At 69.9% G+C, this 50,261-nt stretch carries 53 protein-coding genes and 1 pseudogene; 28 read left to right on the plus strand and 26 right to left on the minus strand.

Annotated elements, in window-relative coordinates; genetic code table 11:
* Positions 1-1,094 (minus strand): M28 family metallopeptidase (locus tag AB0G15_RS36550; protein WP_362849141.1); only part of this gene is annotated, 1,094 nt, incomplete at its 3' end.
* 97 nt (positions 1,095-1,191) lie between these two features.
* Entirely contained in the window at positions 1,192-2,757 is a 1,566-nt protein-coding gene (locus AB0G15_RS36555; RefSeq protein ID WP_362849144.1) for a M28 family metallopeptidase, read from the minus strand.
* Positions 2,758-2,972: 215 nt separating this feature from the next.
* Here AB0G15_RS36555 and AB0G15_RS36560 point away from each other — a divergent pair, with 215 nt between their 5' ends.
* A complete protein-coding gene (locus AB0G15_RS36560) occupies positions 2,973-3,158 on the plus strand; it encodes a PspC domain-containing protein (protein WP_344743060.1) in 186 nt (61 codons plus the stop codon).
* A gap of 63 nt (positions 3,159-3,221) precedes the next feature.
* The gene (gene lipB / locus AB0G15_RS36565) at positions 3,222-3,860 is read left to right on the plus strand and encodes a lipoyl(octanoyl) transferase LipB (RefSeq protein ID WP_362678023.1); all 639 of its coding nucleotides are present in this window, start codon (positions 3,222-3,224) and stop codon (positions 3,858-3,860) included.
* A 71-nt stretch (positions 3,861-3,931) separates the two neighbouring features.
* Here lipB and AB0G15_RS36570 read toward each other — a convergent pair whose 3' ends face one another.
* Positions 3,932-5,512 carry an amino acid permease gene (locus AB0G15_RS36570; RefSeq protein WP_362849147.1) on the minus strand — a complete coding sequence of 527 codons (1,581 nt, stop codon included), beginning with the start codon at positions 5,510-5,512 and terminating at the stop codon, positions 3,932-3,934.
* Entirely contained in the window at positions 5,509-6,462 is a 954-nt protein-coding gene (locus AB0G15_RS36575; protein WP_362849150.1) for a phosphotransferase, read from the minus strand. The genes AB0G15_RS36570 and AB0G15_RS36575 overlap by 4 nt, the downstream gene beginning before the upstream one ends.
* Positions 6,463-6,537: 75 nt before the next feature.
* Between AB0G15_RS36575 and AB0G15_RS36580 the strand changes: the two genes are divergently transcribed.
* From AB0G15_RS36580 to AB0G15_RS36595, 4 genes are all read left to right on the plus strand, one after another.
* On the plus strand, positions 6,538-8,997 hold the full coding sequence (locus AB0G15_RS36580) for an FAD-dependent oxidoreductase (protein ID WP_362849152.1): 2,460 nt from the start codon (positions 6,538-6,540) through the stop codon (positions 8,995-8,997).
* Positions 8,998-9,311: 314 nt separating this feature from the next.
* Complete coding sequence (locus AB0G15_RS36585) at positions 9,312-10,340, plus strand: hypothetical protein (protein ID WP_362849155.1); 1,029 nt, start codon at positions 9,312-9,314, stop codon at positions 10,338-10,340.
* 301 nt (positions 10,341-10,641) lie between these two features.
* Complete coding sequence (locus tag AB0G15_RS36590; protein WP_362849157.1) at positions 10,642-12,912, plus strand: heavy metal translocating P-type ATPase; 2,271 nt, start codon at positions 10,642-10,644, stop codon at positions 12,910-12,912.
* A gap of 161 nt (positions 12,913-13,073) precedes the next feature.
* The gene (locus AB0G15_RS36595; RefSeq protein WP_362849160.1) at positions 13,074-14,231 is read left to right on the plus strand and encodes a hypothetical protein; all 1,158 of its coding nucleotides are present in this window, start codon (positions 13,074-13,076) and stop codon (positions 14,229-14,231) included.
* A gap of 91 nt (positions 14,232-14,322) precedes the next feature.
* Here AB0G15_RS36595 and AB0G15_RS36600 read toward each other — a convergent pair whose 3' ends face one another.
* The 4 genes from AB0G15_RS36600 to AB0G15_RS36615 form a co-directional block, all read right to left on the minus strand.
* A complete protein-coding gene (locus AB0G15_RS36600; protein WP_362849163.1) occupies positions 14,323-14,955 on the minus strand; it encodes a hypothetical protein in 633 nt (210 codons plus the stop codon).
* Between the two features lie 51 nt (positions 14,956-15,006).
* Positions 15,007-15,690 (minus strand): hypothetical protein, encoded by a 684-nt coding sequence (locus AB0G15_RS36605; protein ID WP_362849166.1) that lies wholly within the window; start codon positions 15,688-15,690, stop codon positions 15,007-15,009.
* 260 nt (positions 15,691-15,950) lie between these two features.
* On the minus strand, positions 15,951-16,283 hold the full coding sequence (locus tag AB0G15_RS36610) for an STAS domain-containing protein (protein WP_362849169.1): 333 nt from the start codon (positions 16,281-16,283) through the stop codon (positions 15,951-15,953).
* 1,001 nt (positions 16,284-17,284) lie between these two features.
* A complete protein-coding gene (locus tag AB0G15_RS36615) occupies positions 17,285-17,764 on the minus strand; it encodes an HGxxPAAW family protein (RefSeq protein WP_362849172.1) in 480 nt (159 codons plus the stop codon).
* Between the two features lie 128 nt (positions 17,765-17,892).
* On the opposite strand from AB0G15_RS36615, the gene AB0G15_RS36620 reads away from it, so the two are divergent.
* Positions 17,893-18,378 (plus strand): MarR family transcriptional regulator, encoded by a 486-nt coding sequence (locus AB0G15_RS36620; RefSeq protein ID WP_362849175.1) that lies wholly within the window; start codon positions 17,893-17,895, stop codon positions 18,376-18,378.
* A gap of 225 nt (positions 18,379-18,603) precedes the next feature.
* Here AB0G15_RS36620 and AB0G15_RS36625 read toward each other — a convergent pair whose 3' ends face one another.
* The 3 genes from AB0G15_RS36625 to AB0G15_RS36635 all read right to left on the minus strand — a co-directional run bounded on the left by AB0G15_RS36625 (position 18,604) and on the right by AB0G15_RS36635 (position 19,708).
* A complete protein-coding gene (locus AB0G15_RS36625; protein WP_350969163.1) occupies positions 18,604-18,801 on the minus strand; it encodes a hypothetical protein in 198 nt (65 codons plus the stop codon).
* Between the two features lie 141 nt (positions 18,802-18,942).
* Complete coding sequence (locus AB0G15_RS36630) at positions 18,943-19,296, minus strand: STAS domain-containing protein (protein WP_362849178.1); 354 nt, start codon at positions 19,294-19,296, stop codon at positions 18,943-18,945.
* Positions 19,297-19,507: 211 nt separating this feature from the next.
* On the minus strand, positions 19,508-19,708 hold the full coding sequence (locus tag AB0G15_RS36635; protein ID WP_362849181.1) for a hypothetical protein: 201 nt from the start codon (positions 19,706-19,708) through the stop codon (positions 19,508-19,510).
* Between the two features lie 15 nt (positions 19,709-19,723).
* Between AB0G15_RS36635 and AB0G15_RS36640 the strand changes: the two genes are divergently transcribed.
* Positions 19,724-19,906, plus strand: a complete 183-nt coding sequence (locus AB0G15_RS36640; protein ID WP_362849184.1) for a hypothetical protein — start codon at positions 19,724-19,726, stop codon at positions 19,904-19,906.
* A gap of 37 nt (positions 19,907-19,943) precedes the next feature.
* On the opposite strand, the gene AB0G15_RS36645 is transcribed toward AB0G15_RS36640, so the two are convergent.
* Positions 19,944-20,630 carry a DUF899 domain-containing protein gene (locus tag AB0G15_RS36645; RefSeq protein ID WP_362849187.1) on the minus strand — a complete coding sequence of 229 codons (687 nt, stop codon included), beginning with the start codon at positions 20,628-20,630 and terminating at the stop codon, positions 19,944-19,946.
* A 98-nt stretch (positions 20,631-20,728) separates the two neighbouring features.
* On the opposite strand from AB0G15_RS36645, the gene AB0G15_RS36650 reads away from it, so the two are divergent.
* On the plus strand, positions 20,729-21,238 hold the full coding sequence (locus tag AB0G15_RS36650) for a helix-turn-helix domain-containing protein (protein ID WP_362849190.1): 510 nt from the start codon (positions 20,729-20,731) through the stop codon (positions 21,236-21,238).
* A gap of 157 nt (positions 21,239-21,395) precedes the next feature.
* On the opposite strand, the gene AB0G15_RS36655 is transcribed toward AB0G15_RS36650, so the two are convergent.
* The 3 genes from AB0G15_RS36655 to AB0G15_RS36665 are packed head-to-tail and all read right to left on the minus strand — an operon-like array spanning position 21,396 to position 23,807.
* Positions 21,396-22,655 carry an RNA polymerase sigma factor gene (locus AB0G15_RS36655; RefSeq protein WP_362849193.1) on the minus strand — a complete coding sequence of 420 codons (1,260 nt, stop codon included), beginning with the start codon at positions 22,653-22,655 and terminating at the stop codon, positions 21,396-21,398.
* A 48-nt stretch (positions 22,656-22,703) separates the two neighbouring features.
* Entirely contained in the window at positions 22,704-23,078 is a 375-nt protein-coding gene (locus AB0G15_RS36660) for a YciI family protein (protein WP_362849196.1), read from the minus strand.
* 51 nt (positions 23,079-23,129) lie between these two features.
* Entirely contained in the window at positions 23,130-23,807 is a 678-nt protein-coding gene (locus AB0G15_RS36665; RefSeq protein ID WP_362849198.1) for a DUF998 domain-containing protein, read from the minus strand.
* A gap of 328 nt (positions 23,808-24,135) precedes the next feature.
* On the opposite strand from AB0G15_RS36665, the gene AB0G15_RS36670 reads away from it, so the two are divergent.
* The 3 genes from AB0G15_RS36670 (at position 24,136) to AB0G15_RS36680 (ending at position 26,801) form a co-directional block, all read left to right on the plus strand.
* The gene (locus tag AB0G15_RS36670; protein WP_362849201.1) at positions 24,136-24,693 is read left to right on the plus strand and encodes an MFS transporter; all 558 of its coding nucleotides are present in this window, start codon (positions 24,136-24,138) and stop codon (positions 24,691-24,693) included.
* A gap of 192 nt (positions 24,694-24,885) precedes the next feature.
* Positions 24,886-25,551, plus strand: coding sequence for a copper chaperone PCu(A)C (locus tag AB0G15_RS36675; protein WP_362849204.1), 666 nt, complete (start codon positions 24,886-24,888; stop codon positions 25,549-25,551).
* A gap of 20 nt (positions 25,552-25,571) precedes the next feature.
* Complete coding sequence (locus tag AB0G15_RS36680; protein ID WP_362849207.1) at positions 25,572-26,801, plus strand: Dyp-type peroxidase; 1,230 nt, start codon at positions 25,572-25,574, stop codon at positions 26,799-26,801.
* Between the two features lie 135 nt (positions 26,802-26,936).
* On the opposite strand, the gene AB0G15_RS36685 is transcribed toward AB0G15_RS36680, so the two are convergent.
* Positions 26,937-28,439: a phosphoesterase gene (locus tag AB0G15_RS36685; protein WP_362849210.1), complete on the minus strand. Its 1,503-nt coding sequence runs from the start codon at positions 28,437-28,439 to the stop codon at positions 26,937-26,939.
* Positions 28,440-28,603: 164 nt separating this feature from the next.
* Here AB0G15_RS36685 and AB0G15_RS36690 point away from each other — a divergent pair, with 164 nt between their 5' ends.
* From AB0G15_RS36690 to AB0G15_RS36705, 4 genes are all read left to right on the plus strand, one after another.
* The gene (locus AB0G15_RS36690; RefSeq protein WP_362849213.1) at positions 28,604-28,966 is read left to right on the plus strand and encodes a nuclear transport factor 2 family protein; all 363 of its coding nucleotides are present in this window, start codon (positions 28,604-28,606) and stop codon (positions 28,964-28,966) included.
* Between the two features lie 256 nt (positions 28,967-29,222).
* The gene (locus AB0G15_RS36695) at positions 29,223-29,744 is read left to right on the plus strand and encodes a phospholipase (protein ID WP_362849216.1); all 522 of its coding nucleotides are present in this window, start codon (positions 29,223-29,225) and stop codon (positions 29,742-29,744) included.
* Between the two features lie 454 nt (positions 29,745-30,198).
* A complete protein-coding gene (gene abc-f, locus AB0G15_RS36700) occupies positions 30,199-31,866 on the plus strand; it encodes a ribosomal protection-like ABC-F family protein (RefSeq protein ID WP_362849219.1) in 1,668 nt (555 codons plus the stop codon).
* Positions 31,863-32,207, plus strand: coding sequence for a hypothetical protein (locus tag AB0G15_RS36705; protein WP_362849222.1), 345 nt, complete (start codon positions 31,863-31,865; stop codon positions 32,205-32,207). Before abc-f ends, AB0G15_RS36705 begins: the two co-directional genes overlap by 4 nt.
* On the opposite strand, the gene AB0G15_RS36710 is transcribed toward AB0G15_RS36705, so the two are convergent.
* Positions 32,198-32,485, minus strand: coding sequence for a hypothetical protein (locus AB0G15_RS36710; protein ID WP_362849225.1), 288 nt, complete (start codon positions 32,483-32,485; stop codon positions 32,198-32,200). The two genes, AB0G15_RS36705 and AB0G15_RS36710, sit on opposite strands and share 10 nt — an antisense overlap.
* A 100-nt stretch (positions 32,486-32,585) precedes the next feature.
* Here AB0G15_RS36710 and AB0G15_RS36715 point away from each other — a divergent pair, with 100 nt between their 5' ends.
* Positions 32,586-33,152 carry a hypothetical protein gene (locus AB0G15_RS36715; RefSeq protein ID WP_362849228.1) on the plus strand — a complete coding sequence of 189 codons (567 nt, stop codon included), beginning with the start codon at positions 32,586-32,588 and terminating at the stop codon, positions 33,150-33,152.
* Positions 33,153-33,159: 7 nt separating this feature from the next.
* Here AB0G15_RS36715 and AB0G15_RS36720 read toward each other — a convergent pair whose 3' ends face one another.
* Positions 33,160-33,840, minus strand: a complete 681-nt coding sequence (locus tag AB0G15_RS36720; RefSeq protein WP_362849230.1) for an NAD(P)-binding domain-containing protein — start codon at positions 33,838-33,840, stop codon at positions 33,160-33,162.
* A gap of 459 nt (positions 33,841-34,299) precedes the next feature.
* On the opposite strand from AB0G15_RS36720, the gene AB0G15_RS36725 reads away from it, so the two are divergent.
* On the plus strand, positions 34,300-34,824 hold the full coding sequence (locus tag AB0G15_RS36725; RefSeq protein WP_362849233.1) for a zinc-binding dehydrogenase: 525 nt from the start codon (positions 34,300-34,302) through the stop codon (positions 34,822-34,824).
* 157 nt (positions 34,825-34,981) lie between these two features.
* Here the strand turns inward: AB0G15_RS36725 and AB0G15_RS36730 are convergent, their stop codons facing one another.
* Positions 34,982-35,428, minus strand: coding sequence for a cytidine deaminase (locus AB0G15_RS36730; RefSeq protein WP_362849236.1), 447 nt, complete (start codon positions 35,426-35,428; stop codon positions 34,982-34,984).
* A gap of 431 nt (positions 35,429-35,859) precedes the next feature.
* Here AB0G15_RS36730 and AB0G15_RS36735 point away from each other — a divergent pair, with 431 nt between their 5' ends.
* Positions 35,860-36,690: a DUF3626 domain-containing protein gene (locus tag AB0G15_RS36735; RefSeq protein WP_362849239.1), complete on the plus strand. Its 831-nt coding sequence runs from the start codon at positions 35,860-35,862 to the stop codon at positions 36,688-36,690.
* A 285-nt stretch (positions 36,691-36,975) separates the two neighbouring features.
* On the opposite strand, the gene AB0G15_RS36740 is transcribed toward AB0G15_RS36735, so the two are convergent.
* Positions 36,976-38,127: a serine hydrolase domain-containing protein gene (locus AB0G15_RS36740; RefSeq protein ID WP_362849242.1), complete on the minus strand. Its 1,152-nt coding sequence runs from the start codon at positions 38,125-38,127 to the stop codon at positions 36,976-36,978.
* 149 nt (positions 38,128-38,276) lie between these two features.
* Between AB0G15_RS36740 and AB0G15_RS36745 the strand changes: the two genes are divergently transcribed.
* The 3 genes from AB0G15_RS36745 (at position 38,277) to AB0G15_RS36755 (ending at position 40,014) form a co-directional block, all read left to right on the plus strand.
* On the plus strand, positions 38,277-38,843 hold the full coding sequence (locus tag AB0G15_RS36745) for a PadR family transcriptional regulator (RefSeq protein WP_362849244.1): 567 nt from the start codon (positions 38,277-38,279) through the stop codon (positions 38,841-38,843).
* A 100-nt stretch (positions 38,844-38,943) separates the two neighbouring features.
* The gene (locus AB0G15_RS36750; RefSeq protein WP_362849248.1) at positions 38,944-39,315 is read left to right on the plus strand and encodes an STAS domain-containing protein; all 372 of its coding nucleotides are present in this window, start codon (positions 38,944-38,946) and stop codon (positions 39,313-39,315) included.
* Between the two features lie 48 nt (positions 39,316-39,363).
* On the plus strand, positions 39,364-40,014 hold the full coding sequence (locus AB0G15_RS36755; protein WP_362849251.1) for a hypothetical protein: 651 nt from the start codon (positions 39,364-39,366) through the stop codon (positions 40,012-40,014).
* Positions 40,015-40,167: 153 nt separating this feature from the next.
* Here AB0G15_RS36755 and AB0G15_RS36760 read toward each other — a convergent pair whose 3' ends face one another.
* The gene (locus tag AB0G15_RS36760) at positions 40,168-40,470 is read right to left on the minus strand and encodes a hypothetical protein (RefSeq protein WP_362849254.1); all 303 of its coding nucleotides are present in this window, start codon (positions 40,468-40,470) and stop codon (positions 40,168-40,170) included.
* 206 nt (positions 40,471-40,676) lie between these two features.
* On the opposite strand from AB0G15_RS36760, the gene AB0G15_RS36765 reads away from it, so the two are divergent.
* Complete coding sequence (locus AB0G15_RS36765; RefSeq protein ID WP_362849258.1) at positions 40,677-40,934, plus strand: hypothetical protein; 258 nt, start codon at positions 40,677-40,679, stop codon at positions 40,932-40,934.
* 16 nt (positions 40,935-40,950) lie between these two features.
* Here the strand turns inward: AB0G15_RS36765 and AB0G15_RS36770 are convergent, their stop codons facing one another.
* From AB0G15_RS36770 to AB0G15_RS36780, 3 genes are read right to left on the minus strand one after another with little or no spacing between them, the layout of a single operon-like run.
* Positions 40,951-42,282 (minus strand): hypothetical protein, encoded by a 1,332-nt coding sequence (locus AB0G15_RS36770; RefSeq protein ID WP_362849261.1) that lies wholly within the window; start codon positions 42,280-42,282, stop codon positions 40,951-40,953.
* Positions 42,283-42,318: 36 nt separating this feature from the next.
* Positions 42,319-43,005 carry a response regulator transcription factor gene (locus tag AB0G15_RS36775; protein ID WP_362849263.1) on the minus strand — a complete coding sequence of 229 codons (687 nt, stop codon included), beginning with the start codon at positions 43,003-43,005 and terminating at the stop codon, positions 42,319-42,321.
* Positions 43,006-43,010: 5 nt separating this feature from the next.
* Complete coding sequence (locus tag AB0G15_RS36780; RefSeq protein ID WP_362849266.1) at positions 43,011-44,126, minus strand: histidine kinase; 1,116 nt, start codon at positions 44,124-44,126, stop codon at positions 43,011-43,013.
* 269 nt (positions 44,127-44,395) lie between these two features.
* Here AB0G15_RS36780 and AB0G15_RS36785 point away from each other — a divergent pair, with 269 nt between their 5' ends.
* From AB0G15_RS36785 to AB0G15_RS36800, 4 genes are all read left to right on the plus strand, one after another.
* Positions 44,396-45,196, plus strand: coding sequence for an AraC family transcriptional regulator (locus tag AB0G15_RS36785; protein ID WP_362849268.1), 801 nt, complete (start codon positions 44,396-44,398; stop codon positions 45,194-45,196).
* Between the two features lie 451 nt (positions 45,197-45,647).
* Positions 45,648-45,911, plus strand: a complete 264-nt coding sequence (locus AB0G15_RS36790) for a CopG family transcriptional regulator (protein WP_362849271.1) — start codon at positions 45,648-45,650, stop codon at positions 45,909-45,911.
* A complete protein-coding gene (locus tag AB0G15_RS36795) occupies positions 45,908-46,321 on the plus strand; it encodes a PIN domain-containing protein (protein ID WP_362849274.1) in 414 nt (137 codons plus the stop codon). The genes AB0G15_RS36790 and AB0G15_RS36795 overlap by 4 nt, the downstream gene beginning before the upstream one ends.
* A gap of 869 nt (positions 46,322-47,190) precedes the next feature.
* Positions 47,191-47,874 carry a hypothetical protein gene (locus AB0G15_RS36800; RefSeq protein WP_362849283.1) on the plus strand — a complete coding sequence of 228 codons (684 nt, stop codon included), beginning with the start codon at positions 47,191-47,193 and terminating at the stop codon, positions 47,872-47,874.
* A 284-nt stretch (positions 47,875-48,158) separates the two neighbouring features.
* Here the strand turns inward: AB0G15_RS36800 and AB0G15_RS36805 are convergent.
* Positions 48,159-48,368: pseudogene (locus tag AB0G15_RS36805) on the minus strand (transposase); the annotation flags it as partial.
* Positions 48,369-48,947: 579 nt separating this feature from the next.
* Between AB0G15_RS36805 and AB0G15_RS36810 the strand changes: the two are divergent.
* The gene (locus AB0G15_RS36810; protein WP_362849278.1) at positions 48,948-49,751 is read left to right on the plus strand and encodes an alpha/beta hydrolase; all 804 of its coding nucleotides are present in this window, start codon (positions 48,948-48,950) and stop codon (positions 49,749-49,751) included.
* Between the two features lie 150 nt (positions 49,752-49,901).
* Here the strand turns inward: AB0G15_RS36810 and AB0G15_RS36815 are convergent.
* The coding region (locus AB0G15_RS36815) for a transposase (RefSeq protein ID WP_362849281.1) at positions 49,902-50,261 on the minus strand (360 nt) is incomplete at its 5' end.

Raw genomic sequence — 50,261 nt, forward strand, 5'->3', positions numbered from 1 at the left:
GCGCCGCTGGAGGTGGTGGCCTCGGGGTCGCCGCGCTCCCACAGGCCGGAGGTGGCGGTGTCGGTGCCGGACGGGTTGGTCGTCCAGCCGGTCGCGGTCTCGAAGGTGTCCTGCCAGACGACCGTCGGAGGTACGGCGGTCGCGGTCGTCCACACCGCGTAGGCGATGGCGTCGGCGTTGCGGTTCAGCGCGGTGTCGCTGATGTTGCCGATGGTGTCGCACGCCCGGTGGTAGCAGGGATCGAACGCCTGCCCCGCCGTACCGCCCCACAGGGTGGCCTGGGCGCTGGACTTGACGCCCTCGGCGCCGGTGAAGGTGCCGCCCGCGGGGATGCCGACGGCGATGAACGGCCCGTAGTCGGAGCGGCCGTCGAAGTCGGTGCCCCGGGTGGCCACGCCGATCGAGGTGAAGTACGCCTGGAGCGTCGACTCCAGCTGCGCCGAACCCGCCGGGCCGGGGCCCGAGCCGACGCCGTCGGAGTTGTCGCCGTCGTAGACGAAGTACCCGGCGTTGGGCGAGCCGACCATGTCGAAGTTGTAGTAGCCCTTGACCTTGGCCCGCTCGGAGGACGGGAGGTTGTTCACGTAGTACTGGGAGCCGCGCAGGCCCAGCTCCTCGGCGCCCCACCAGGCGAAGCGGAGGTGCTTGGTGGGTGCCAGCGACTGGCGGGAGACCTCCAGGGCGGTCTCCAGGATGGCGGCGCTGCCGGAGCCGTTGTCGTTGATGCCCGGCCCCGCGGTCACGCTGTCGAGGTGGGCGCCGACCATCAGGATGTCGTTCGGGTCGCCGCCCGGCCAGTCGGCGATGACGTTGTAGCCGGTCGCGCCGTTGTAGGTGAACGACTGCAGGGAGGTGGTGAATCCCGCGCCGTCCAGCAGGCCCCTGATGTAGTTGGCCGAGGCCAGGTAGCCGGGGCGGCCGTGGGCGCGGTTGCCGCCGTTGGCGGTGGCGATGGACTGGAGCTGGGTGAGGTGTGCCTTCACGGCGGTCAGCGAGATGTCCGGTGGGACGGCGGCCGACGCCGACGGTGCGGTGAACGCCAGCGGGATGGCCAGGATCGCCGCCATGCCCATGGTCCACAGACTGCGCATCATGCTCCTCGGGTTTGAGGGTGTGTGGGTCCCCCGAGCGGCGCGCACCCGTCACGGGTGCGCGCCGTACAGCGTGGTGGTGCGCTTGCGGAGCCGGTCCCTAGCGGGCGGCGGTGCCCTCGTGGGCCGCCGCGGTCCTCGCCGCGGACTTGGCCGCCGCGGCGTTGCGGTCGGGAATGCCGGTCAGGTCGTAGGCGAAGAACGCGGTGGCGTAGCCCACGGCCTTGGAGTTGCGCTCGAGCGCGGCGGCGTTGATGTTGTCGATGCCGTCGCAGGCGGAGTGGTAGCAGGGGTCGTAGGCGATGCCCGCGGTCCCGCCGAACTTGGCGGCCTGCTCGGGCGTCTTGATGCCCTCGGCGCCGGTGAAGATGCCGCCGGCGGGGATGCCGTTGGCGATGAACGCGCCGTAGTCGGAGCGGCCGGTGAAGTCGGTGCCCTCGAACGGCAGGTTGCGCTTGGCGTAGAACGCCTCGAGGCGCTTCTCGATCTCCGGCGATCCGGCCGGGCCCGCGGGGGCGCCCTCGGCGTCGGAGTCGTCACCGTCGTACAGGAAGGTGCCGTCGTTCGGCGAGGCGATCATGTCGAAGTTCAGGTAGAGCCTGATCTTGTCCTTCTCGGCCTGCGACAGGCCCGCGACGTACTGGTCGGAGCCGAGCAGGCCCAGCTCCTCCGCGCCCCACCAGGCGAAGCGCACCTTGTACTTGGTCGGCACGTGGGCCAGCTTCAGCGCGGTCTCCAGGACGGCGGCGCTGCCGGAGCCGTTGTCGTTGATGCCGGCGCCCTCGGGCACGCTGTCCAGGTGGGCGCCGACCGCGACGATCTCGCCGGACTTGCCCCAGCGGGTGTCGGCGATCAGGTTCTTGGTACGGCCGACCGTGGTCTCGGCGTCGACCTTCAGGTGGACGGTGGTGTTCGGGCTGTCGGCCAGGTCAAGGCCGACGGCCGTGCTCGCCATCACGATGGGGAAGCCGAAGCGCCACTCGATGATGTCGAAGACGAGCGGGTCGGTACGGCCGGGCTGGCCCTCGTTGAAGAAGATCACACCGGCCGCGCCGGCCGCCTTGGCGTTGGTGGCCTTGTCGATGAACGGGCAGGTGCCGCGCTGGATCAGCGCGATCCGGCCAGGGACGAACCCGGCGAAGTCGGAGGTCTCACAACCCGCCGTCGAGGTGTTCGGGGTCGGCGCCGGCGGGATGACGGCGTCGACGACCTGCACCTGCGCGGTGACGTCGCCTCCGCCGGAGGAGACCACGGTCACGAAGTCGGCCGGGTTGGCGTACGTCTTCGCCTCGGGGGCCGTCTGCTCCAGGACGGAGGGGCTCGCCTCCTCCCAGCCCAGGGGGAACTCGACGTCGGTCGTGGAGGTCTTGTACCCGGCCTTGCGCAGCTTGTCCTGCACGTAGGCGAGGGAGGCGTCGTAGCCGGGCGTGCCCGCGGCGCGGTTGCCGCCGTTGGCGGTCGCGATCTGCTGGAACCTGTCCAGGTGCTTCTTGACGTTGCTGCCCTTGATCTGCGTCGCGAACACGTTGGCGAGGACGTCGGTGACGCCGGGGGACGTGGTGGTCGCGGTGGTCGCGCTCGCCGGGACGGTGAAGGCGAGGGGGAGAGCGAGGGCCGTGACCAGGGTGGCGGCCTGGACCATGCTGCGTCGTAACCTCAGGCGCATAGCGCTCCTCGGGGTGGAACGGAGGGGGATCCCCTATTACGTACATGGCGGAACGTACCGTGATCACCTGGTTTCGCCTAGATGCGCCGAGGCTCAGGTGCACGAAAAGTTATCAAGCCGACCCTGACAGGGTTTTCTCAGGGATGTCCCGGGAACGGGTGAGTTCCGGTCGTTCGTTTGAAGAGACGAAGAACACCGATTCGGGGAGAGGTATCGTGCACCGTTCGAGAAACCACAAGATAATCGCCGGAGTCTGCGGCGGGATCGCGGAGACCCTCAACATGCCGCCCACCCTTGTCCGGGTGTTCTGGCTGTTGCTCTCGCTCATCCCCGGACCCCTGTGGGTCGCCTACGTGCTCATGTGGATCTTCGTCCCCAAGGCGCCGGCGGTCCGCTACTAGGCCGCGGGCCGGTGCTCCGGCCCCCGGGCCGGAGAAGCGCGCCGATGAAAATAGGCTGGGGGCATGAGGCAACGCCCACTGTCCCTGGTCCAGGACGACCTGGTCGACTACGAGAAGGCAATGGAGCGGATGACCGACCTGGTCGGTCAGCGGCAGCGCGACGAGCGCCCCGACACGCTCTGGCTGCTCAGCCACCCGCAGGTGTACACCGTGGGCAGGCGAACCCCTGAGCAGCACCTGCCCGACCCCGCTCACGGCATCCCGGTCGTGAGCACGGGTCGTGGCGGGCAGCTCACCTACCACGGTCCCGGCCAGCTGGTCGGCTACCTGGTCGTCAAGCTCGGCGAGGACGAGGGGATCGTCGACTACGTCCGCGAGGTCGAGCTGAGGCTCGTCGGCGCGCTCGGCGCGCTGGGCGTCCCGGCCGAGCGCCGCGACACCCCGCCGGGTTCGGAACTGCTGACCGGCGTGTGGACGACCGAGACGGGACGCAAGATCGTCTCGATCGGCATGCGGCAGAGCCGCGGCGTCACCAGCCACGGGTTCGCCCTCAACGTCGACGGCGACCTGACCCCGTGGGGGTGGGCGGTGGCCTGTGGCATGCCCGACGTCGACATGACCTCCATGGGGCGGGAGGCCCCCGCCGCCGCGGCCATGGACCGGGTCCGCGCGGCGGTGGCGGAGGCCTTCGAGGCGAGCTGACCGGCCCGGTCCCGGGGAGCGGACCGGTCACCTCGTGCTCTCGGGTGCCCTCTGGGATCCCGGGGCCGAGGTCAGCCGATCGGCTCCTTGCCGGCCGGGTCGGCGGCCGTGCCGGCCGGGTCGAACGCCTCGGCCATGTCGACCGTACGGCGCGGGCCGGTGAACCAGTGCTTCGCCGACAGCGTCCACCACAGGCCCACGGCCAGCACCATCACACCGACCACGATCGGCGCGTAGTTGACCGCGGTCCAGGTGAAGTCGTCGCTGAACGGCACGGCGGCCGGGACCAGCGGCATGATGAAGTAGATCGAGACGATGAAGATCTCGACGATGGCGATCCAGCACATGACCTTGTACTTCGGCCCCAGCGTCCAGGGCCCCGGCTCGAACCGGTCGCCCATCCGCAGCCGGAGCCAGATCGGGATCGCGAAGGCGATGTAGAGGCCGATGACCGCCACCGACACGACCGCGTAGAAGGCCAGCGGCAGGCCGCCGGGGGCCTCGTACAACGCGGGCAGGGTGAGGACGAGCGCGGCCGCGCAGCCGAAGACGATCGCGTTGACGGGGGTCCGGTTGGCGTCCACCCTCGACCACAGGCGCCAGCCGGGGATGGCGCCGTCCCGGGAGAAGGCGTAGGTCATCCGGGACATCGAGGTCACGCAGCTCATCCCGCAGAAGAACTGGCCGACGGTGGAGATCGCGAAGATCGCCGTGGCCAGGTTGCCGGGGAGCGCGCTGTCGAAGATGGCGCCGACGAAGCCGCCCGCCTCGTTGACCGCGTCCACGTCGGTGGCCGCGAACAGGAAGGCGAGCAGCAGGATCCAGCCGCCGATCGCCGAGTAGAAGATCGACTGCCACAGTCCTCTGGCGGCGGCGGTGGAGGCGCCCTGGGTCTCCTCCGACACGTGCGCGCACGCGTCGAAACCGGTGATCGTGTACTGGGTCAGCAGGAAGCCGAGCGGCAGCACGTAGAACCAGTACGAGGAGTCGGAGAAGCCGGAGTTGTTGATCGTCTCGGTGAAGACGAACGACATCGACTGGTGCGAGTCGGGGCCGAAGACCAGGATCAGCACGACCACCGCCGCGCCGAACACGTGCCACCACACCGAGACGTTCTGCAGCGTCGAGATCAGCCGGTGGCTGAAGATGTTGATCAGGGCGTGCAGCACGAGGATGACCGCGAACAGGATGAACGCGTTGGTCAGGCTGGGGTCCCAGCCGGCGAAGAACCGGCTGAGGGTGATGTTCAGGAAGGTCGCGCAGCCGTAGTCGACCGAGGCCGTCACGGCGATCAGGCCGATGAGGTTGAACCACCCGGTGAACCAGCCGTGGATCGGCCTGCCCATCTTCGCGGCCCACCAGTAGATGCCGCCGGCGGTCGGATAGGCCGAGACCAGTTCCGACATGCACAGCCCGATGATCAGGATGAAGATCGAGATCAGCGGCCACCCCCACGCGATGGCGACGGGGCCACCGTTGTTCCAGGCCTGGCCGAACGTGGTGAAGCAGCCGGCCAGGATGGAGATGATCGAGAAGGAGATGGCGAAGTTGGAGAAGCCGCTCCAGGTTCTGGAGAGCTCCTGCTTGTAACCGAGTTCCGCGAGGCGCTTCGCGTCCTCGTCGACGGAGCCGACCGGTGTTGGCTTGGTCACTCAAGCCTCCTTGCGTGGTGGTGCGGGGGGTGGGGGGATCCGGCGCTCGCGCCCCGGACGTCGTCGACGAGCCGTCCGAACCCCGGGTCGTCCAGGTCTTGTACGGCTTGCGAGAACTTGTCGGCCGCCTCCGCCTCGTAGTCGAAGTCGGCGTCGGCCGCCTGCTCCTTGAGCAGCCCGTGGTGCACGGCGAACCAGAGCGTCCAGGTGAGGTTGGACATGATCAGGTTGAGCCGCACCCTGGAGGTGAGGCGCCGGTCGTCGGTGCCGAAGTAGGCGTGGGCCAGCCGGGCGGTCAGGTCGGGGTCGTAGTCCGCCTCGGCCGCGATGTCGCCGAGCTCGAAGGCCGGGTCGTTGTTCCCGGAGAGCTGGTAGTCGACGATCCTGACCTCGGTGCCGCAGCGGATGAAGTTCTCCGGCAGCAGGTCGTTGTGGCACGGCACCGTGGGCAGCGGATCGGCGGCCAGCGCCCGTTCGATCTCCGCCGCCGCGGGAAGACGGTCCTCGTAGCCGTCGGGTGTGCTCAGTTCGTGGGTACGGCAGAGGGCGAGGAACTCCTCGAGCTTGCGGAAGATGGAGAAGTCGTTGACGAACCTGGGTCCGGCGTGCAGCCGGCGGCAGGTAGCCGCGATGGGGCCCGGAATCGTCCGTACGGCGTGGGCGTCCAGGGTGGCGCCGTCGAGATACTCCAGGACCAGCGCGCCCGGCAGCCGGTGCAACACCCGGGGGCCGACTCCCGCGTCCGCCGCGTGGAGCGTGTTGGCGATCTCCTGGTCGAGCGGTATGCCCAGGCCGGCCTCCGAGACCCGGGGATCCAGCACGCGCAGCAGCCATCGCTGCCCGTCGGCCGTGGTGAGCCGGGAGATCCGGTGGCTGAGCCCACCCTTGATCAGAGTCTCGGTCACGGGCTGGTCAGCCCATTTACGGACGTCCGCTAGAGGATCTGGCATGCCGCCCTCCTTTGGCCTACCTTCATACCATTGATCCAATTCTGTGGACTAGGTGTTACAGAGGGGTTGCGCGCCTTGAAACTTCCCAGTTCCGCGCGGGCCGTCGTGATCGGCGGCGGGGTGGCCGGTTGCAGCGTCGCCTACCACCTGGCGAGGCTCGGCTGGACCGAGGTGATCCTCGTCGAGCAGCACGAACTCACCGAGGGGACCACCTGGCACTCGGCCGGATTCGTGGGCCAGCTCCGCTCCACGGTCACCCAGACCAAGATGATCATGTATTCGGCCGGTCTCTACCCCGAGCTGGCCGAGCTCACCGGGCTGGATCCGGGCTGGCGCGGGGTGGGCGGCCTCCGCCTGGCGACCACGCCCGAGCGGGTGGAGGAGTCGCTGCGGCTGGCCGGGGCCGGGGAGACCTACGGCCTGGGCCTGGAGGTCGTCTCCGGCGCCGAGGCCAGGGAGATGCTCCCGCTGCTGCACGCCGACGACGTGCGGGCCGCGCTGTGGCTGCCCGGGGACGGCTGGCTGGACCCGGCGCTGCTGGCCAGGGCGCTGGCGGCCGGGGCGCGGAAGCTGGGCGTGCGCATTCACACCGGGACCCGCGTGACGGGACTCGACGTGGCGAAAGGCGCGATCACCGGGGTACGGCTCGCGTCGGGGGCCGCGGGTTCCGCCGATTTCGAGGAGTGGTCGGTCCAGGCGGAGACCGTGGTCGTCGCGGCGGGCGCGGCCAGCGGGCGGGTCGGACGGCTGGCCGGTGTCGATATTCCGGTCGTGCCGATCAAGCACCAATATGTCACCACCGAATCATTCGGGGTTCCGTCGTCCATGCCCACGGTGCGGGACCCGGACAACATTGTCTATTTCCGGGAAGAAAACGGCGGGATTCTGGTGGGCGGTTATATTCGCGATCCAGAAATCTGGGACACGGTCGCCCCATTGGACGAGCCGCGAACCGTCTTTCCCCCGGATATGCCGAAATTTCGGGAATCGTGGGAATCGGCGGTGCGGCGGGTTCCCGAGCTGGGCCGTACCGAGATCACGAAGGTCGTGCACGGCCCCGAGGCGTTCACCCCCGACGGCGAGTTCCTCCTCGGCGAGACCCCGGTCCGCGGGCTGTGGGCGGCGGCCGGCTTCTGCGTCCACGGCCTGGCCGCGGCCGGAGGCGTGGGCAAGGTCATGGCCGAGTGGATCGTGGATGGCTCGCCCGAGTACGACATGTTCGGGATGGATCTGCGGCGCTTCGGGGCCCATGCCCGCTCCGCGTCGTGGACCCGGGCCAAGGCCCTGGACTCGTACTCGAAGTACTACGACATCGTCTACCCCGGCGAGGAGCGCACCGCCGCCCGGCCGCTCCGCCGCTCCCCGGCCTGGGTACGGCACGTGGAGCTGGGAGCGGCGTTCGGCGAGAAGTCCGGCTGGGAACGGGTCAACTGGTACGAGCCCGGCCGGGACCTTCCCCCGGACGGCCAGGTGGACGGCCGGAGCCCCCGCCCGGACGGCTGGGCGGGCCGGATCTGGTCGCCCGCCGTGCGCGAGGAGTGCCTGGCCACCCGCGACGCCGCCGGTCTCTTCGACCAGACCTCGTTCTCCAAGCTGGAGGTGTCGGGGCCCGGGGCCCTGGAGGGGCTGCAGCGGGCGTGCGCCGGGCAGCTCGACCGGCCGGTGGGTTCGATCGTCTACACCCAGCTCCTCAACGAGCGCGGTGGCATCGAGGCCGACCTGACCGTCACCCGCCTGGCGGAGGACCGCTTCCGCCTGGTCACCGGCACCGCCTTCGGCGTCCACGACGCCGCCTGGCTGCGCGGCCGGGGTCTCGACGTCCGCGACGTCACCTCGGCGCACGCCTGCTACTGCCTGTGGGGTCCGAGAGCGCTCGACATCCTCGGTTCCGTCTCCGGCGACGACCTCACCTTCGGCTACATGAAGGCCAGGGAGATCAGCGTCGGGAACGTCCCGGTGCTGGCCCAGCGGGTGACGTTCGTCGGCGAGTTCGGCTGGGAGCTGTACTGCCCGTCGGAGTACGGGCTGACGCTGTGGGACACGCTCACGGAGGCGGGAGCGCCGCACGGCATGCGCCCGGCCGGCTACCGCGCGATCGACTCGATGCGCCTGGAGAAGGGGTACCGCGTCTGGGGCATGGACATCACCCCGGAGACCACCCCCCACGAGGCCGGCCTGGGCTTCGCGGTCGCCCGCGACAAGGACTTCCTCGGCCGCGCGGCCCTGGAGGCCGGCGCCGGCGCGGGTGCCGGAGCGTCCGCGCGGCGTCTGTTCTGCCTGGTCCTGGACGACCCCCGCCAGGTCTGCCTCGGCGGGGAGCCGGTCCGCGCTGGCGGCCTGCCCGCCTCGCGGGTGACCAGCGGCGGGTACGGCCACCGTGTCGACCGCTCGATCGCCTACGCCTACCTGCCCGGGGAAACCGCCCCCGGCGACCGCGTGGAGGTCGGAGTCACCGGCACCTGGACGGGCGCCGTCGTCACCGCGGAACCCCTCTACGACCCGTCCTCGGAACGCGTCCGGCGCCTGCCGTCCTGACCGTCCCGGCGGGCGCGGCTCCGCCGGATCTCCGGGGACGCCGTACGGGCCGGGCGGGGGCTCTCCCCCGCCCGGCACGGCCGGGGGCCGGGCGCGCCACGAAGGTCACGCGGTCCTTCGCGGGCCCGGTGGCGACAGACCGGCCCCCGTCCCTGATTTCCCATAGGTCCCGTCATGGACCTGCGTATGGGCCATCCTGTGATCTGGAGACCGGCGTCAGGTATACCCCCCGGGGGTTGCTGAAAAGGTGGTGATGTGGCACTGTTGCCGAGCGAGCGGATACCCCCAGTGGGTATTGAGGAGGAGTGGTCGAGATGAACGGCGCGATCAAGGTGGGCGCGTACGCGCTGGGGCTGGCCGTGGTGTTCGGCGGAGCCCTGGGGGCGGGCCGGCTGGCCGGGCCGGTCGGGCCGGTGGGAGGCGCGGCGGCCGAGAGCTCTCCCGGCGTCGGCACCGGTGTCGAGCGGGGCGCGGGCCGGGACGCCGGGGCGGGTGCGGACCACGGCGGCCATCAGGAGGCCGGGCAGGAGACCGGGCACGGGACGGCGGCCGCGAAGGCGCCGGCCGTTCCCGCGGGGCTCCAGGTCTCCCAGGGCGGATACATGCTCATGCCGGAGACCGACGAGGTCAAGGCGGGCGAGCGGACCGACTTCCGCTTCACGGTGATCGGCCCCGGCGGCTCCCCCGTCACCGGGTTCACCACCCAGCACGACAAGAAGCTGCACTTCATCGTGGTCCGCCGCGACCTGACGGGCTTCCAGCACCTGCATCCCACCCAGCTGGGCGGCGGGGTGTGGTCGGTCCCGCTCGAACTCCCCGACGCCGGGGAGTACCGCGCGTTCGCCGACTTCGCCCCCGAGGGGGCGCAGCCCCTGACGCTCGGCATGGACCTGTCGGTGGCCGGCGACTACCGGCCCGAGCCGCCCGCGGTCCCGGCCGAGACCGCCAAGGTGGGCGACTACACCGTCACCCTGGCGGGAGACCTCATTCCCGGCCGTACGAGCATGCTCACGCTCTCGATCGCCAAGGACGGCGAGCCGGTCACCGACCTGCAGCCCTACCTGGCCGCGTACGGGCACCTGGTCGCGCTGCGCGACGGCGACCTGGCCTACCTGCACGTGCACCCCGACGGCGCGCCCGGTGACGGGCGCAGCGCGCCCGGCCCGGACATCACCTTCTACGCCGAGGTGCCCAGCGCGGGAACCTATGGTCTCTACCTGGACTTCAAGCACGCCGGGACCGTGCGTACCGCCGTGTTCACCGCCGCCACGAGCCCGGATCCCGAGGGCGGCGGGGCCACGGCGCCGTCCGGGGACGGTCACGGGCACAGCCACCAGCCGTGAAATACCCCGTAGGGGTTAGGTGTTCTGATAGCGAGGAGAGAGACATGCCTGGACACGCCCATCGCGGGGACGGCGACCCGTGCCGGGTCGATGGACGGGCCCGCTCCCGGGCGGCGGCGAGGTTCCCGGCCCCGACCGGCCGGCCGATACCGGCTCCGGTCCTCGAACCGGGGCAGGGCCGCGCACGACGACCCGTCGGACCGGGGCAGGGCCGCGCACGACGACCCGTCGGACCGGGGCAGGGCCGCGCACGACGACCCGTCGGACCGGGGCCGGGCCGCGCACGACAGAGCCGCGAACGATGACAGAGAAGGTACGAGGAGAGGCCGTGACGTCCACGACCACCGGCGAAGCGCCCGCCCGCGGCGAGATCGAGCTCGCCATCGGCGGCATGACCTGTGCCTCCTGCGCGGCCCGCATCGAGCGCAAGCTCAACAAGCTGGACGGCGTGACCGCGACCGTCAACTACGCCACCGAGAAGGCGAAGGTAGCCTACCCCGCCGGTGTCACCCCCGAAGATCTGGTCGCGGAGGTGGAGAAGGCCGGATACACCGCTGAACCGCCCGCCCCGCCGGCGTCCGCCGAGCGGGACGGGACGGGCGAGGAGGACAGGGAGGGGGAGCGTGCCGGGCTCGCTCCCCTCAGGCAGCGCCTGATCACCTCGGCCGTGCTGTCGGTGCCGGTCGTCGCGATGGCGATGATCCCGGCGTTGCAGTTCGACCACTGGCAGTGGCTCTCCCTCGCCCTGGCCGGTCCCGTCGTGGTCTACGGCGGGTGGCCCTTCCACCGGGCGGCCTGGACCAACCTGCGGCACGGCGCCGCGACCATGGACACGCTGGTCTCGCTGGGGACGATCGCCGCCTTCTCCTGGTCGCTCTGGGCGCTGTTCTTCGGTACTGCGGGCATGCCGGGCATGCGGCACGGCTTCGAGTTCACCCTGTCCGGGGGCGACGGCTCGGGGAACATCTACTTCGAGGCCGCCGCCGGGGTGGTCACCTTCATCCTCGCGGGCCGCTACTTCGAGGCCCGCTCCAAGCGGCGCGCCGGTGCCGCGCTCCGCGCGCTGCTGTCGATGGGCGCCAAGGACGTCACGCTGGCCTCCGGGGAGGTCGTCCCGGTCGGCAGGCTCACGGCGGGCGACCTCTTCGTCGTACGGCCGGGGGAGAAGATCGCGACGGACGGCATGGTCGAGGAGGGGTCCTCGGCCGTGGACGCGTCCATGCTGACCGGCGAGTCGGTCCCCGTCGAGGTGCGGCCGGGTGACGCGGTGGCCGGCGCCACCGTGAACGCCGGTGGGCGCCTCGTGGTGAGGGCCACCCGGGTCGGCTCGGACACCCAGCTCGCCCAGATGGCCAGGCTGGTGGAGGACGCGCAGAACGGCAAGGCCGCCGTGCAGCGGCTGGCCGACCGGATCTCCGCGGTGTTCGTGCCGATCGTGATCGCGCTGTCCGTGGCCACCCTCGGCTTCTGGCTCGGTACCGGCTCCGGCGCCGCCGCGGCCTTCACCGCCGCCGTGGCGGTACTGATCATCGCCTGCCCCTGCGCCCTGGGCCTCGCCACGCCGACCGCGCTGATGGTCGGCACCGGCCGGGGCGCCCAGCTGGGCATCCTGATCAAGGGGCCGGAGGCGCTGGAGTCGACCCACGGCATCGACACCGTCGTCCTGGACAAGACCGGCACCGTGACGTCGGGCACGATGACCCTCAAGGACGTCTTCCCCGCCGCCGGCGAGGAGCGCGAGGAGGTGCTCCGGCTGGCCGGGGCGCTGGAGGGCGCCTCCGAGCACCCCGTCGCCCGCGCGGTCGCCCGCGCGGCGGACTCCACCGCCCAGGTCGAGGACTTCGCGAACGTCGAGGGACTCGGCGTCCAGGGCGTCGTCGACGGGCACGCCGTGCTCGTCGGGCGGCCCCAGCTGCTCGCCGACCGGTCGCAGCACCTGCCGCCCGAGCTGGAGGAGGAGCTGGAGCGGGCACAGGCGCGCGGGGAGACGGCCGTCGCGGTCGGCTGGGACGGGAAGGCCCGCGCGGTGCTCACCGTCGCCGACGAGATCAAGCCCACCTCGGCCGAGGCGGTCGCCGCGCTGCGCGCGCTCGGCCTGCGCCCGGTCCTGCTGACCGGCGACAACGAGACGGTGGCCCGCACGGTCGCCGGGGCCGTCGGCATCGAGGACGTGATCGCCGACGTGCTGCCCGCCGACAAGGTGGAGGTCGTCAAGCGGCTCCAGTCCGAGGGCCGGACCGTGGCCATGATCGGCGACGGGGTCAACGACGCCGTCGCCCTCGCCCAGGCCGACCTCGGCATGGCGATGGGCACCGGCACCGACGTCGCGATCGAGGCCTCCGACCTCACCCTGGTACGGGGCGACCTGCGGGTGGCCGCCGACGCGATCAGGCTGTCCCGCCGCACGCTGCGCACCATCAGGGGCAACCTGTTCTGGGCCTTCGCCTACAACGTCGCCGCCATCCCGCTGGCCGCTCTGGGGCTGCTCACCCCGATGATCGCCGGGGGCGCGATGGCGCTCTCCTCGGTGTTCGTGGTCAGCAACAGCCTGCGGTTGCGCCGCTTCAGGTGAGGGGCGCCCTCGCGGCGCGGGCGTTATGGTGGAGTCCGCGCGGCAGGGCGCACCCGGTCCGCGGGAAGGGCAGAGCCCACCTGAGCACCACACTGCTCATCGGCCAACCTCCTTTTCGGCCCGATCGCGCGGACGTCGGGCGTGACGAAAGGGAGGCATCCGTGCCTGTTCGCCGTCTTCCCGACAATCCCAGCCTCGAACACCTGAGGAACCAGGCCAAGCGCCTCAAGAGGGCGGTCCGCGACGCCGACGCCGCCGCGCTGGAGCTGGTCGCCGAGTTCCACCCCCGCCCGTTCCCCGGTCTCCGGGCGCGGCCCGCCGGACCACCGCCGGCCGGGGGAGACCCGCGCTCGCCGGAGGGGTTCACGCTGGCCGACGCCCAGCTGACGGTCGCGAGGGCGTACGGCTTCGCGAGCTGGCCCCGGCTCCGCGCCCACCTCGACGTCCTCGCCCGGCACTCCCGCTCACCCCACCTGGTACCCCGGAGCGCGGACCCGGTCGCGGAGTTCCTCCGGCTGGCCTGCCTGCCGTACGGGAACGACGACCCGTCGCGCCGCCGCGAGGCGGCGCGGGCGCTGGCCCTGGACCCGGGACTCGCGGTCGCGAGCGTCCACACCATGGCCGCGACCGGTCAGGCGGAGGCGATGGCGGCGACGCTGGCGGCCGACCCGGCCCAGGCGCGGGCCGAGGGCGGGCCGTACCGGTGGGAGCCGTTGCTCTACCTGGCGTACTCGCGGGTCGAGGGCGGCGACGCGCCGCGGACCGCCCGGCTGCTGCTCGAACACGGTGCCGACCCGGACGCGGGCTACCTGTGGGAGGGGTTGCCCTCGCCGTTCACCGCGCTCACCGGGGCCTTCGGCGGCGGCGAGCGCGGCGAGCCGCCGCACCCGCGCTCCGCCGAGCTGGCCAGGCTCCTGCTGGAGGCGGGAGCCGATCCCAACGACAGCCAGACCCTCTACAACCGGGGGCTCTGCGGGTTCGGGTCCGACGACACCGAGCACCTGGAGCTGCTCTTCGAGTACGGTCTCGGCCGGGGGGACGGCGGGCCGTGGCACCGGCGCCTCGGTCCCGCGCACGCGACACCGGAGCAGATGCTCCAGGACGAGGTGCTCGCCTCGGTCGCCAGGCGGCGGCCCCGGCGCCTGAGGCTCCTGATCGAGCACGGCGCGGGCCTCGACGGTCCCGGCACCGGCCACCCGATCTTCGAGGGCCGTACGCCCTACGAGCTGGCCGTGCTCGGCGGGCACTCCGAGCTGGCCGGAATGCTCGCCGAGGCCGGGGCGAGGGTCTCCCCCCGCCGTGCCGGCCGGTCATCGTGATCTCCTCGAACGTCCGGAACGCGCGATCCTCTCGCGCCCGGAACCGTGGAGGCCGGGAGGCGGCCGGCCGTCGCGCCGGCGCTCCGCCCGGTCAGGGGATGGGGCAGGGCCGATGATCAGGGTCCGGTACGGGGTCTCCCGCGCCGGGCCCGTCACGTTCCGCCAGCTGGAGGATCTCCCCGACCGTCGCCTCGTCCGCGGTGTAGATGTGAGGCACGTCGACGAAGACCCTCATCGATCCGCAGCCCACCATGAGGCCGTTCGCGACCTCGCTCTGGATGCCGCGCAGCGGTACGTAGTTCAGGTAGGAGGTGAACACGTTCTGCGACCGGAAGGCGGCGGTCATGACCAGCCGCCCGGCACGAAGCCTGAAGGCCAGGCTGGTCAGGCACGGCACCGCGTCGAAGGGCTCGCCGGGAGCGGTGAGCGAGATCCAGCCACTCTTGGTGTACGGCTTGGCGCGCAGCACGTCGGCGATCCAGCCGAGCTGGTCGACACCGAGGAACTGGCGGAGCCGCCCTCCGTAGCTGTACTTGAACGGTGGGACGACCGACCGCTCGCTGAACTTGCTGGAGTACAGCGGGATCTTCCCGGCGTCGCCGTAGCATTTCAGCACCGGGTCGTCCCAGGCCAGGCCGGTGACCTCGAACAGCACCGCCGGAGCCTCGATGATCGGGCCGCGGTCGTCCAGGGCGGGCCCGCCGTTGTCTGTCACGTGTCGCATCAGCCAGATCCACGTCTCCCCACAAGACGCGAATCTGAGGAGGTCGGACATTCAGGTCTCCACGTTGGGGAAATGGAAGGGGTTGTGTGGGAGCCGGCGTTGCCGGGAAACATTGGCGCGAACGTAGTAGACGAAATAGTGGACCATCGCGAGCAGGCCGATGATCACCAGGAGCAGCGCCATGGTCGGCGCCGCCCCGATCATTCCGAGCACGCCCACCGCGATGTAGGAACTGTTGACCAGGGCCAGCATCATCACATTGATCCCCGGCCAGGCCATCGGCGCGTACGTCTCCGGGTACCGGGGATCCACCGGCAGGTTGGGAGTCCAGCCGAGGGCCGAGAACTGGTCCTTGAGGTGGACCGCGTAGAGCAGGCGGAAGTTGTTGAGCGCCCGCGCGGTCCTCATGTGCGCGTTGACGGCCTCGATCAGCCGCAGGAAGGGCAGCACGCTGAGCAGCCCGAACGCGGCGACCATCGCGAACAGGTGCCAGGGCACGGTGAGCCAGGCGGTCAGCGTCTCCGGGCTGACCACCTTCGCGCTGGCCAGTGCGACCGCGGCCGCGAACGGGGCGGCGAGCAGGCTCATGGACAGCCGGGTCATCTTGATGCGCTCGTCCTTGGCGGCAAGGTAGACCTGGTACGTCCCGCTGAAGTCCACGGAGACGAGGGCGAGGAATTCCCCGGGTGCCACGGGCAGCCCGTCCAGGGTCTCGGGTAGTGCTTCCGCGGTCATCCGCGGTGACATTCTCCGCATCGGGACCCCACTTTCGCCGGATAGTGGATTTTCCCGTAAGAAGATATTGACCTACTTGTCAGACGAATGAGTGCGTTTTAACGACATACGTCTCAAAGTTCTGTGCGGCCTCTCCCGCGGGCGCGTCTTCCACGGATGCGTCTCTCCCGGACGCCGCCGTGGGGGCCTCCCGCGAGGGCCGTTTCACGACCGCGAGGTCCGCCGCGCGCCGGAGAACGGAACCGTCGTCCGCCCGTGCGTCAGTGCCCCTCCGCCGTCCTGAACTCCTCGTCCGGCAGGGCCTCCTCCACGGAGGCGGCCATCGTGAAGTAGGTCAGGAGCCCGGTGGTGGCCATCATGTGGCGCAGCGTCCGGCTCGCTCCGGCCAGCACCAGGCGGGTCCGGGTCTCCTGGCTCCTGCGCAGGAGCCACAGCAGTTCCGCGAGCCCGGTGGAGTCGCAGAAGGTGAGGCCCTGCAGGTCGAGGATGAGCCACGGCCCGGCCTGGGCCCGCGTGTCCGGAGACGTCCCGAAGGTCTCCGGAGATGTCTCGAAGGAGGAGAGGACCTGTGGCGAGGGGGAGAGCGAGGCCATCGCGGAGAGCGATGACCGCCCGTCCGACGGCGGCCCGTCCGACGGCGGCCCGTCCGGTGGCGGTCTGTCCGGGGAGAGGGGAGAGGGATCATCGGGGAAGAGCGGTGGCGGGCTTCCCGGAGGTGGCGGGCTTTCCGGGGAGGGGGGCGGCGGGCTCCCGGGAAAGAACGGGGAAGGGGGCTCGGGCGACAGCGGGGACGGCGGCTCCGAGGGGAGCGGACCTCCCGAGGCCGGCGGGACTTCCGAGAGGAACGGCGTCTCGGAGCGGAACGGCGTCTCCGGGAGGAGCGGTGACGGACCGGAGAACGGTGCCTGAAGCGCCGGGAACGCGGACGGCGAACCGAGGGCTGGAGGAGCCGGGAACGGAGCCGGGAACGCGGACGGCGAATCGAGTGACGGAGGAGCCGGGAACGCGGACGGCGAATCGAGTGACGGAGGAGCCGGGAGCTCGGACCGCGAGTCGAGGGCTGGAGGAGTCGGGAGCTCGGACGGCGAGTTGCCGGCGCTCAGGTTCAGGGCCCGGACGATCTCTCTCCGGAAGGTCGGCGCATAGTCGTAGTCGAGCTCGCCGATCGCCCGGACCACGATGGCGCTTCCGCGCGCATCGGCCGATATCGAGAGCGTGTTCACACCTTCGGGTGGCATGGAAAGACTCCTTAGACCCGCAGTTCACAAGGCGGGCGTTCCCTCCGTCTTACCAGGTATGCAGTTCTGGTCGCCCCGATGGCGGGGAATTACAGTGTACTTGCGAGATTTCGTCCTATCTCGCGGATGGCGGGGACGAACCACCCGCCCGAATCCCCTGGTCATCGAGCCTTCGTCCCGGACGGACGGTCCCGCCGCGCGGGCTCGGCCGGACCGGAACGGGACGGTCCCGAGCAGGCTGGAAAACCGGCGGGGCAGGCCGGAACAGGCCGGAAAACCGGCAGGCCGGCCCCTCGGTCGAGGGGCCGGCCTGCGCGCGGTGACACCGGGGCCGGATCGTGCGAGGTGCGGCCGGATCAGAGGCCGGACCGCGTGCCCGAGGTGACCCGGGCACCCGAAGTCACCTGTAAACCTGAGGTCACCTGGGAACCCGGGGTGACCTGGGAACCCGGGATGACCTGGACCGCCGTCACGGGCTGAGCCGGGCGGACGGGTGGACGAGGTTCCGTACGGGATCGTGCCGTTCCTCCCTGCGGCTCCACCGCTTTCGGTGCGCCCGGTGCCGGGCGCCGGCGCATGCCGCGTTCGGACGCCGGCCGTGGTCCGATCTCCTTGCCGAATCCCATCTGGTGGAGAAGCCGCCCCAGGGCGCCTCCCAGGGCCACGACCCCCGCGCCGACCCAGAAGAAGGGGACGCTGGCGGCCACCATCGCCACCCCGGAGATCGTGAAGCCGGTGATGCATACGATCGAGCCGGTCCAGCCCGCCACGGTGTGTCCCATGTCGTGCTCTTCGTGGATCTCCGCCAGCTCCGCGAGGTCTTTCCTTATCCCCACGATGTCTCCTCCATCTGGAGCGCCGCCCTCCGCGGGCCGTGGCGGATCGCCGGGTGGCAGGCGCTAGGTTGAATCCGCCCGTATCATTTATCTCACGAGCTAAGTTTCTTAGATAGTAAGGAGATTTCGTGGTGGAACGCAAGTCGGAGGCCGGCGTCTCGCCGCTGGAGGTCCTGGCCCGGATGGACCAGCTGATCGCGTTGAGCCTGGTCGGGCAGCACACGCTCGCCGAGCGTCTCGGCATCAACGTCACGGACCTGACGTGCCTGGGCTTCGTCCTCGGCGCGGGGGAGGAGGCGCTCACCGCGGGCCGCCTCGCCGAGCTGGCCGGTCTCACCACGGGGGCCGTCACAGGTGTGGTCAACCGTCTGGAGAGCGCCGGCTACGCCCGGCGCGTTCCCGATCCCCACGACCGGCGCCGTGTCCGGATCGTCCCGGAAGGGGATTCGGCCGCCCGCATCGCGGTGGCGTACGAGCCCACCTACCGGCGGCTCACCGAGCTCTTCGAGAGCTACGGCCCGGACGAGCTGGCCGCCATCTCCGACTGGTTCACGCGTGCCGCCGACGCCATGCGGACCTCTCTGGCCGAGATCCGCGAATCTCCGGCTCTCTGACGGAAAAGGGCTCCGGAATCTCGTTCTCGACGGTGGTACCGGGATTCTCGCGGTTTTCCGGAGGGCGCCGCCCCCGGCTACCGGCTCCGGCCGGGTCCCGGGTCGAGGGCGGCGTCCCGTGACCCGGAGCGTCCGCGGGCCACAGCTTCGATCATGGTGATGGCGTCGGCCGGGGTGCCGATCACCGGCGCGCGGGCGAGCTCGCGGCCGGTTCCCGCCGGGCGTTCACCCTCCGTCGCGGCGCGCGTTCTGCTTCGCGATTCCCTGGAGGACCTCGGTGACATGGGGCGCGCAGACCGGGTCGCGGGAGTGCCTGCCGGAGAACCAGCGCGTTTCGATCACGTAGTCGGCCGGATGGCCGCAGAGACACTTGCCGGGAGCTCCGGAATCTGCCGGTACGACCGCCGTGCGGTGAGTCACCATGAGTTGACTTTAGACTCGTTTGACTCTTTTATGATGTTTCCTCGCTCTTTTTACTAATAAATCAATTGAGGCTTGCCCAGAATCATCTTGCCTTCCGAAACGGAGGGCTCCAGGGCCGGAACGGCGGGTGCGGGCGGTGGTTCACAGGCCACCGGCGGGCAGCGGTTCCGCGATCCGCGCACCGGCCAGATCGGCGCTGACGGCGAACTTCCCCGACAGCCCGCTGACCTTCAGCAGCCCGCGCACCACCGGCGCGGGCGCGATCAGCCGCAGCGTGCCACCGTGTCGCACGGCCCTGCGCAGGGTGGAGAGCAGCACGGCCACCCCGCTGGCGTCCATGGCGGTGACCATGGACATGTCGAGCAGGAGCCGGTATCCCGGACGGCCCAGCGCGGCCAGCAGGTGCTCGCGGAGCGCGTTGGCGGTGAAGATATCGATCTTCCCTGCGACGTCGCAGACCATCCAGTCCGGATGGGCGTGCGTGGACAGGTCCATGTGGACCTCCGATCGGCGGCCGCGGGCCTCAACCCGTGGAGCGTCCGTTGGAATGGGCGGTGTGACCGATCGATGCCGCTGTGGCGATGTCGAAAGTGTGCCACACCGGGGTGCGTTTTCGCGGTGCCTGTTCGTCATCCCTGACATGTCCGGGGCCCGCGGATCCCCTTTCCGGCGGCTTCCGGCCCGGTGAGGTCGCTTCGCGCGGGACTCACCCGGCCGCCGGCGGGCCGGGCCCGAGCGCCGCCGGCGCGGCGGCCACCGCCAGGGGGCCGAGCGTCGCGGCCGGCACGTCGGCGAACTCCACGGTGCGGTCCGAGAGCCCGCCGATGGCCACGACCGCGCGGGCGCGGGCCGCCAGGTCGGGGTCCGGGCCCAGCAGCAGGGCGACGAGCCGCCGCCAGTGGCCCATGTGGGTTCCCGGCCCGTGCGCGTGGACGTCGGCCGCCTGATCGTCCCGTTCCTCGCGTACGGCGACGTGGGCAGGATGGCCGCGTTCTACAGCGCGGCGCACCTGGACGAGGCGCGGGCGATCTTTCTGTTCCGCAGCGAGGAACTGGACTACCACCACCGCGACATCCCGCGCCAGAATCCTCGCGGTCCTGCCTGATCGCCGGGCGACGGTCGATCGGGTGGTGCTCAGATCCCTACTCGCCCTGCTCGCCGTACTCGTCGTGCAGGCGCCACCAGGTGTAGGGCGGGGTCTGCGGCCGGCCTTCGGGGGAGTCCTCCCAGGTCTCCTGGCGGCCGAGCGGCGTCAGGTCGAGGAAGGTCCAGCCGCTGCCGAGCCGTTCGACCCCGCGCCCCGTGGTGGAGTAGGTGCGGTAGACGGCGTCGCCGTCGCGCAGGAAGACGTTCAGCGCGAACCCGTCGCCCGCCCCCATGTCGTCGTTGAAGTCGTTGCCCAGCGAGGAGAACCACGGGATCGTCCAGCCCATGCGCTCCTTGAACGGGGTGATCTCGGCCAGCGGGCCGCGGGACACCAGCACCAGGGAGGTGTCGCGCGCGTGGAGGTGGCTCAGGTGCCCGATGTTGTCGGTGAACATCGAACACCCCGAACAGAAGTCGTCGCCGCCCAGCCACATGAAGGTGTAGACGATGAGCTGGCGTCGCCCGTCGAACAGGTCGAGCAGGCTCACCGGCCCGTCCGGGCCCTCGAACACGTACCCGCCGCCGGCCCCTTCCTCGCCGTCCCCGCCGACCCGGACCATCGGCATCCTGCGCCGCTCGGCGGCCAGCGCGTCCAGCGCGCGGGTGTGCTCCTTCTCCTTCACCAGCAGCGCCTCCCGCGCGGTCCGCCAGTCCTGGGCCGAGACGACCTGGGGGTGGTTCATGATGCGCTCCCTCCGGCGAGTTCCCTCAAGGAACTTACTTGGGAAGACGGTAACAGGGGATCGTTCCTTAAGGGAACCCTCTCGCCTAGACTTCTCCCATGCAGCGAACCCGATTCGGTGACATGGCCTGCTCGATCGCCCGCACGCTGGATGTCATCGGGGAGCCGTGGTCGCCACTGATCCTGCGGAACGTCTATGTCGGCATCAGCCGCTTCGACCAGATCCAGCAGAGCCTGGACATCTCACGCAAGGTGCTCGCCGAGCGGCTCAAGTGGCTGGTCGAGAACGACGTGCTGGAGCGGCGGGAGTATTCGAGCCGGCCGCTCCGCCACGAGTACGCGCTCACCGCCAAGGGCCTGGAGCTGTGCGACCTGCTCCTGGTGATGGTGCGCTGGGGCGACCGGTGGGCGGCGGGCGAGGCCGGTCCGCCGGTGCTCTACCGTCACCACGCCTGCGGCGAGATCAGCCACGTCGAGCTGCACTGCTCGGTCTGCGACCGGCGGATGGGCGCCGCCGACGTCGACGTGCTGCCCGGCCCGGGGGCCGAACCCCCGGCCCCGTCACACGACCAGGCAGGCGCGGACCGGTACGAGCACGCCGGGCCCTGAGACGTGCGCCCGCCCCGGCGCCGGACGCGGCCGGTCACCGGTGAGATGGAGCCCGGACTCGCGGTGCCGATCCCTGACCGGGCCTCTGCCCGCCCTCTGCCGACCCCTTACCGAGCCTCTGCCCGCCCTCTGCCGATCCCCGCGGGGCCGGTGCCCGTCAGCCGCCCGCGGCGGTCGCGCGGGCGAGGAAGAGGGCCCGCTCGCGCTCGTTGCGGGTGAGCCCGGCGGCCCGCTCGAACTCCTCGCGCGCCTCGTCGAGGCGGCCCAGCTTCACGAGCAGGTCACCCCGTACGGCCGCCAGCAGCGGATAGCCCTTCAGCGCGCGCTCCGTCACCAGCCCGTCCACGATCTCCATGCCGCGTTCCGGGCCGTACGCCATGCCCACCGCGACAGCGCGGTTCAGCTCCACCACGGGTGAGGGGGCGACGTGGGCGAGCACCCGGTACAGGGCGGCCATCCGCTCCCAGTCCGTGTCGCCGGCGGACGGCGCGCGGGCGTGGCAGGCGGCGATCGCGGCCTGCAGGCCGTACGGGCCCAGCGTGCCGAGCTCCTCGGCGCGGGCGAGCGAGTCCAGTCCGCGGCGGACGAGCAGCCGGTCCCACAGCCCCCGGTCCTGGTCGAGGAGCAGGACCGGCTCGCCGTCCGGTCCCGTCCTGGCGCGCGTGCGGGACGCCTGGATCTCCATCAGGGCGACGAGGCCGTGCACCTCGGACTCCTGCGGCATGAGACCCGCCAGGATCCGGCCCAGGCGCAGCGCCTCCTCGCAGAGCGAGGGGCGCATCCAGTCGTCGCCGGCGGTCGCCGAGTAGCCCTCGTTGAAGATGAGGTAGACGACCTCCAGGACAGACGAGAGCCGGTCGCCCAGCTCGGCCGGGGTGGGCATCTCGATCCGCACCCGCTTGTCGGTGAGGGTGCGCTTGGCCCGGAAGATCCGCTGCCCGATGGTCGGCTCGGGCACCAGAAAGGCGCGCGCGATCTCCTCCGTCGTCAGGCCGCCGAGCAGACGGAGGGTGAGCGCCAGGCGTCCTTCCGTGGGAAGTACGGGGTGGCAGGCCGTGAAGAGGAGGCGCAGCACGTCGTCGCCGATGTGATCGTCGAGGGTGTCGTCCAGCTCGGCCTCGGCCGACTCCCGGCGGATCTCCATGTCCCGGCCGACCTCTTCGAGCTTCCGCTCGTACCGGTTCCTGCGGCGCAGCAGGTCGATCGCCCGATGCTTGGCGGTGAGCATGAGCCAGGCGCCGGGATTATCCGGTACGCCCGTCCTGGGCCACTGCTCCAGCGCGATGACCAGGGCGTCCTGCGCGAGCTCCTCGGCCAGCCCGACGTCGTGCACCATCCGGGCGAGCCCGGCGATCACTCTCGCGGACTCGATCCGCCAGACCGCCTCGACCACCCGGTGAGGATCCCCAACCGTCATGCTCCCCGATCCAAGCACGTCGTCCCCGCCCCCGACACCGCCCCGGCTTCACGCGGGGGCGGCGAAGTCCTCGGGGCCGAAGACGCGGTGGAGGTCGCCCTCACCCTCCCAGCCCTCCCAGTGGTCGCGGTGGAGCCTCATGAAGCGGGAGACCCATTCCACGGCCTCCTCCTTCGACCTGACCTGGTAGACGGCGTAGCTGATCAGCTCCTTCGCCTCTGCGAACGGACCGTCCGTGACGCTCAGCCTGCCCCCGGTGAGCTCGATCCGCGCGCCCTGGGTGCTCGGCGCCAGCCCGCCGTTGTCGAGCAGCACACCTGCCCTGGTGGCCTCCTCGCCGAGCTTCATGATGGCCTCCATCAGCTCGGCGGGTGGCGGGGTGTCGGGCCGGTGGGTGACCTTGAGGGTGGCCATGTATCGCATCGCTTTTCTCCTTGGTCCTTTTTGAACGGTCTGGTCGGGTGGCGGGCCGGTTCAGGCGCGCCGGTAGAGGTGGAGCGACAGGGCAGAGAGCCAGGCCCAGATGACCACGACTCCGGTGACGAAGGCCAGGTTGGCCCAGATGGCGCCCCCGCTGCTCGCCATCGCGGCGAAGGTCACGAGGAACAACGCGCCGCTGAGCCGTGAGAAGACGGCCCATCCCGTACGCCCTTCCGCGGCGAACCGCCGGCCGATGACGAAGCAGGCGACGATCACACACAGGAAGCCGACGGCGCCGCAGGCGAAGTGGAGCATTCCGTGCCAGCTGACCGGCCCCGGCCCCTCCGGCGTGCCGGCGGGGAAGCCCATCCCCGGGTCCGCCCGGAAGATCCCCGCGCCGACCAGGCTCACTCCGTACGCGCCGACGAGCCGGGAAGCCCAGGTCGCGCCGTGTCCGGGGGCCAGTGCGCGGCGCAGGCCGACCGCGCAGGCGACGCTCGCCAGCCCGGCGACGACGAGGTTGGCGATCTGGATCCAGCCAAGGCCGCCGTTGGCGAGCATGCTCCACGCGTGGCGGGTGAGGTCGAAGCCCTCCCGGGTCAGCGCCTGGGCGAGGGACACCGCGATGTACACCGGCCCGGCGATGACGCCGTAGCCCAGGAGCGACCTGGTGACACTCGTCTGCGGGTCGCAGGCGGTCGTGTTCGCGGTCCTCGTCGTCTGCTGGGTCATGGCCCTTCTCCTCACGCGTCCTGGGCCGGCTCCCGTGTTCCTCCCGGCCCTCCGACCATGCTTCGAACGGGCCCGGCCCGATTCGACACGGCGGCCGGATTTCTTTCAAGATTTTTCTAGGAGCGGTCGCCTTGATGCCCCGGGAGTGACCTCTGCCCCTCTGATCTGCGAAAACAGGAGTCCGGGTCGGCGCGGGCGGAGTGACCGTGATCCGCGGCGGGTGGGGCACCGCCGGCGCTGGGGAGACACGCGGTGGTGGCGCGGGCGCGAACCGCCCGCGGGTCTCGGACCTCGCACCGCCGGGGTGGCGTGGGATGATTTCCCCATCATGCCCGCGACGCTGCCCTTCCGCCTCGCCCGCGCGGCCGCCTTCGCCGCGGTCTGCCTGGGGCTGAGCGTGATGGCACACGTCCTCGCGGGAGGTTCGGTCTCCGTACCGGCCGCGACCGTGGCCCTGGTGCTCGCCTTCGCCGCGGCTCTCGCCGCGTCGGGGCGCGAACGGACGCTGGCGGTGATCCTGCCGGTGCTGGGGGGCGCGCAGGCCGGACTGCACGTGCTGTTCTCCCTCGCGCACGCCGCGTCCCCCACCGAGATGATCGGGCATGTCCACTCGGGGCTGCTGCCCGGCCTGGGCATGCTGGTGGCGCACGGCTGGGCCGTCGGGCTGACCGCGCTGTGGCTGGCGCGCGGCGAGGCGGTGCTGTGGGCACTGCTCCGGCGGCTCGGTGCCCGGCTGGGCCGCGTGCTCATCGTGGTCGTGACCCCGGCGTACACGTCCTTCCTCACCGCGGGCGCGATCGAGCCGGGTGTGCTGCGCCCGGCCGTGCTGCGCCACGTCGTCAGCCGGCGCGGCCCTCCCCGGATCGTCACCGTCACCTCCGGCTGACCGCCCAGGTCACCCGGGGGCGTGACTCGTTCCCGAGCCCGCGCGTACGTGCGCGCGGGCCTGCGCCGACGCGGCCTTCCGGCTGCCCGGCGGACCGAATCAGCGTGACAATCCCGGCCGCGTGGCCGGCACGGCCCATCGAGGCGGCGTTCGGCCGCGGCCTGCCGGTACGGCCAGAAGAAAGGCGTCAACGTGTCTGCTCGTCGTATCAACCGTGCCGGAACCAGCCGCCACGGAGTCACCCACGCCGGAATCCGGCGTACCGCCCCCGCGGGCGTCCTGCTCGCGGCCGTGATGGTCCTGGGCGGATGTGGCTCCCAGGGCGGTACGGCACCGGCCGCCGCCCCGAGCACCGCCGCACCCGCGGCCACCCCCTCCCCCTCCACCGCCGCCGTCGCCGCCGTCGCGTTGACGATCACCGATCCGTGGGTGAAGACCGCGAAGAAGGGGATGAGCGCCGCCTTCGGCACCCTGGTCAACAACACCGACGCCGAGGTGACGGTCGTCTCCGGCGCCTCGCCGCTGTCCCCGAAGATCGAGTTGCACGAGGTCGTCGACTCCAGGGGAAAGATGATCATGCGGCCCAAGGAGGGCGGGATCGTGATCCCCGCGAGGGGCACCCACCTGCTCCAGCCCGGCGGCGATCACATCATGCTGATGGGCATCACCGAGGCGGTGAGGCCCGGCGCGCAGATTCCCTTCACCCTGACCCTCAAGGACGGCAAGACCGTGGAGTTCACCGCGGTCGGCAAGGACTTCGCCGGAGGCAAGGAGGACTACCGGCCCGGCACGGACATGGGAGACGGCCACGGCGACAAGGGCGACAGGGGCAGGGACATGGGCGAGAGCAACGGCTGAGCGGGAACGGAGGAGAACTCATGCGAGACCCCCGGCTCAGCCGTAGGGGCCTGCTCGCGGGAGGCGCCGCCACCGCGGTCGGCGCCCTCGCCGCGTGCGCCCCCGACCAGGCTGTCCCCCCAGTCGCCCCCCGATCCGATCCCCGGACCGCTCCGGCGGCCTCCCCCGTCTCCGGCGGTTCCCTGGCGGAACCCTTCGACGGGGTTCACCAGGCCGGGATCGCGACGGCACCCCAGACGTACGGGGTGTTCGTCGGCCTGGATCTGCTGCCGGACACCGACCGTGAGGCGCTGGTCCGGATGATGCGACTGCTCACCGACGACGCCCGGCGGCTGACCCAGGGCAGGCCGGCCCTGGCCGACACCGAACCGGAGCTGGCCGTCCTGCCCGCCAGGCTGACCGTGACCTTCGGGTTCGGCCCCGGCCTCTTCACGGCGGCCGGGCTGGCCGACCGCCGTCCGGAGGCGGCGGCGCCGCTGCCCGCCTTCGCGATCGACAGGCTCAGGAAGGAGTGGAGCGGCGGGGACCTGCTGCTGCAGATCTGCGCCGACGACGCCCTCACCCTGAGCCACGCCCTGCGCATGGTCGTCAAGGACGCGCGCTCCTTCGCGAAGGTCCGCTGGACCCAGCGGGGCTTCCGCCGCGCCGCGGGCACCCAGCCCGCCGGGATGACCCAGCGCAACGTCATGGGCCAGCTCGACGGGACCGTCAACCCGGCACCCGGCACCCCCGAGTTCGACCGGGCCGTGTGGGTGAGCGGCGGTCCGGAGTGGCTGCGCGGCGGCACCACGCTGGTGCTGCGGCGCATCCGGGCGGAGATGGAGACCTGGGACGCCGTGGACCGGGTCGCCAAGGAGTTCACCGTGGGCCGGCGCCTGGACAACGGCGCCCCGCTCACCGGACGCGACGAGGATGACAAGGCCGACTTCGAGAAGCTCAACGCGATCGGCTTCCCCGTCATCTCCGAACAGGCCCACATCCGCCGGGCCCACGTCGCCGACCCGGACCTGCGGATCATGCGCAGGGTCTACAACTACGACGAGGGGATCACCCCGGACGGGCACGCAGACTCCGGGCTGCTGTTCGCCTCCTACCAGGCCGACGTCTCCCGGCAGTTCGTCCCGATCCAGCGCAGGCTGGCCGAGGCCGACCTGCTCAACGAGTGGACGACCCCGATCGGCTCGGCCGTCTTCGCCATCCCGCCGGGATGCTCTCCCAACGGCTGGATCGGGGACGGCCTCCTGGGCTGAGAGGGATCGCTCGCGCCCGTGACGACCTTGTCGTCACCATGTCGTCACGGGCGCACGGTGGCCGTCCCGCGTTCCGCCGATCTCCTCGAAGCCGGGACGGTCCTCCCCGCCGGCAGAGGTCGCCCGGTCAGGGAACTAGCGGTAGTGGACGAAGACCGGGTTCGAGTAGAACCACAGGTCCTCCCAGGGGCTCTCCTTGCCGTCGGCGAGCGGCTCGGCCTCGTCGGTGCTCGTGCCGCGCACGCGGGCGTAGAAGTCGCCCTGCACGTCGCGCAGGGTGTGGCGGATGACGTACTCGCGTCCCGACCTGCGCCAGTCGCGCGGCCCGAACCGGGCCACGACCTTCGTGGTGGGGTTGGTGTCGGCGTCGAGGTTGGCGCTCGGGCCGGTGATCTGGCCGGTGATCAGGTCGACGCGCCGGACCTCGGGGTGGTCGCCGTTGGCGTTCTTGCCCTCCAGCGGCCGGAACCTGATCTCGATGTCGACGTCGGTGCGGTTGCGGCGGCTCACGGTGAGGGTCTCACCCGTGGTGGCCTGGCGGCCCTGGGTGCTCGCCGTGACGTCGAGGCTGGTGATCAGGTCACCGGTGCCGACCCAGATCCGCCCGTTGCGCAGGCCGTCCATGATGTCGGCGTAGTCCTGCCTGGCGAGTACGTGGGTCTTGCTGTACTCGCCAGGCCAGAAGTCGGAGCCGCCGCGGGTCCAGTGCACGTGGGAGTCCGAGGTCGCGGTGATCCACCAGCGACGCCCCTCGCCGAGCAGCGAGTCCCAGAGGCCGCCGACGCGAGCCGTCATCTGGTCGAAGCCGCCGTAGGTCGGGTGGTTGCCGTAGCCGCCGCGCGCGCCGCCGTTGAGCGGGCCCGCCTGGTGGCCGGGAGCGCCCTCGAAGCCGACGTAGATCTCCGGTGCGGCGTTGTTGCCGTTGCGGAACTCGCGGGGGGTGTCCTGCCCGTAGACGCCGAGACCGGGTGCCGACCGCGAGGCGTGGTGGGCGATCACCAGCGGCTTCTGCCGCATGTCCTTCGCGGCCTTCAGGAACTCCACCATCTTGGCCTCGGTGTCGCGGCCGGGGTCGGCGGGGAACGCGTCGTGCTTGGCGAAGCGGCTCTCCAGCTCGAACAGCTGCTGTGCCTCACCGGAGTGGTGGGGGATCATCAGTGTGTGGTGGTCCAGCGCCGGGGCGTCGAACTCCATGCCCCAGAACTGGAGGACCTCGGGCACGAGCACGCGCGAGCGCAGGAGATCGGGGTAGGCCTGCTCAAGGTTCACCTTCGAGTGCGTCGGCCCGCCGTGGTCGGTGCACATCGCCCAGCTCAGGCCGAAGTACTTGGCCATGATCGCGTTGGTGACGATCGGGTACACGGCGTCACCGCCCTTGGTGAACTTCGGCGGGTTCGTCGAGGTGTCGAAATCGCCGCTGTACTCCGAGTGCACGTGGTGGTCACCGGCGCGCCACACCCGGTCGCGGGAGTTGCCGCGGTTCTCGCTCCCGCGCTCGGGGTCCTCCTCCGCCCACGCCGGGCCGCCGGCCGCCAGCGGGCTCGCGGCGACCAGCGTCGCCCCGAGGCCGGCGTACTTGACCAACCGACGCCGCGAGATCGACGAGCGCTCGGGGTCTTCGGTGTTCTGATCCTTCACAATTGAGCCTTTCGGTCATCTGCAGCTTGATCCCGATCCGCGAGTCTCGAAGGCCGCGCTGAACGCAACATGAACAGGGAACGGGACAACAAAGAACAATTGCCTCAGAAGGTTAGAAATCATCTTCGTGCGGTATCCGCCGGCCGCGTGGCACCATGACGGCCATGGACCACGCAGAGCTTCGGGCCTTCGCCGACCGCTGGATCGAGGACTGGAACGCCCACGACGTCGAGGCCGTCCTGTCGCACTTCGCCGAGGACGTGCTCTTCACCTCCCCGACCGCGGCCGTGCTGGTCCCCGGCTCCGGAGGTGTGGTCCGGGGCAAGGCCGCCTTGCGCGAGTACTGGGCCGCGGGCCTGAGGAGCACCCCGGGCCTGCGGTTCGAGATGATCGCCGCCTACGCCGGAATCGACACCCTGGTGATCAATTACCGCAACCTGACGGTGAGCGGCCGCCTGGTCAACGAGGTTCTCGTCTTCGACGGTCCCCTCGTCGTGGAGGGGCACGCCACGCACCTCGACGCCTGAGCGGGGCGCGGCGGCCGCGGCGCCGAACGTCCGTGAGCGATGGCGGACTCCGGGCGGAACGGACCGCCGCCTGCCCGCGCGAAGCCGGAAAGGGCTTCTTACTCGAAGCTGTAAATGTTGTAAAGAGCTTCCGTTCACGAATATCGGCGTCGATATTTACGGAGATCTGTTCCGGCGTCACCGGGTATTTCGCCTCATTGTTAGGCCGTGGCAGAGTCCTGCCGCGAGAGGTACCCCCCGGACAAAGGCAGAGTCCATGGTCAAACGCGCCCTCGCAACCGCCGCCCTCTCCCTCACCGCACTGCTCGGATTAACGCCGCCCGCCTATGCGGTGACACTGGAGCAAAAGCTCGCCGCACTTTCGAGTTTCAGCCAGCCCACCGCGGCCAGCGCCGCGAGCTGGCTTTCCGCCTGGCAGAACCAGGGAGCCTGGGGGGACTACGCCTTCGACTGGTCGACCGATCTGTGTTCGAGCAGCCCCGACCGGCCACTCGGCTTCGACTTCAGGACGCCGTGCAGGCGTCATGACTTCGGCTACCGCAACTACAAGGCGGTGAGCCAGTTCCCGGCGAACAAGGCACGCATCGACGACGCTTTCTACTTCGACATGAAGCAGATCTGCGCGGGATATTCCACCATCCCCAGAGGCACCTGCAACAGCCTCGCCTGGACCTACTACCAGGCGGTCAAGGAATTCGGCACGCTCAACGTCACCGGGGCGCAGATCGAGCGGATCCGCCAGGCGGCCGAACAGGCCACCCAGGACGCGGAGGCGTGACTCGTCCCGCTCCCCGCGGGGGCGGAATCGCTTCCCCTCGCTGATCCGTGGCGGGCCGGCCTCGTGCCGGCCCGCACCGCGAGGACGGCCCGACGTCGCCGGAGCGCGTTGACCTGGGGTGACCACACCGAACGCGGAAACCCCGGGAACGCTCACCACCACCCCGGGCACCGGGAGAAAACGTGGCACCACGCGATGCCGCCCACCCCGCGGGTCTCTCCGGGGCTCGCGTTCGCACCCCTTCATGCCTAATATGATGGGCTGCGAGTGACAGGACACGAGGGAGACCAGAAGTGATAGGTGACGACGACATCTCCGGGTGATACCGGAAGTGATCGGCCACCGGCCGGCGCGTAGGAGCGCCGTCGCCGTGGCCATGCCGTCGTTTCACTGATCCCTGTTCCCCTGCCGGGCGGCTTTCGGCGTGCCCGCGTCCCACACGAGGTTTTCTCGCATGTCCGATGCGTTCATCATCTGCTCGAACCTTTCCTTCTCCTGGCCCGACGACACCCCGGTCTTCCAGGATCTTTCCTTCACCGTGGGCGGCGGCCGTACCGGCCTCGTCGCCCCGAACGGCGCCGGCAAGAGCACCCTGCTCAAGCTGATCGCCGGCGAGTACCGGCCCGGCGGCGGGACCGTGTCCGTCCAGGGCGTGCTCGGCTACCTCCCGCAGAGCCTGCCGCTGGCCGGCGACCTGACCGTGGCCGAGGTCCTGGAGATCGCCCCGGTGATCAGGGCCCTGGACGCCATCGAGTCAGGAGACGCCAGCGAGGAGCACTTCACCACGATCGGCAACGACTGGGACATCGAGGAGCGCACCCGTGCCCAGCTGGACCGGCTCGGCCTCGGGGAGCTCTCCCTCACCCGGCCCCTGCACACCCTCAGCGGCGGCCAGGTCGTCTCCCTCGGCCTGGCGGCGCAGCTGCTGAAGCAGCCCGACGTCCTGCTGCTCGACGAACCGACCAACAACCTCGACCTGGACGCGCGCCGCAAGCTCTACGGCGTGCTGGAGGACTGGAACGGCTGCCTGCTGCTGGTCAGTCACGACCGGGCGCTGCTGGACCGGATGGACCGCATCGCCGAGCTCGACGGGGGCGAGATCCGCTCCTACGGCGGGAACTTCACCGCCTACGAGGAGGCCGCGCGCGCCGCGCGGGAGGTCGCGGAGAAGAACGTCCGCAACGCCGAGCAGGAGGTCAAGCGGGAGAGGCGGGAGATGCAGCAGGCCCGCGAGCGGGCGGCGCGGCGGGCCAGCAACGCCGCCCGCAACCTCAAGGACGCCGGGCTGCCGAAGATCTTCGCCGGGACGATGAAGCGCGACGCCCAGGAGTCGGCGGGCAAGGCGAACGAGATGCACGCCGCGCGGGTCAACGACGCCAAGGCCCGGCTCGACGAGGCGGGCCGCGCCCTGCGCGACGAGCAGAGGATCACGCTGGAGCTGCCCGGCACCAACGTCCCGGCCGGACGCACGGTCTTCCTCGGCGAGCGGATGCAGGTCCACTACGGTGAGCGTTCCCTGTTCGCGGGGGAGGGCGCCGACCTGACGATCCGGGGACCCGAGCGGGTCGCGCTGACCGGCGCCAACGGCGCCGGCAAGTCCACCCTGCTGCGTCTGATCAACGGCGATCTGGAACCGGAGGGCGGCCGGGCCAGGCGGGCCGACGGCCGGGTCGCCTACCTGTCCCAACGGCTGGACCTGCTCGATCTCGACCGCACCGTGGCGGAGAACATGGCCACGTTCGCCCCCGCGATGCCGCAGGCCCAGCGGATGAACCTGCTCGCCCGATTCCTGTTCCGCGGCTCCCGCGTTCACCTGCCGGTCGGTGCGCTGTCCGGCGGTGAGCGGCTGCGCGCCACCCTGGCCTGCGTGCTGTACGCGGAACCTGCGCCCCAGCTGCTGCTGCTGGACGAACCCACCAACAACCTCGACCTGGTCAGCGTCGGCCAGCTGGAGAGCGCGCTCAGCGCCTACGAAGGGGCGTTCGTGGTGGTCAGCCACGACGAACGCTTCCTCGCGGAGATCAAGGTCGACCGCTGGCTGCGGCTCTCCGAGGGCCGGCTGCTGGAGACGGGAGCCCCGGCGGGGACGGAGGCGCCCGTGGACGGCTTCGGGCACAGGTGACCCCGTCGTGGCGTACGAGCGGGCCGGTTCACGTCCGGCCCCGCGCCCTGGCCGCCGGACCGTACCCGTTCGGACGGCCGGACGCGTACGTCCGCAGCGCCCACTTCCACGAGGACCGGGACACCAAGATCTTCGCCGGTCCGTTGTGGGACTTCGATTTCACGTTCGGTGTGGGCGGGCTCTTCCAGAACGACCAGATCGCGGGCCGGCAGTACCGGCAGACCCGGCAGCCGCCGGCCAACGACTGGTTCCCCCACCCCGACGTCGCCGTGCCCGGAGCCCTCGATCGTCTCCGGCCATTCCCCGCGACGCCTTCGACCGGGCCCGGGAATCAGTCGTGATCAGGGTTGTTGTGCCACTTCTCGAAGGGGGGAGCGGGTGAACTCGTGAGTTCCAGGAACTGCTTCGCCCTGTCCAGGCAGTTGGGGCAGAGGGGTTCCTCGACCGATCTGGCCGTCGCCTCCGGTGCCGGTTCGCGAAAGGTTGCCAAAACCGTCATACCTGGAGGAAGGCCGGTCTCGGGGTCGATCGTAACGGTCGTCACGCTCGCGGGGATGAAACTGAAGGTGCGCTTGCATGCGTAGCATTTGCCGATTGTCGTAATCTGCTCATCTGCCATATGGCGTCATCCTCCTTCGTGAGAATTATCAGTCGCCGACGAACGAGTGGGGAGCCCCATGGGCCGCATGGTTCTACGCCGGCTCGCCGGCCTTTCACTGGTGGCCGGGGGCATCTGGGCGGCGTCGGGGTTCGCGTTCGTCGTCAGCGGTGCCATGCAGGCTCCTCACATCGTCGCCGTGTACGTTCACCCCATACCGCACCGGCTTCCCCTGAGCGTGTCAGCGGCCAAGGACATGAGCGCCGGGGCGATGTTCAGGCCGCCGAACATCCTGATGGCAGCGGGTTCCACGGTGGCCGAGAACGTACTGGCGCGCGGGGACGTCCTGCTGGGCGGTCTGTGTGCGGGGGGCGCGGGTCTTCTGTTGCACAGGTTGTTCCGATCGTTTCTCCACGACCCGCCGGCTCGCCGACGGAATCCCGCCCGGATCCTCTGGCTGGGAGTGCTCTCCCTGGTCGCCGGCGCGGCCGGGCCCGCGATTCCGGTTCTCGCCTCCTCGATGGTCCTCGACCGGACGAAGCTCGCGGACGCCTGCAGGCCGGCCGCCCTCTATTCCGGAGTTTCCGCGGTCCTTCTCGTGGGAGGGGTTCTCCTGCTCGTGCTGGCGGAGATATATCAAAGCCGCGCGAAGCCGGACGAGCCACGTCCCCGTGACCCCGTGTCGTGAACGGGTGTCAGCGCCGGGCGTCGGCGAGCTTGGCGCGGAGCGCCGCGGCGTCGGCGGGCACTCCCGGCGACTCCCAGAAGTTCTCGATCCCTCCCGCGTAGGCGAAGCCGTACGAGGGGGTTCCCGGCTGGAAACGCCACCCGTCCGCGAGTGCTCCGGCGTCGACGGTGTCATAACCGATCCGGTCGAGGAACGTGGTCACCTCTCCCTTCGCGCCGGCGTCGTCGCCCGCGATCGCCAGGGCACTGCGGTCCGCCGCGCCGGAGGGCCGGGCCAGCGCCCGCAGATGCCGGAAGTAGATGTTGTTGAAGACCTTGACGACCTTGGACATCGTCAGGTGCCGCTGCAGCAGCTCGCTGGAGGTGGTGGATCCGGAGTCGAGCTCCGGGAAGGTCCCGTCCCGCTCGGGGTAGTAGTTGTTGGTGTCGAGGACGGTCTTGCCGGCGAGCGGCTCCGCCGGAACGTCGAGGTAAGCCCGCAGCGGGACGCTGACGACCACCAGGCCGCCGGCCGCGGCGGCCTCGGCGGGGGTCGCGGCGGCGGCCCCCGGCCCGAGCTCGTCGACCAGTTCCTTCAGTGTCTGAGGGCCGCGCGAGTTGCTCAGCACCACCTCGTAGCCCGCCGCGAGGGCGAGCCGGGCGACCGTGCCCCCGATGTTTCCGCTGCCGATGAATCCAATGGTTGTCATGACGACCACCAACTTCCGCGCCGTACCCGGCATTCCCCGCCGCTTTTCCGTGGACCGCGGGCAACCCGGACGACGGCACCCTGCTGACCACCCGGCTCGCGGGCCCGGCCGCGAGTGACCACGGTCGCTCCCCGGGCCCTCGCACCCTGGTCAAGGGCCTGCCGTTGCGTAGACTCGTGGTCATGAGCGCCGGGCATGCGCGTGAGGAGCTTCGTCACCCGGTGGAGCGGTCCGATCGGCCGGTGTGACCGCCACGCTTCCGGACACCGGCCCTGTGATCGCTGCCGTCGATCGAGACGGCAGGCGCCAGGTCCCACACGTACGGCTTCTCGAGGAACGGGAGAGGCCACCGCCGATCTCGTCTCCGGCCCGCACCTCCGGCGACGCCGGCGAGGGCGATCTGAGGCGGGCGTGAGCGCCTACGTACCTCGCCGACGTGGAAGCCGACGTGGAAGAGGAATGATGAGCGACCCGGAGACCATGACCGCGGCGTACGTCACCCGGCCCGGCCCGGCGGACGAGATACGGATCGGCCGGTTCCACGTGCCCGGACCCGGCTCGTCGGAGGTCCTGGTGAAGGTGCGGGCACTCGCCGTCAACCACGTCGGCACCTTCGTCCGCTCCGGCGCCTACCGGACGCGCCTGCCGTACCCGTTCGTCATCGGCCGCGACCTGGTGGGGACCGTTCCCCTGCTCGCCCGCGGCGGCCGGATGATCATCATGGCCGGCCTCGGCGCCGCCCCCGTGCTGCCGGTGGGACAGCTGTACACGCGCGACGCCAGCCTCCGCGGTTTCGCGATCAGCAACGCCACCGTGGCCGAACTCGCCGCGGCGGCCACGGCGATCAACCACCTTCTGGCCCGCGGCACCCTGATCTCCCGGATCGGGACACGGCTGCCGCTCGCCGAGGCCGCCCGGGCTCACCGTCTCCAGGAAGGCGCCGAGCCCGGCCACCCCCGCGGGCGCATCGTCGTCCTTCCGTGACGCGGTCCGTTTCCCGCGGGACGGGTCCGGTAGCGGGCCGCGCGCCCACGACGAGCAGGTGCCGGCGGCGGCCTTCCGGCCGGAGGTCTCCGGCCGGAAGGCCGCCGCCCCAGGAGCGTCGGCCGGGACCCTGCCCCTGCGGGCCGTACCGCGCAGGTCAGGAGAAGTGGACCTCAGGAGCCGGCCAGGCTCCGTCCTCGGTGAACTGCGATCCCCAGTAGAACGGGTTCACCTCGCGAAGGGTGCGAGCGCTCCATCCCGTCACGCTGGAGTCGTCGGGCACGCCGACCTTGACGTCAGGTCCCCACAGGGCCAGGCGTTCCTGGCAGACGCCGCACGGAGGAAGGACGAGGACGCGCCCACGTCCGGGGTCCCGGTACACGCATACGGAGGCGGTGATCTTCTTGTCGAGCGTGTAGGCCTGGCAGATGGCGCCGGTCTCATGGCACAGGGACACTCCGCCGTTGAGGTTGTCCAGGCCGACGCTGGTGAGGATCTGCCCGTCCTCCAAGAAGACGGCCGCGGCACCGCCCTGCTCCCCGGGGGGCCATCGCCGATCCATTTGCGCGATGGCCGCGTCGACAAGGTTCTGATCAAGCTGCATGGAGGAATCGTGGCACATCGACCGTGGCGGACGTTCCCGGCCGGCAGCAAGGACGCGCCGTCCTTGGCAGGAGGCGAGGATGCCCCGTCCAGCGGGAAAAGCTGTGGAGATCGCCGCGCCAGGCTGTTACGAAAGGCGGAGGACAGGAGTGCGGGCGAAAGGCGACGGGCGGCGTGGACGCGACCGGAAAACTCGTGATCGGCGATGCGCCGATCGTGGCGCAAGACCACGGTGGGGACGTGCTTCTCCTGCACGGTGGCGGGCGGACACGCGGGCGCCAGGGCCTGGACGGGCCCCCGCAGGGCGGACCACCTCCTGGAAACCGATGCGGAGGCACGCTACGGATGAGTGCTGATACGTCCGGGTCACCGCAGGAGCGAGCCCTCCGCCATGTCGCGACCCTGTCGTCAGGCGGGCCACTCGACCCCCGGATGCGTGTGACCCTGAATTTCCATCCGGACCGGATGGCGGACGGCCGGCCGATCCTGCTCGGACTGGCGGACGACGGCCTCTACCACTCGCAGTTCGTCACGGGCACGAGCAACGGCGGCCTGACCGCTCATCCGGGCGGGGATCGGTGGCGCTGGGAGAGCCGGATCTTCGGTGGCGCGTACGACCACGCCCCGCCTCACGATCGCCCCGTCTACGGCGCGCTGAACTTCCGCGATAAGCCCGTCGGCGCGGCGCCACGGTTCGGGTCCGCGCACTTCAGGCTGACCGCGGAGACCCTGTCGCGAGCCACGTTCTGTTATCCGGACAGCTTCTTCGAGCCGTCGGCCTTCGGCGTCGTGTCCCGCATGGCGCTCATCGAGTTGGCCGAGGCCGACGATCCGGACGCCCTGGACGACTACATCGAGGCCCAGGTGCACGGCCCGGTCAGGCTCGACCGTGACGTGGAGGCCCTGGTCCTGGATCCGAGCTATCGCGGAACAGCCGTGCAGGCCGCGGCCCACCGGCTCCCGTGCCCGATCGAATGGCACGCCGGATTCCGGCTCGCCGTCGACCAGTTGCGGCGCCATCCGGATTACCGCGGGCAGGAGTACGTCGATCTGGGTGCCGAGATCGCCGTGGACGGTCACCTCGATCCGCGGATCATCGGAGACGCGGCCGGCACGGGTCGCTATGACCCGCAGGCCCTCAAAAAGGTCTGGCACTGTCTGGCACGTTTCGGATCGCCGTTCGACGCGGGCCTGGCGAAGGCTCGTTGCGGTGTCGCCTGTTCGGGGAGTGCGTCGAGTACGGCGGGTGAGACGGCCGGGTAGGGCCTTGGACCGGTCGCGAGTGAGCGTGGCCGAGACCCCACGTCGTCACAGAGGCGAAAACCGTCGGACGACGCGACGATCCCCGTGGTCGTGGGCCTGGCCGGCCGAGCTCGGCCTCATGGCCCAGCTGGCCGGGTTCGAGCTGGAGGCCAGGCACGCGGACTGGGCCGGAGCCGAGTTCACCGCCGAGTCCCCCTCCCGCGCGTCCGTCCACCGCATCCCGCCGGACCGTTGACGTCGTCGGAAGGCCCGGGCACCACGTCGTCTCGGGATGGGTTTTCGCCCTCACGTTCGCCAGACGCCCAGGCAACGCGCCATGAACCGGAAGGGGATGGCCTGTCCCCTGGTCTGGTCAACGGTGCCGGCCAGGTGCAGGTCGAGCTCCGGACAGTGGAAGAGCCAGGTCCCGGTGACCCCCGAGTGGCCGACGAGCGTGACCGGACGGCGCCCCGGTGACATGAGCCGGCCGACCTTGAAGAACATGGTGCCCAGCCCGTACCGGAGGATGGGGATGTTGCGCAGCCGGTTGCGCCGCTCGGTGAGCAGTTCCAGCGAGCGGGTGACGCCGAGGAGCTCGCCGTCGAGCAGCGCCCGCTGAAAGGTGAGGAGATCACCGGTGGTGCTGAACAGGTCGTTGGAGGATTCGAGCATCGAGGTCAGCTCCACGCGGCGCTGCTTCGCGTAGAGCGGTGAGGGCGCGGCGGTCGCCGGGTCCGGCGGGCGGTGTCCTGGGAGCCAGGTGCGCGTGAGGCCGAGCGGATCGAGAATCCGTTCGGTCAGCAGATCGGCGAACGACCGATCGGTCACCGTCTCCACGATGCGGATGAGCAACTGGAAGCCGGTGTCGGAGTAGCGGGCCTTCTGCCGAGCGGCCGTGAGGTCCTGCGGCTCGAAGTGCGGGCGCTGCTCGCGCGTGGTTCGCATCGTGTCCTCGAAGGTCCAGGCCAGATCCTGACCGGTGGCGAGGCGCTCATACAAGCTGGGACCTTCGCCGCGCTTCTCGAAGTAATCCGGCAATCCGGACGTGTGGCTCGCGAGGTGGCGCACCGTGATCGCGGACGTCCGGTCGATTCCCCCGAGGACATGGAGTCCAGCGATCATCTCCGCCGGCAGACAGCTGCCGATCGGGGCGGCCAGCTCGAGCTCGCCGCGCTCGTGCGCCTGCAGCACCAGCGTGATGATGAAACGCTTGGTGACGCTCGCGATGAAGAACGGGGTGTCGGGGCTCAGCGGACGGTCGCCGGCACCGGCGGGTCCGGAGGCGGCGGACCAGCGCTGTTTCCCGTCGCCGCTTGTGACGGCGAGGTTGGCGTGGTGCGCGCCGCGTCGCGCGACGAGGCTCTCCAGCAGGCCCCTCAGCCGCGCGTCGACGTCGTCGGGAACGCGATTGTCGTGAGCGGTGGTCGTGGCGAGCGGTGGTTTCACGTGAGTGTTCATCGTCTCCGTTACCTCAACGCGCCCCCTCGGTGCCATGCCTTCCACCGGCCGGGGCGGTCAGCCGGCATTCGTGACCCCGAGCACCATCCTGGGAACTTCTATATGTCTAATAGACATGTCTATGAGAGTCAATGATCTAAACTCGATCAATGGCTCATGTGATCCTCGGTCTGCTCCTGATCGCCCCGCAGACCTTCTACGACCTCATCAAAGGGTTCGAGGCCGGTGTCGCGCTCTTCTACAGCGCCAGCTCCGGCAGCATCAAACGCGCGCTGGACACCCTGCTCGCGCGAGGGTTCATCGAGGTCGCCAGCGTCGAAGCCGGAGGCCGGGGACGGAAGGTGTACCGCCTGACCGACGCCGGCCGTCAGGAGTTCCGCGCGTGGATGACAGGGGACCTGGCCGGGCCCGATCCGGAGACAGCGGCGCTGTCCAGGCTCTACTTCCTCGGTCTGCTGGAGCCGGCCGAACGCGTACCGGTGCTCCGCCGCATCACGGCGCGCCTCGAGGCCGACCTCGCCGCGCTCTCGGCCCTCGACAGGCACCTCGGCACCCTGGACGTTGCCGAGGAGCACCGCGACCTCGCCACCCATCAGCGCGCGACGCTCGACTACGGCATCGCCTCGCACCGCTTCGCGATCGACTGGTTCCGCGATCACATCGACCGGCATGAGACACCGGACCCCGATGTCACGGTTCGTCGATCTCAGGGCTGATGTGGCGGCGCGTTAAAACGTGGATCGTCCCAGCGCCGAAGTGCCCCCGCCGGAGGCAGAATGAGGGAGCAGCGGGCAGGGGCGGAAAGGCGGGTGCGCCATGCCGGGTAAGAAACCTGGAACCACGCTGGAGTTGGGGCACCACAGTGAGTGCACCGTTCTGCGTGTGAGGGGCGGGCTCACCAGGGACGCTGCTCCAGCGATGCTTCTTCAAGGCGAGATAGCGAGTTTGAAGGCGGACGGTCCTCCGCGCCTGGTTCTCGACCTGGGGGGAGTCACCGCCTGGGACGACGCCGGGGTCGGGGCCGTGATCGGTGCGGCGAAGCGGGTCATGACGGCCGGCGGGAGGCTGCTCATCGCGGCGACCCCGGTCGATCTCAGGGAGCGTTTTCGGCGGGGGAGGTTGGACCAGCGGCTGGAGTTTCGCGAGACCGTTGAGCAGGCCGTGAACGAGTTCGGTGTTCCCGGGTAGGCGGTGGTGGGCCGGACCTGTGTGTTTTCCTCCGGAGACAGGGTGTCGATGCGTCTGCATCCAGGCGAGACCGAGGCCGCCGGCTGGCGGGTGATGACCGTGCTCGACGCCGTCCGGCAGCTGCGCGACGCGTCACCCGACGTCACCGGACGTCCGCGGGTGATCGCGATCGACGGCCGAGGCGGCGCCGGCAAGACGACCCTGGCCGAGCGGCTACGCGAGGCGGTGCCCAACTCCGCCGTCGTGCACACCGACGACATCGCCTGGAACCACGCCTACTTCGACTGGGGCGCCGTGCTCGCCGAGAACATCCTGCACCCCCTGCACCGGGGTGAGGCGGTGGACTTCCGCCCCGATGCCTGGATCACCCACGACCGGCCCGGATCGATCACCGTCCCCGCCGGTGCCGACTTCATCTGGGTCGAGGGCACCGGCGTCATCCGCGAAGAACTCGCCCCCTGGCTGGACGCCTCGGTGTGGATGCAGGGTGACCTCGACGAGCAGGAGCGCTTGTTGGTCGTCCGCGACGGTGACTCTCCCGAGCAGCTGGAGCACGTGGCGAACTGGCTGGCGGAGGAACTGCCGTTCGTGTTGCGAGAACAGCCGTGGGCCCGAGCCACCATGATCGTCGCCGGCCCTCCGCAGATCGACCACGACCCGGACACCGAGTTGGTCGTCGCCCCGCCGACCGACCCTTGAGGCGGCCGACCCACCCGCGGAACGCGGGTGAACTCACCGCCCTCCGGCGTCACGGCCTCGACCTCAAGGTCCTGCCGGACGAACGGCCCGGCACCCCGGCCCGTGGTCTGCCTGACTTGTTCCGGGTCGAGGGCAGACGGGATGATCAGGCCTTCACCTCGGCTCCTGCGATTCCAGCCCGTGCTGCTGGTGATCATCCCGGCGCCGGAGGCCTCCGCCGGAGGCGGCTTCTCCGCTGCGCGCGGCTGCCGCCGCGATGGCGCCGAGCATCATCCCCATGCCTCCAAGAACGAGAAGAACAGGTTCGCTCAGCGCGACCAAGGCAAAGGACGCGGGCGTGGAGGTTGTGTTTCCGCCGCCGTAACTCCAGTAAAGACCTGGGGGAGAGAACACAATCTTGTAGAGGCCGAAGAGGATGAGAAAGGTTCCTGCGGCGAGAAAGAGGTTCCGGAGCATAAGGGCCGATGTTATGAGCCGGAGGACCGGCAGAACAGCCTTCTGAGTGGATCTGAGGAGGGCGGCGCCGATTCGGGAGAAGCGGTGGTGCGGCCCCGGTGAATCGGTCAGGTACGGCGGGCGCCGGGTGCGGTGCGCGGCCCGGAGTCCCGCTGGAAATGCAACGGACTCTTGGAAGGTGGCGGGTTGAACGCTACGGTCATCAAATGTTCGAGACGGTCGTCCCGATTCTCCTCTTCGGCGGACTCTTCATTGCCATCATGACTACTTGGGCGGTGCTTCTGACCAAGTACCTGCGGCAACGCCGTGTGCTCAAGTACACGGACCCGCTGAGAGCGATGGACATCATCGGACGAGTCCGCCAGCTCAAGGTCCGAGGTCGGGAGGAGGAAGCCGTTCTTCTCGTTCACAACGAACTCGCGATGCCTGTCGACCAGGCTCAATCGTGGGTGAAGTCCATCTGAGCCGAAGCCTCAGGCATCACAGGGCAGGCTCCCTTGCGCCGGTCGGGCTCTCGCCGGCCGAGCCGGAGGATTCCGTACGAGCCGACGCACCGAGTGCGAGCAGCAGCAGTCCCGCCGAGGCCCATGCGGCCCAGTCTCCCAGGGCGGTGTAGAGGGTGGCCGAGCCCTCCTGAGGCAGGGTGGCCGTGACCATGGCCATGCCCGTTCCGCCGCTGTGGCGCTCGGTCACGATCCGGCCGAAGCCGTCGCTGACCGTCAGCAGTCCCTCGCGTGCGGCACGGGCCACCGCCAGTCCGTTCTCCACGCCGCGCACCACCGCCATCCGGCTGTGCAGCCACGCGTCCTCGCCGAAGTCCCAGGCAGGCGCGAGCAGGGCGGCGACGCCGGCCTCGCCGTACTCCCTGACCAGGCCGGGGAAGTCCAGGTCCTTGCAGATGATGAGACCGAGCCGGTTGCCGTCGAGGAAGGCCAGGCCGGTGCCGGGCCGGAACTCGCGCTCCACCCCGGGGATCATGTGGTGCTTGTCGTAGCGCACTCCTGAGGGATGGCTCACCGCGCTGTTGGTCTCCATGGCGATCCCCACGACCACCTCCACACCCGGGCGGGTGAACGGCAGGCCGGCGTTCTTGAAGACCTTCTCGGGCAGCACCACGATCTCCGCACCGTGGGCCACCGCGGTGTCCACCGCCTCGCCGTACCGGCGGACGAGATCCTCGGAGGCGTCCGTCGCGACCAGCGCGACCTTCCGTCCTCCGGTGTCGGCGGGCGTCGCGAGCCGTACGAGACCATGGCCGAGGGTGAGCGCGACCAGCACACCCGAGACCACCGCCGCGCGTGGCCGCAGGACCGCGACGGAGGCGGGTACGAACAGCAGGAGGAAGGTGATGCCCCAGACCCCGGTGACCGAGGCGGTCTGCAGCACGGGCAGGAAGTCGGCCTGCGTGTACGCCAGGCTCCACCAGGCCCCGTGCGGTCCTGCGAGGTTCATGGCGTACTCGGCGGTGACCCAGACGGCCGGTACGGCCGACGCCGCCAGGAGTGGCCTGCCACGCGCGAGCAGGGTGCGGAAGAGCAGCACGCCCAGGCCGTAGCAGAGCGCGGGGCCGGCGATGAGGGCGGCGGCCAGTGCGGGCGGCATCTCAAGGGGTCCGGTGAAGTACGGCCACATCTGCGCCTGGCCGGCGAGCCAGACGAGCGTCCCGGCGGTGAAGGCCGTACCCCTGCCCGCCTGGCGGGCCAGGAACAGGACAGGGAGCGGCGCGAGCCAGGTGAGCCACCAGACAGGGTGGAGGCCGGTACCGAAGTGCGTCAGGACGGCGGAGGCGAGGGTGAGGAGGAGGCGTGCCATGCCGATGATCGTGCTTTCCCGCACTCCACCGGCGCGTCACCCGCGGGTGTGATCTCCGTCGTCACTCTCACCGGCGACCACCAGCCCGGACTCGTAGGCGAGTACCACGGCCTGGACCCGGTCCCGCAGGTCCAGCTTGCCGAGCATCCGGCTGACGTGCGTCTTGACCGTGTGCTCGGTGACCACGAGCGCGGCGGCGATCTCCGCGTTCGACAGGCCGTGCGCGACCAGCTTCAGCGTCTCGCGCTCGCGTTCGGTCAGTGCGTCCAGCCTGGTCGTCAGGCGGGGGGCGACGCCGTGGGCGGGTCTGCGCACCAGGTCGTCGAGCAGCCTCCTGGTCGCCGCCGGGGCCAGCAGGGCCTCACCCGAGGCGACGGTACGCACGGCGTGGGCCAGCTCGTCGCGCCGGATGTCCTTCAGCAGGAAACCGCTCGCTCCCGCCCGGACCGCGTCGTAGACGTACTCGTCGAGGTCGAACATGGTGAGCACGAGCACCTTGGCGGTAGTGGTGGCGCAGATCTCCCTGGTCGCCTCGATGCCGTTCTTGCCCGGCATCCGCACGTCCATCAGGACCACGTCCGGCCGGAGCCGCCTGGCCGCGGCGATCGCCTCCTCTCCGTCGGCGGCCTCACCGACCACCTCCATGTCCGGCTGCGCTCCCAGGATCAGCCCGAACCCCGCGCGGAACAGGTCTTGGTCGTCGGCGATGAGCACCCGTAACATGCGGGCTATTCAAGCGGAAATTCAGCTCTCACCATGAATCCCCCGCCCCGCCCCGCCCCGGCCCTGAGCGTCCCGCCGCATGCCGCCGCCCGTTCCCGCATCCCGGCCAGCCCGTACCCGCCGCCCCCGCCCGGTCCCCGCCCGTCGTCGGCGATCTCCACCGTCAGGCTCTCCCCCCAGGTCAGGACGAGGCGTACGGCACGCGTACCGGCGTGCTTGCGCACGTTGGTGAGCGCCTCCTGAACGATGCGGTAGACGGCGGCCTCAACGCTCTCGGCGACCAGGCGCGGCGTACCGGCGGTCGTGCTCACCACGTCGAGACCGCTGCGATCGAGCAGCGCCGGGAGGTTGGCCAGACGCGGCTGAAACAGCGACTCGCCCGGGCGCTCGCCGGCATGGCCCCACACCGGCCCGCCGCTTTCGCCCGGGACCCGCAGCGCGGAGAGCGCCCCCCGGAGCTCGGCCAGCGCACCCCTTCCCGTGTCGGCGATCGTGTCGAAGACCGCTTCTGCCCTGTCCGGGTCGCTGCGCACCACCACCGGCCCCGCTTCGGCCTGAACCACCATCAGACCAACGGAATGGGTGACGATGTCATGCATGTCGCGCGCGATCCGGGTGCGTTCCTCGGCCACCGCCGCGATGTGCTCCTGCTCCTGTCGCCGCGCCCGCTCGGTCAGCTCGGCGGCTCGCGAGCGGCTCGCCCTGGCACTGGTGCCCAGCGCGTAGGCGGCCACGAAGGCGGTCCCCACCAGCCGGAAGGTCTCGTCGCTCTCCCCGGGCAGCACCAGCGAGGAACCCACGGTCGCCACGATCACCGGAATCGCCGCCAGCCTCTTCCAGGTGGGACTCAGGTCGGCGATCGTGTAGACGGCCAGCAGCGGCCCGAAAGGCAGAAACGGCTTCTCCCACGTCACCAGCACCGACATCGCGGCCCCGACCACCACCGCCACCACCATCGGCGCCCGCCTGCGCCACCCCACCGGCACCGACGCCAGCAGCCCCAGCCCGATGATCCACCACGGATGGGGATCGGGCAGGAGAAGCGGCACCACCGTAGCCAGGACCACGCCCGCCGCGAGCACCCCGTCAACCGCCCTGCCGGCCCGGACCGCTGTGAACATCCGCCTATTATCCGGATTCGTCCGCCTGCCGCCCTCACTCTCAAGAGTGATCGTTCCGGCCGTGCGGTCCACCCCTTACCCACCTCAAGGAGCGCACGGCCACGTCGCGCGGGATCCGCTCGGCACGCCGTACAGGATCCGCCCGGAAGGGAAGCGGGCCGATGTGATCAGGACGGCGGCGTGGGCCGTTCGACGCGGGGCCGGCCGAGACGCGCGCGGAGGACGGCCGCTCCGGTTACCGGGTGCGGGTCTGCGCCGAGCGACCCGACGTGGACGCCGGCCTCTTCACCCTGCGCGCCCCGTGGGGACTGGACGCACTCGCGGATGCGGACACGGTCATCGTGCCCGGCACCGCCGACCCCGCCAGGCCCCTGCCGCCGGCCGTCCGTGACGCGCTCCGCGGCGCCGCCGCCGACGGCACCCGGATCGCCTCCATCTGCTCCGGCACCTTCATCCTCGCCGCCGCCGGACTGCTCGGCGGGCTGCGCGCCACCACCCACTGGCTGGCCGCCGCCCAGCTCGCCACCGCCCATCCGGACATCGACGTCGACCCGGACGTGCTCTACGTCGACAACGGGCAGATCCTCACCTCGGCCGGCGCCGCGGCGGGACTGGACCTGTGCCTGCACATGATCCGCCGGGACTACGGCTCCGCGATCGCCGCCGACGCCGCCCGACTGTCCGTCATGCCGCTGGAACGCGAGGGCGGCCAGGCCCAGTTCATCGTGCAGCGGTACCCGCCCACCCCTCGCGGCTCGGCGGTCGAACCCCTCCTGCGCTGGATCGAGGACAACCTCGCCCGCGAGCTCACCCTGGCGGACATCGCCGACCACGCCGGCACGAGTACCCGCACCCTGATACGGCGCTTCCGCGAGCAGACCGGCACCACACCATTGCAGTGGCTCCACCGGGCCCGTGTCCGCCAGGCCCAGCACCTGTTGGAGACCACCCACCATTCCATCGAACGCATCGCCGCCCAGGCGGGCTTCGGCTCGCCCACCGCCTTCCGCGACCGGTTCAAACGCGTCGTCGGCGTCAGCCCCCACGCCTACCGGAGCAGTTTCAGCTAGAGCCGGCTCGCCGTACCGGCTATCTCGAATCCGGCCGGGACTGACCCGCAGTCCGGATGGCGGTGCGGCCCCCTGAAGGCATAAGAAGATCAAAGAGCCCTGGAAACGAGTAGGACCCGGGCCGGAAATCCATCCCTGACCTGGTCATTTGAAGGGCGGAGCGGGTGACGGGAATCGAACCCGCGCTGTCAGCTTGGGAATCGGCTGCTGATGTTGGCGGGCTGAGCTGGGAAAGCAGGTGTGCGGGTGGACGAGGTGCGGTTCCCCGTGAGTCCCTGTGGATGACTGGTGTTCCCCGCCTATTCCGGCATGGATCTGGCACGTGATCAACGCCGCCCAGGAGACCTGGACGAGTAACCAAGATCGAGAAGTGGATGCGGGACAGACCTGGTGCTCATTCCCGCTAGATGCGGCCATCGCTGCCAGGGGCATAGAAGGTAGGATAGAGAGCATGAGTGAGCCTACCGGTAAGTATTCGATCACCATGCCGCGTGACATCGCGGAGGCCGCACGGTCCCGGAGCGGCCCTTCTGGTCTCTCTGCCTACGTCGCCGCCGCCGTCGCCCGCCAGATCGAGCGCGACAACCTCAGCGAACTCATCCAGGTCGCCGAGGCCGAGCATGGCCCCATTGCCGACGACGAAGTCCAGGCCCTGCGCGACCAACTCAACCAGGCCCGGCAGGGGCAGGCCCACGGTGGGACGGACGCTGCATGACCCGTTCTCCCGCCACCCCCGGCGGCACGCTGGTCCTCGACAGCGAGGGACTGGCCAAAGTCGTCCTGCGTGACCGCACGGTCACCACATGGCTCGCCCTCGCCCGCGCCGACGACCTCCGCGTCATCACCTCCGCCGCCACCCTTGTCGAAGTGGTCCACCCCCGCATCAACCGGCCGGCTCTGGAGTGGTCGCTGTCCCGCATTGTCGTCGAACCGGTCACCGAACCGATCGCCCGCCACGCCGCCACACTTCTGTCTGGCGCCGGCCTGCACGGGCACAAGTACGCCATCGATGCGATGCTCAGCGCAACCGCCCTCGCTGCCCCCGGCCCCGTTACGGTTCTCACCTCCGACCCGGAGGACCTTGCCGCCCTGTGCGGCGGACGCGTCATCGTCATCAAGGTCTGAGCTGCGCGCGATGACGAGCATGACGGAGCGGTGGGAGCAACGAGAGCCAATGGCCCGAGAAGATCGAACAGCCCTGGAGACAACGAAGGCTCAGGTCAGGAATCCATCCCTGACCTGGGCCTTCGCTCTTGGAGCGGGTGACGGGAATCGAACCCGCGCTGTCAGCTTGAGAAGTCTCTACGCACCATGGTTGCTGACCAGGTAAAACGCTGACCTGCGGGGGAGCGGGGTGAGTGCCAGTGAGTCCCCGTGAGTTCCCTTTGATCCCTCTGCTAACGGGCACGCAGCGAGCACGGAGTCGATGAGCTGACCTCTCCCTCATCAGGACCATCCGACACGCGATCAGAGGCTCGTGTCCTGCTCTGGAATGGTGCCGGGCGGTCGTGATCGTGAGCGGTTGTGTGAGGCTGTTGCAGTACGCGTTGCAGTAGTGCGCCGCCGCCTGGTTCTCCCCCGCCCTCCTCGTAGCTGTCGATCCCCAGGGCGAGGCCGCCGTGTCAAGGGTCAACGAAGTTGATCGTGTAGCGACGCCGTAGGCGACCTTGACTCGGTGGCCTCAACCGGGACACTCGACCAGCGAGGACGAACCCGGATTAGAAGAAGACGATTCAGCTTCTGTCTGGGCGTTTGTTGTCCGCCACGGTTCACCCTGTTGGCTGGACTTGTGGCTGTACAGCCACACCGAATGAGCGGTTAGGGAGGCCATCGTTCAGAAAGGTTCTACCAGGACCAACGCCCCTCCCCGGCCTTTCTGGCACCTGCTGGTACAGCGGTGAACTGCAACCTGAACTGCAACCCAAGCGGGCTTATGACCTGCGGGAACGCGTAGATGCAACCTAACTGTCTCGCAGCCCTGACACAGTGGGCCTATGCGAGGAGAGCTGAAGGACTGGCCGGAGCCGGTATGGACGTGCTGGAACTGCTGGATCGCGGTCCCGACCGGCGATCAGACGGGTGTCATGGAAATCTTGGGCTTGTCCCCGCTCAGGCCAATCACGTTCGCCGAGGCGCAAGAAGTGATCGACGCTGATGGACACAGCGAACTGGGTGATCATGAGTACCTGTTGCGGGTCTTTGTCACCCCTGAAGTGGACGGCTGGACTCTGATTCTCGGCGCGTGGTGCGATCCTTACGACAACGAGCGCCGTGAGGATGTGCTTCAACTGTGCAAGGCGCTCAGTACAAGATACGGGGCAGCCCAGGCCTACTATTACGGCGCACAAGGGGACGGCTCGGCGTGGCTGATAGCCGAGCACGGCATCGTCGTGCGCCGGTACGCGGCCACTGGCGAGCCCGATGACGAACTCTTCACTCTCGGCGATCCGCTGGCCCTGGAGCAGGCACGCCGCCTGGAATTAGGGCTACCGGCCGGCAGAGACCTGCGAACCGCAAGCAGCGAACAGATCGATGAGTGGAAATGGGTCGCCTTCGAATTAGCCCCTGAGATCGCCGCCGCGTACGGCGTCAGTCCGTTCACCTTGACCCACAAAACGCAGGTGCGAGGAACGGGCATGCTTGCGCTGACGCCATATGTAGCCGACCACAAGGCATAGAGGCGAACCACTCTCCACGATTTCAGGGGATTGACAGGAGATCTCAAGAAAGGGCTCACGTCCAAGGATGACGACGGCGATGATCCGCCCCTTGTCGGGGCCAAGATCAACTGATCTGGCACGAATCCGGCACGCGAGTGAGAATCGGCTCCGGAAACAACGAAGGCCCCGGTTCGGATTCGCATCCTGACCTGGACCTTTGTGGGTGGAGCGGGTGACGGGAATCGAACCCGCGCTGTCAGCTCGGCGCGTTCCTTGGCCCACTCAGCTCGCTGGCGGCGCAGCCGGGCCAGCTCTTCGCGCTCGGACTCACTGAGATCCCCGGTCGCGCTTTGCTCGCGAGCCAGCCGGTCCATCTGCAACCAGTTGGCCAGCGTGCCCGCATTGATCCCCAGGTCTTTCGCGACCGAGGTGATCGATTTCCCGGTCTCGCGCACGATGCGCACCGCACCCGCCCGAAACTCCGGATCGAAACTACGTCTGGTCTCCCCCATGACCCAACCTTCCCCTTAGGTCAGATCTCCACGGTACGAGGGGAGGACCAGAACCCTCAACGGCCACCCATGCCTGAAGAAGGTCAGACGGTGTCAGCCATCGTCCGGGATCGGCGGGCCAGTCCACTGGGTAGCGGTCGGACCTATGCACGGAGGCGAGAGCATCGATACAGGCGCGCAGATCCTCGGTGGATCTCGGACGGATGAAGGGAGCCTTCATCCGATGATTTTCTCATAGGCAGCTAGACAAGATCGAGAACCGGGTCCGGAAGCCATCCGCCGGCCTTCGTGTGTGGAGCGGGTGACGGGAATCGAACCCGCGCTGTCAGCTTGGGGATCATCTACTGACCTTGCCGCCCTGAGCTGGGGAAACAGGGGTGCAGGTCAGGGCGGGTCGAGTCCCCGTGATTCCCCCTGAGTCACCGTGGTTCCCTGCCTGTTCTGGCACGCATCTGGCTCGCGAGCCGTGGTGTGCCGGTCTTGGCAGGGGGTGAAGACGCCGCCGTTCAGCAGGAAAAACTGTGGAGGTCGCTGCGCCAGGCTGTTACGAAGGGCGAAGGACAAAAGGACGGATGAGAGGTGGCGGGCAACGTGGAAACGATCGGGAAACTTGTGATCGGCGATGTGCCGATCGTGGCGGAAGACCATGGTGGGAACGGCAGGGACGTGCTTCTCCTGCATGGTGGTGGACGGACACGCACGGATTGGGACGTCTTCGCAGGACTTCTCATGAGCACCGGGTTCCGGCCGGTGTCCATGGACCTACGTGGTCATGGTGAGTCCGGTGAAGCGCCGTGGTCATGGGAGGAAGCGTTGGCGGACGTCGCTGCCGTTGTGGAGGAGTTTGGACTTCACCGGCCCATGATCGTCGGGCATTCCTTGGGGGGCATGGTCGCCGCGTTGTGGGCCAGAGAGCATCCGGAATGTCCGCTCGCGGTCAACCTCGACGGTCACGGCAATCCGACACGACCTGGACAGTTCCTCGGTCTGGACGAGGTGTCGGCGGCACGGGCGTGGCAGGAGATGAGCTCGTTTCTAAGCGGGATGGGGCAAGGGCTCTCTGAGGCATTTCTTCAAGTCATGCGCGAGATAGATGCTCTCGACCTTTTCTCCGCTTACCGCTCTGCGCGTTGCCCGCTCCTTATTGTCAGCGGCGATGCTAGGGCGTTTGCAGGCGTGTTTCCTGAGCATCTCATTCCTACCTGGAACGCGTACTGCGCATGGGTAGAGCACGAACTGGAGGCGACCGTGCGAGAGGCGTCGCTGGTGCGAACGACATCCCTGCTCACCGGACATGATCCACACCGCGAGGACCCAGAGGGGCTGTTGCGTCTCCTGATCGGAGACCTCGCTCGATGTAACGAGGAATCTTGGAGCGGGTGACGGGAATCGAACCCGCGCTGTCAGCTTGGGAAGTGCATCGAGTACGGCAGGTGGGGCGGCCGAGCTGGGCGTTTGGCTGATCGTGGGTGGCCGTGGTTGACCCCTCGTCACCCTGGTTAATGGCCCGCTACTGAGATTAAATCTTCAGGGTTAGGCCAGCTCGAAGGGTAGACCGGTCTCGTTGAAGAAGCCGGTGATGAGATCGGGCCGGTATTGCATGCGTTTCAGCCGGGTCTTGATGATCGTGTTGAGTGCGTCCAGGCCGGTGACCGCCAGGTTTCCCAGCCCGTGGCGGAGGTTGGCCCAGATGCCCTCGGCCGGGTTGAGCTCAGGGGCATAAGCGGGCAGCCGGTAGACCGTCAGCCAATCGCGGGCGGCGATGTAGGACTGCATCGCGGCGCTGATGTGGGTGTTCAGGATGCCCCTATGTTGCGTCAAGCGGTGCAGGTGGAGTTGATGCGGCTGTGGCGGGCTGGATATGGCGGTAGATTTCGCGCGCGACGTAGCGCT

Origin of the sequence: Streptosporangium sp. NPDC023825, assembly GCF_040639575.1 — a bacterium.
Classification (GTDB): Bacteria; Actinomycetota; Actinomycetes; order Streptosporangiales; family Streptosporangiaceae; genus Streptosporangium.

Bases quoted from the DNA above. Each gene is read 5' to 3' on its own strand.
- AB0G15_RS36630 (WP_362849178.1), bottom strand. From the start codon at position 19,296: ATGGACCTGTCCACGCACGCCCATCCGGACTGGATGGTCTGCGACGTC.
- AB0G15_RS36590 (WP_362849157.1), top strand. From the start codon at position 10,642: ATGACAGAGAAGGTACGAGGAGAGGCCGTGACGTCCACGACCACCGGC.
- AB0G15_RS36575 (WP_362849150.1), bottom strand. From the start codon at position 6,462: ATGCCAGATCCTCTAGCGGACGTCCGTAAATGGGCTGACCAGCCCGTG.
- AB0G15_RS36740 (WP_362849242.1), bottom strand. From the start codon at position 38,127: ATGAACACTCACGTGAAACCACCGCTCGCCACGACCACCGCTCACGAC.
- AB0G15_RS36765 (WP_362849258.1), top strand. From the start codon at position 40,677: ATGTTCGAGACGGTCGTCCCGATTCTCCTCTTCGGCGGACTCTTCATT.
- AB0G15_RS36695 (WP_362849216.1), top strand. From the start codon at position 29,223: ATGGTCAAACGCGCCCTCGCAACCGCCGCCCTCTCCCTCACCGCACTG.
- AB0G15_RS36735 (WP_362849239.1), top strand. From the start codon at position 35,860: ATGCGTGTGACCCTGAATTTCCATCCGGACCGGATGGCGGACGGCCGG.
- AB0G15_RS36690 (WP_362849213.1), top strand. From the start codon at position 28,604: ATGGACCACGCAGAGCTTCGGGCCTTCGCCGACCGCTGGATCGAGGAC.
- abc-f (WP_362849219.1), top strand. From the start codon at position 30,199: ATGTCCGATGCGTTCATCATCTGCTCGAACCTTTCCTTCTCCTGGCCC.
- AB0G15_RS36755 (WP_362849251.1), top strand. From the start codon at position 39,364: ATGCGTCTGCATCCAGGCGAGACCGAGGCCGCCGGCTGGCGGGTGATG.
- AB0G15_RS36665 (WP_362849198.1), bottom strand. From the start codon at position 23,807: ATGACCCAGCAGACGACGAGGACCGCGAACACGACCGCCTGCGACCCG.
- AB0G15_RS36660 (WP_362849196.1), bottom strand. From the start codon at position 23,078: ATGCGATACATGGCCACCCTCAAGGTCACCCACCGGCCCGACACCCCG.
- AB0G15_RS36775 (WP_362849263.1), bottom strand. From the start codon at position 43,005: ATGTTACGGGTGCTCATCGCCGACGACCAAGACCTGTTCCGCGCGGGG.
- AB0G15_RS36635 (WP_362849181.1), bottom strand. From the start codon at position 19,708: ATGGGCCACTGGCGGCGGCTCGTCGCCCTGCTGCTGGGCCCGGACCCC.
- AB0G15_RS36730 (WP_362849236.1), bottom strand. From the start codon at position 35,428: ATGCAGCTTGATCAGAACCTTGTCGACGCGGCCATCGCGCAAATGGAT.
- AB0G15_RS36770 (WP_362849261.1), bottom strand. From the start codon at position 42,282: ATGGCACGCCTCCTCCTCACCCTCGCCTCCGCCGTCCTGACGCACTTC.
- AB0G15_RS36795 (WP_362849274.1), top strand. From the start codon at position 45,908: ATGACCCGTTCTCCCGCCACCCCCGGCGGCACGCTGGTCCTCGACAGC.
- AB0G15_RS36780 (WP_362849266.1), bottom strand. From the start codon at position 44,126: ATGTTCACAGCGGTCCGGGCCGGCAGGGCGGTTGACGGGGTGCTCGCG.
- AB0G15_RS36680 (WP_362849207.1), top strand. From the start codon at position 25,572: ATGCGAGACCCCCGGCTCAGCCGTAGGGGCCTGCTCGCGGGAGGCGCC.
- AB0G15_RS36600 (WP_362849163.1), bottom strand. From the start codon at position 14,955: ATGCGACACGTGACAGACAACGGCGGGCCCGCCCTGGACGACCGCGGC.
- AB0G15_RS36555 (WP_362849144.1), bottom strand. From the start codon at position 2,757: ATGCGCCTGAGGTTACGACGCAGCATGGTCCAGGCCGCCACCCTGGTC.
- AB0G15_RS36605 (WP_362849166.1), bottom strand. From the start codon at position 15,690: ATGACCGCGGAAGCACTACCCGAGACCCTGGACGGGCTGCCCGTGGCA.
- AB0G15_RS36790 (WP_362849271.1), top strand. From the start codon at position 45,648: ATGAGTGAGCCTACCGGTAAGTATTCGATCACCATGCCGCGTGACATC.
- AB0G15_RS36760 (WP_362849254.1), bottom strand. From the start codon at position 40,470: ATGCTCCGGAACCTCTTTCTCGCCGCAGGAACCTTTCTCATCCTCTTC.
- AB0G15_RS36750 (WP_362849248.1), top strand. From the start codon at position 38,944: ATGCCGGGTAAGAAACCTGGAACCACGCTGGAGTTGGGGCACCACAGT.
- AB0G15_RS36800 (WP_362849283.1), top strand. From the start codon at position 47,191: ATGCGAGGAGAGCTGAAGGACTGGCCGGAGCCGGTATGGACGTGCTGG.
- AB0G15_RS36645 (WP_362849187.1), bottom strand. From the start codon at position 20,630: ATGAACCACCCCCAGGTCGTCTCGGCCCAGGACTGGCGGACCGCGCGG.
- AB0G15_RS36650 (WP_362849190.1), top strand. From the start codon at position 20,729: ATGCAGCGAACCCGATTCGGTGACATGGCCTGCTCGATCGCCCGCACG.
- AB0G15_RS36710 (WP_362849225.1), bottom strand. From the start codon at position 32,485: ATGGCAGATGAGCAGATTACGACAATCGGCAAATGCTACGCATGCAAG.
- lipB (WP_362678023.1), top strand. From the start codon at position 3,222: ATGAGGCAACGCCCACTGTCCCTGGTCCAGGACGACCTGGTCGACTAC.
- AB0G15_RS36625 (WP_350969163.1), bottom strand. From the start codon at position 18,801: ATGGTGACTCACCGCACGGCGGTCGTACCGGCAGATTCCGGAGCTCCC.
- AB0G15_RS36655 (WP_362849193.1), bottom strand. From the start codon at position 22,655: ATGACGGTTGGGGATCCTCACCGGGTGGTCGAGGCGGTCTGGCGGATC.
- AB0G15_RS36610 (WP_362849169.1), bottom strand. From the start codon at position 16,283: ATGGCCTCGCTCTCCCCCTCGCCACAGGTCCTCTCCTCCTTCGAGACA.
- AB0G15_RS36725 (WP_362849233.1), top strand. From the start codon at position 34,300: ATGATGAGCGACCCGGAGACCATGACCGCGGCGTACGTCACCCGGCCC.
- AB0G15_RS36670 (WP_362849201.1), top strand. From the start codon at position 24,136: ATGCCCGCGACGCTGCCCTTCCGCCTCGCCCGCGCGGCCGCCTTCGCC.
- AB0G15_RS36585 (WP_362849155.1), top strand. From the start codon at position 9,312: ATGAACGGCGCGATCAAGGTGGGCGCGTACGCGCTGGGGCTGGCCGTG.
- AB0G15_RS36745 (WP_362849244.1), top strand. From the start codon at position 38,277: ATGGCTCATGTGATCCTCGGTCTGCTCCTGATCGCCCCGCAGACCTTC.
- AB0G15_RS36720 (WP_362849230.1), bottom strand. From the start codon at position 33,840: ATGACAACCATTGGATTCATCGGCAGCGGAAACATCGGGGGCACGGTC.